The 57,671-nt window shown below is 35.8% G+C and carries 57 protein-coding genes (2 of these 57 only partly in view); 54 read left to right on the top strand and 3 right to left on the bottom strand.

All coding sequences use genetic code 11. The features are described from left to right. Positions 1–824, top strand: the 3' end of a protein-coding gene (locus BUC29_RS07215) for a DUF4365 domain-containing protein (protein WP_073414710.1). 1,006 nt of this gene lie to the left of the window's left edge; only the last 824 of its 1,830 coding nucleotides appear in the window; the start codon falls outside the window, past its left edge; the stop codon is at positions 822–824. A gap of 102 nt (positions 825–926) precedes the next feature. Further along, positions 927–2,072 (top strand): hypothetical protein, encoded by a 1,146-nt coding sequence (locus BUC29_RS07210; RefSeq protein ID WP_073414708.1) that lies wholly within the window; start codon positions 927–929, stop codon positions 2,070–2,072. Between the two features lie 61 nt (positions 2,073–2,133). Here the strand turns inward: BUC29_RS07210 and BUC29_RS07205 are convergent, their stop codons facing one another. After that, positions 2,134–2,325, bottom strand: coding sequence for a hypothetical protein (locus tag BUC29_RS07205; RefSeq protein WP_073411748.1), 192 nt, complete (start codon positions 2,323–2,325; stop codon positions 2,134–2,136). Between the two features lie 230 nt (positions 2,326–2,555). Between BUC29_RS07205 and BUC29_RS07200 the strand changes: the two genes are divergently transcribed. Together BUC29_RS07200 and BUC29_RS07195 are read left to right on the top strand one after the other, a co-directional pair. After that, on the top strand, positions 2,556–3,845 hold the full coding sequence (locus tag BUC29_RS07200; RefSeq protein ID WP_139260425.1) for a hypothetical protein: 1,290 nt from the start codon (positions 2,556–2,558) through the stop codon (positions 3,843–3,845). Between the two features lie 112 nt (positions 3,846–3,957). After that, positions 3,958–7,197, top strand: coding sequence for an NACHT domain-containing protein (locus BUC29_RS07195; RefSeq protein WP_073414703.1), 3,240 nt, complete (start codon positions 3,958–3,960; stop codon positions 7,195–7,197). A 436-nt stretch (positions 7,198–7,633) separates the two neighbouring features. On the opposite strand, the gene BUC29_RS07190 is transcribed toward BUC29_RS07195, so the two are convergent. After that, positions 7,634–8,632, bottom strand: coding sequence for an MFS transporter (locus tag BUC29_RS07190; RefSeq protein WP_241687387.1), 999 nt, complete (start codon positions 8,630–8,632; stop codon positions 7,634–7,636). 163 nt (positions 8,633–8,795) lie between these two features. Here BUC29_RS07190 and BUC29_RS07185 point away from each other — a divergent pair, with 163 nt between their 5' ends. The 43 genes from BUC29_RS07185 (at position 8,796) to BUC29_RS06975 (ending at position 52,137) form a co-directional block, all read left to right on the top strand. Continuing rightward, positions 8,796–9,134, top strand: coding sequence for a hypothetical protein (locus BUC29_RS07185; protein ID WP_129022524.1), 339 nt, complete (start codon positions 8,796–8,798; stop codon positions 9,132–9,134). Positions 9,135–9,592: 458 nt separating this feature from the next. Then, positions 9,593–10,159, top strand: coding sequence for a hypothetical protein (locus tag BUC29_RS07180; protein WP_073411755.1), 567 nt, complete (start codon positions 9,593–9,595; stop codon positions 10,157–10,159). A gap of 73 nt (positions 10,160–10,232) precedes the next feature. Further along, positions 10,233–11,093 (top strand): helix-turn-helix domain-containing protein, encoded by an 861-nt coding sequence (locus tag BUC29_RS07175; protein WP_073414700.1) that lies wholly within the window; start codon positions 10,233–10,235, stop codon positions 11,091–11,093. A gap of 101 nt (positions 11,094–11,194) precedes the next feature. Further along, on the top strand, positions 11,195–11,488 hold the full coding sequence (locus tag BUC29_RS07170) for a putative quinol monooxygenase (protein WP_073411759.1): 294 nt from the start codon (positions 11,195–11,197) through the stop codon (positions 11,486–11,488). Between the two features lie 317 nt (positions 11,489–11,805). Further along, a complete protein-coding gene (gene istA / locus BUC29_RS07165) occupies positions 11,806–13,359 on the top strand; it encodes an IS21 family transposase (protein ID WP_073414698.1) in 1,554 nt (517 codons plus the stop codon). 12 nt (positions 13,360–13,371) lie between these two features. After that, positions 13,372–14,109: an IS21-like element helper ATPase IstB gene (istB, locus tag BUC29_RS07160; RefSeq protein ID WP_073411995.1), complete on the top strand. Its 738-nt coding sequence runs from the start codon at positions 13,372–13,374 to the stop codon at positions 14,107–14,109. 368 nt (positions 14,110–14,477) lie between these two features. Next, positions 14,478–15,233, top strand: coding sequence for a PcfJ domain-containing protein (locus BUC29_RS07155; RefSeq protein WP_241687393.1), 756 nt, complete (start codon positions 14,478–14,480; stop codon positions 15,231–15,233). Between the two features lie 274 nt (positions 15,234–15,507). Then, on the top strand, positions 15,508–15,879 hold the full coding sequence (locus BUC29_RS21315; protein WP_035690951.1) for a hypothetical protein: 372 nt from the start codon (positions 15,508–15,510) through the stop codon (positions 15,877–15,879). A gap of 149 nt (positions 15,880–16,028) precedes the next feature. Beyond that, complete coding sequence (locus BUC29_RS07145) at positions 16,029–16,880, top strand: DUF3347 domain-containing protein (protein WP_008463764.1); 852 nt, start codon at positions 16,029–16,031, stop codon at positions 16,878–16,880. Positions 16,881–16,894: 14 nt separating this feature from the next. Then, positions 16,895–17,965 carry a YncE family protein gene (locus BUC29_RS07140; protein WP_008463763.1) on the top strand — a complete coding sequence of 357 codons (1,071 nt, stop codon included), beginning with the start codon at positions 16,895–16,897 and terminating at the stop codon, positions 17,963–17,965. 131 nt (positions 17,966–18,096) lie between these two features. Further along, positions 18,097–18,789 (top strand): DUF3347 domain-containing protein, encoded by a 693-nt coding sequence (locus BUC29_RS07135; protein WP_008463762.1) that lies wholly within the window; start codon positions 18,097–18,099, stop codon positions 18,787–18,789. 239 nt (positions 18,790–19,028) lie between these two features. Then, a complete protein-coding gene (locus BUC29_RS07130) occupies positions 19,029–19,541 on the top strand; it encodes a DUF3347 domain-containing protein (protein ID WP_008463761.1) in 513 nt (170 codons plus the stop codon). Position 19,542: 1 nt separating this feature from the next. Then, a complete protein-coding gene (locus tag BUC29_RS07125; RefSeq protein ID WP_008463760.1) occupies positions 19,543–20,013 on the top strand; it encodes a heme-binding domain-containing protein in 471 nt (156 codons plus the stop codon). Between the two features lie 4 nt (positions 20,014–20,017). Beyond that, a complete protein-coding gene (locus tag BUC29_RS07120; RefSeq protein WP_008463756.1) occupies positions 20,018–21,328 on the top strand; it encodes an efflux RND transporter permease subunit in 1,311 nt (436 codons plus the stop codon). Beyond that, positions 21,315–23,249, top strand: coding sequence for an efflux RND transporter permease subunit (locus BUC29_RS07115; RefSeq protein WP_008463755.1), 1,935 nt, complete (start codon positions 21,315–21,317; stop codon positions 23,247–23,249). The genes BUC29_RS07120 and BUC29_RS07115 overlap by 14 nt, the downstream gene beginning before the upstream one ends. Continuing rightward, positions 23,200–24,483 (top strand): TolC family protein, encoded by a 1,284-nt coding sequence (locus tag BUC29_RS07110; RefSeq protein WP_205625277.1) that lies wholly within the window; start codon positions 23,200–23,202, stop codon positions 24,481–24,483. Before BUC29_RS07115 ends, BUC29_RS07110 begins: the two co-directional genes overlap by 50 nt. Further along, positions 24,461–25,801: a heavy metal-binding domain-containing protein gene (locus BUC29_RS07105; RefSeq protein ID WP_041515713.1), complete on the top strand. Its 1,341-nt coding sequence runs from the start codon at positions 24,461–24,463 to the stop codon at positions 25,799–25,801. Before BUC29_RS07110 ends, BUC29_RS07105 begins: the two co-directional genes overlap by 23 nt. Positions 25,802–25,804: 3 nt before the next feature. After that, positions 25,805–27,019: an efflux RND transporter periplasmic adaptor subunit gene (locus BUC29_RS07100; protein ID WP_041515712.1), complete on the top strand. Its 1,215-nt coding sequence runs from the start codon at positions 25,805–25,807 to the stop codon at positions 27,017–27,019. Positions 27,020–27,037: 18 nt separating this feature from the next. Continuing rightward, the gene (locus BUC29_RS07095) at positions 27,038–27,577 is read left to right on the top strand and encodes a DUF3347 domain-containing protein (RefSeq protein WP_072953512.1); all 540 of its coding nucleotides are present in this window, start codon (positions 27,038–27,040) and stop codon (positions 27,575–27,577) included. A 178-nt stretch (positions 27,578–27,755) separates the two neighbouring features. Beyond that, a complete protein-coding gene (locus BUC29_RS07090) occupies positions 27,756–30,293 on the top strand; it encodes a heavy metal translocating P-type ATPase (protein WP_041515710.1) in 2,538 nt (845 codons plus the stop codon). 29 nt (positions 30,294–30,322) lie between these two features. Beyond that, the gene (locus tag BUC29_RS07085; RefSeq protein ID WP_041515709.1) at positions 30,323–31,567 is read left to right on the top strand and encodes a hypothetical protein; all 1,245 of its coding nucleotides are present in this window, start codon (positions 30,323–30,325) and stop codon (positions 31,565–31,567) included. Between the two features lie 11 nt (positions 31,568–31,578). After that, on the top strand, positions 31,579–32,451 hold the full coding sequence (locus BUC29_RS07080) for a DUF2911 domain-containing protein (protein ID WP_041515901.1): 873 nt from the start codon (positions 31,579–31,581) through the stop codon (positions 32,449–32,451). A gap of 149 nt (positions 32,452–32,600) precedes the next feature. Beyond that, positions 32,601–33,095, top strand: a complete 495-nt coding sequence (locus BUC29_RS07075) for a DUF305 domain-containing protein (RefSeq protein ID WP_072953514.1) — start codon at positions 32,601–32,603, stop codon at positions 33,093–33,095. A gap of 28 nt (positions 33,096–33,123) precedes the next feature. Continuing rightward, positions 33,124–35,628: a multicopper oxidase domain-containing protein gene (locus tag BUC29_RS07070; protein WP_041515707.1), complete on the top strand. Its 2,505-nt coding sequence runs from the start codon at positions 33,124–33,126 to the stop codon at positions 35,626–35,628. Positions 35,629–36,093: 465 nt separating this feature from the next. Continuing rightward, positions 36,094–36,426, top strand: coding sequence for an ArsR/SmtB family transcription factor (locus BUC29_RS07065; protein WP_008463735.1), 333 nt, complete (start codon positions 36,094–36,096; stop codon positions 36,424–36,426). Next, complete coding sequence (locus BUC29_RS07060; protein ID WP_008463732.1) at positions 36,417–36,923, top strand: GNAT family N-acetyltransferase; 507 nt, start codon at positions 36,417–36,419, stop codon at positions 36,921–36,923. Before BUC29_RS07065 ends, BUC29_RS07060 begins: the two co-directional genes overlap by 10 nt. Positions 36,924–36,956: 33 nt before the next feature. Next, a complete protein-coding gene (locus BUC29_RS07055) occupies positions 36,957–37,430 on the top strand; it encodes a DUF6428 family protein (RefSeq protein ID WP_008463724.1) in 474 nt (157 codons plus the stop codon). 42 nt (positions 37,431–37,472) lie between these two features. Beyond that, positions 37,473–38,087, top strand: coding sequence for an arsenate-mycothiol transferase ArsC (locus BUC29_RS07050; protein WP_008463718.1), 615 nt, complete (start codon positions 37,473–37,475; stop codon positions 38,085–38,087). Position 38,088: 1 nt separating this feature from the next. After that, on the top strand, positions 38,089–39,174 hold the full coding sequence (arsB, locus tag BUC29_RS07045; protein ID WP_008463717.1) for an ACR3 family arsenite efflux transporter: 1,086 nt from the start codon (positions 38,089–38,091) through the stop codon (positions 39,172–39,174). 6 nt (positions 39,175–39,180) lie between these two features. Beyond that, a complete protein-coding gene (locus BUC29_RS07040; protein WP_008463716.1) occupies positions 39,181–39,915 on the top strand; it encodes a metallophosphoesterase family protein in 735 nt (244 codons plus the stop codon). A gap of 21 nt (positions 39,916–39,936) precedes the next feature. Beyond that, positions 39,937–40,509, top strand: a complete 573-nt coding sequence (locus BUC29_RS07035) for a Crp/Fnr family transcriptional regulator (protein ID WP_008463715.1) — start codon at positions 39,937–39,939, stop codon at positions 40,507–40,509. 73 nt (positions 40,510–40,582) lie between these two features. Beyond that, a complete protein-coding gene (locus BUC29_RS07030; protein WP_073414693.1) occupies positions 40,583–41,146 on the top strand; it encodes a hypothetical protein in 564 nt (187 codons plus the stop codon). A gap of 33 nt (positions 41,147–41,179) precedes the next feature. After that, complete coding sequence (gene sigZ, locus BUC29_RS07025; protein ID WP_008463713.1) at positions 41,180–41,743, top strand: RNA polymerase sigma factor SigZ; 564 nt, start codon at positions 41,180–41,182, stop codon at positions 41,741–41,743. A 129-nt stretch (positions 41,744–41,872) separates the two neighbouring features. Then, complete coding sequence (locus BUC29_RS21495) at positions 41,873–42,046, top strand: hypothetical protein (RefSeq protein ID WP_157498527.1); 174 nt, start codon at positions 41,873–41,875, stop codon at positions 42,044–42,046. 133 nt (positions 42,047–42,179) lie between these two features. Beyond that, positions 42,180–42,554, top strand: coding sequence for an ArsR/SmtB family transcription factor (locus BUC29_RS07015; RefSeq protein ID WP_008463711.1), 375 nt, complete (start codon positions 42,180–42,182; stop codon positions 42,552–42,554). Continuing rightward, the gene (gene merTP, locus BUC29_RS07010) at positions 42,551–43,150 is read left to right on the top strand and encodes a mercuric transport protein MerTP (protein WP_008463709.1); all 600 of its coding nucleotides are present in this window, start codon (positions 42,551–42,553) and stop codon (positions 43,148–43,150) included. Before BUC29_RS07015 ends, merTP begins: the two co-directional genes overlap by 4 nt. Beyond that, on the top strand, positions 43,147–43,353 hold the full coding sequence (locus BUC29_RS21695; protein ID WP_012025078.1) for a GDCCVxC domain-containing (seleno)protein: 207 nt from the start codon (positions 43,147–43,149) through the stop codon (positions 43,351–43,353). The genes merTP and BUC29_RS21695 overlap by 4 nt, the downstream gene beginning before the upstream one ends. A 563-nt stretch (positions 43,354–43,916) precedes the next feature. Next, positions 43,917–44,240 (top strand): DUF6660 family protein, encoded by a 324-nt coding sequence (locus tag BUC29_RS07000; protein WP_012025079.1) that lies wholly within the window; start codon positions 43,917–43,919, stop codon positions 44,238–44,240. Between the two features lie 73 nt (positions 44,241–44,313). Then, a complete protein-coding gene (locus BUC29_RS06995; protein WP_008463705.1) occupies positions 44,314–46,494 on the top strand; it encodes a TonB-dependent receptor in 2,181 nt (726 codons plus the stop codon). A 4-nt stretch (positions 46,495–46,498) separates the two neighbouring features. Then, the gene (locus BUC29_RS06990) at positions 46,499–47,287 is read left to right on the top strand and encodes a cation efflux transmembrane domain-containing protein (RefSeq protein WP_035691042.1); all 789 of its coding nucleotides are present in this window, start codon (positions 46,499–46,501) and stop codon (positions 47,285–47,287) included. 464 nt (positions 47,288–47,751) lie between these two features. Further along, the gene (locus BUC29_RS06985) at positions 47,752–48,948 is read left to right on the top strand and encodes an alginate export family protein (protein WP_073414691.1); all 1,197 of its coding nucleotides are present in this window, start codon (positions 47,752–47,754) and stop codon (positions 48,946–48,948) included. Between the two features lie 914 nt (positions 48,949–49,862). Then, a complete protein-coding gene (locus BUC29_RS06980; RefSeq protein WP_008463702.1) occupies positions 49,863–50,480 on the top strand; it encodes a GNAT family N-acetyltransferase in 618 nt (205 codons plus the stop codon). A 619-nt stretch (positions 50,481–51,099) separates the two neighbouring features. Next, the gene (locus BUC29_RS06975) at positions 51,100–52,137 is read left to right on the top strand and encodes a hypothetical protein (RefSeq protein WP_073414689.1); all 1,038 of its coding nucleotides are present in this window, start codon (positions 51,100–51,102) and stop codon (positions 52,135–52,137) included. 675 nt (positions 52,138–52,812) lie between these two features. On the opposite strand, the gene BUC29_RS06965 is transcribed toward BUC29_RS06975, so the two are convergent. Beyond that, the gene (locus BUC29_RS06965) at positions 52,813–53,046 is read right to left on the bottom strand and encodes a helix-turn-helix domain-containing protein (protein ID WP_073414685.1); all 234 of its coding nucleotides are present in this window, start codon (positions 53,044–53,046) and stop codon (positions 52,813–52,815) included. A gap of 101 nt (positions 53,047–53,147) precedes the next feature. Between BUC29_RS06965 and BUC29_RS06960 the strand changes: the two genes are divergently transcribed. The 7 genes from BUC29_RS06960 to BUC29_RS06935 form a co-directional block, all read left to right on the top strand. Beyond that, positions 53,148–53,504: a hypothetical protein gene (locus BUC29_RS06960; protein ID WP_073414683.1), complete on the top strand. Its 357-nt coding sequence runs from the start codon at positions 53,148–53,150 to the stop codon at positions 53,502–53,504. After that, a complete protein-coding gene (locus tag BUC29_RS06955) occupies positions 53,501–54,073 on the top strand; it encodes a hypothetical protein (protein WP_073414681.1) in 573 nt (190 codons plus the stop codon). Before BUC29_RS06960 ends, BUC29_RS06955 begins: the two co-directional genes overlap by 4 nt. Positions 54,074–54,246: 173 nt before the next feature. Continuing rightward, entirely contained in the window at positions 54,247–54,450 is a 204-nt protein-coding gene (locus BUC29_RS21830) for a hypothetical protein (RefSeq protein ID WP_167369523.1), read from the top strand. Then, positions 54,398–55,417: a tyrosine-type recombinase/integrase gene (locus BUC29_RS06950; RefSeq protein ID WP_073414680.1), complete on the top strand. Its 1,020-nt coding sequence runs from the start codon at positions 54,398–54,400 to the stop codon at positions 55,415–55,417. The genes BUC29_RS21830 and BUC29_RS06950 overlap by 53 nt, the downstream gene beginning before the upstream one ends. Before the next feature lie 2 nt (positions 55,418–55,419). After that, positions 55,420–55,722 (top strand): hypothetical protein, encoded by a 303-nt coding sequence (locus BUC29_RS06945; protein ID WP_073414678.1) that lies wholly within the window; start codon positions 55,420–55,422, stop codon positions 55,720–55,722. Continuing rightward, on the top strand, positions 55,712–56,668 hold the full coding sequence (locus tag BUC29_RS06940) for a hypothetical protein (RefSeq protein WP_073414676.1): 957 nt from the start codon (positions 55,712–55,714) through the stop codon (positions 56,666–56,668). Before BUC29_RS06945 ends, BUC29_RS06940 begins: the two co-directional genes overlap by 11 nt. A 430-nt stretch (positions 56,669–57,098) precedes the next feature. Next, positions 57,099–57,671, top strand: the start of a protein-coding gene (locus BUC29_RS06935; RefSeq protein WP_073414674.1) for a hypothetical protein. 798 nt of this gene lie beyond the right edge of the window; the window shows 573 of its 1,371 coding nt (coding positions 1–573); the start codon lies at positions 57,099–57,101; the stop codon falls past the right edge of the window.

The following is a 57,671-nucleotide window of genomic DNA, read 5'->3' as shown; positions in this document are numbered from 1 at the left end:
TACTGAAGTTCTACGAATCCATGCAGAAGGTTATTGAAAATGAAAAAAAAATTGGACTGCGAATCATTGCCTTCAATAAGATCATTGATGCCGAATCCAGCATCCTTTTCAGCGATCTGGCAAAGAATTCCGTCTACGTTGCGGGACGAGTCCAGAATCTTCTTCACACCACTGTCTTTAAGCAATGGCTTGAACTTGAAAAAATATTCCGCTGGCGTCTTAACAGCATAGTGGATTATGCCGAGAATTGCGGATATTTCATCTCGATCGGCATCTTGACCCTGGCGGGCATAAAATGGGAATACCAGAAAGCGTTTCACCTTCATTATCTCTCATGCTGGAAATACAGAAGCTTTGATCTGCTCCAGCCTGTTGATCCGTCAGTGCTCGAGAAGCTAAGAAGGAACTGCGATCATCTCGACAAGCTTGCAGAAGCATTTGAACAGAATGAATACAGGGAAAACATGCTATGCTGCATAATCCTTAAATATGAAATCCTGCAATTTTCCGGAAATGTGAATGCAGCCTGCGATGCAAAAGAAAAAATACTTGAAGTTATAGACGCATTTGAATTCGAGGGTTTGCGAAAAGAATATGAACCGATTTTCAATCAAGGAACGTCGCATGAAAACTTCGTTGCGAAATACACCTCACACATGAACAGAATTCAGGATCTTGCTGTGCAAGAGGGAATAGACTGCTACAGGATGCTTTCAAGAGAGGAGCTTGCTTTTAGGCCCCGCTGGTCCATCAGGGATTTTCCAGCATTTGATTTTTCGATTATGCCCCATGAAAATGAGGGCGAAAAGGATATATTAAACTAACCTCATTACTGGGCACGCCATCCATCAAATCTTGCTGAAATAATTAAAAGAAAAACTTGCTTTCCCCGTTCAAAATTCCATCATCAAAAAAAAATATTACACATGAAAACGCAGTCGGAAAATCAAATTTCATTTATAAATCAAAATATCTTTTTTAGGGAATTCACATTCAGCAAGAATGATTTCAAGGGGCTAAACAGCAAACAGCAGCTGGAGTTTGCCGACAATGTGGTTTGGATAGAGGACATTTTTTTTATTTTCCAGATCAAGGAAAAGGAACTCGATGCAAGCGACGATAGAAAATGGTTCCAAAGCAAGATTTTGAATAAGGCGGTAAAACAGATAAAAGCCACCACGAAATATCTCAGCGAATACTCAGATATCCACATAGAAAACGAGAAAGGGCATAAAATTAACATTGCCCAGGCCAAGGACAATCCAAGCAGGAAAATCATAATCTATCAGGCAAAGGATTTTTCAGAACAACTGCGACAGATCAAGTTTTACGAAAGCACTGAAATTGGATTGATTCATCTATTTCATGAAGAGGATTACACATGGATCTGCAGACTGCTCCTAACACCTTGTGAAATCAATGAATATCTGTCCTTCAGGGAACGCCTGTTCCTGTTTGACAAAAGGGCATCTGCAGCCCTTCCCGAACAATATTTCCTTTCGCATTTTCTCGAGACGCCCGACGCTGACCATTTCAATGCAAAATACATCAATTCGCTATTGCATTTCGACCAGACAACTTCAGAATTTGATATTTCGGGTATAATGGAAAACTTTGCAAAAAATATTAAAATGGCCAACTATGAAACCGAATATTATCCAATTTTGGCCGAACTTGCCCTGCTGAATAGGTTTGAGCTGGCCGCCTTCAAGCAGAAATACTCATTGTGTGTGCAGGAATCCGAAAACCAGGACTTTACGACTCCCTATAGAATGTACGTTCCAAGAACCGACTGCGCTTTTGTTTTTATTCCTCTGCACTCGAAAAATGCGGCTAATTGGGCAAATGCCCTGGACAATTATGCATTTGCCCTGAAGTATGATTCCAAAGCCAGCAGATGCATAGGCGCTGTTGTGTTTAGAGATCCAAATGATAAGGAATATTTTCAGATTTTCTGGAATTACATCCATCATGAGTGGGTGTTTGACCAAGAACTTGAAGACCTATTGAATGACAATTATCTATTCAGGGCTAGCAGGGTCAGCAAAACTGACAATAGATACAGGAAATAGTGACAATGTCCAAAACAGAAAGTCCAAGCAACTATAACCAGAAAATAAATGGAAAATATAACTAGTCTTCAAGGGAAGCTTCGATTAATTTGGCTACTTCCTCTACCGTTTTTTTCGCTGTGAACATGGAGCAATTGCTTAAATGAAGTTCTGCATTCCTTCCTTTGTTAGTTCCGTTAATAGTGACAATAGAATTGACATTAATAAAGTGCGGCACGTTTTCTTCATCCAGCACAAATATAAATCCTTTCATAACTGCTTGATTTTAAGTTTATCAAATATACAAATTAATTAAAACTTCGGTTAGAAGACCCACGAAGTACAACGGTATAGTTTCTATATACTTCCCAAATATCAGTTAGCTTGTTGATTGGAATTACTTTAATTATCAGAATTACCATGAGCATAGGAATAGCCCGCGCAAACTTAAATTCAAATCCATTAATTTTTTTACTAAATTTCGTTCTCGAAAAGCAAAAAATTATGATAATTGAAGACAAAGGCAAATTAGGTGAAGATTTTGTAAACACTCTTGCTTACAGATCGTTCTTGAAGTACTGGTGTTTTCCTGGACCAAAATATGAAAATGGCGATAAAAAGGAAATCTGCGACCTCTTGATTATTTTCAATTCGGTGCTAATCGTCATCTCAGTTAAGAACTACGAATTTAAGGGAAATCATTTCAGGTATTTCAACAACACTATTGAAAAGGCTGTAAAACAGATCCATGGTGCCTGCCGTACTTTATTCGGAGCTGCAGAAGTGCAGATCAAGCATCCCGACAGGGAAATGGAGATTTTTCCAAGAGAACAAATCACCAAAGTATTTCGAATTGTAATCAATTTGGGAGAAGGAGTAAAATTTTATCCCTTTAACCATTCCACGAAAAACGATGATTATGTAACCTTATTTGATAAAGATTCCTTCGAAACTATTATCAGCCAGCTTGATACGATTCCTGATTTTATAGATTATCTTGAAAAAAGGGAGAAACTATTTAAGGGGAGGATCACCATAATCATGCCAGGCGACGAGTACGACTTTCCTCTCGAAACGCAGAAGGAATTTTTTGCGCTCCAAAAGCAGCTGACACAAAACTACATTCTGATCTCGGGTACGGAAAAGGATCTTCTTTCCCACTTCTTCAAAAATGCTAGAAATTTCCCGCCGTTTCTCAACGATGATTCTAACGGCATCTTTCTGCAAATCGATGGTGACTGGGATTCGTTTTCCGATATTCAGCAAGTAAAAAATAAGGCAGAAGCAGATAAAGCCAGCTATTTCATCGACGATTTTGTGCAGAATGAAATCCTAAAAAATGAATATCTTCAAAATCTGACACCAATGCGGTTAAACCTTGCCAAAGCAATGCTGTCATTCGACAGGCTTACCAGACGATCCATCGCCAAAAGCTATTTCGAGTTCCACAACCGTTACAAAGACGTTTCTGGACTAAATTTCGGAAGGCGGTTCGGCGATTATGACGGCGTGGGTGTGCTGTTCACTTTTTACACGGACCAGATGGATATGGAAATGATAAATACCCTAAATACTCTGGCAATAGAAAGTGTTAATCTATTTACAGGATATAAAAGCAAATCCTTAATCTTAATATCATCCAACCGAAGCCATAGATTTTTGTTCGCCCATATAGACAAAATTGAGAAGTATGAGCCAGATCATGAGGAAATGATCAGGCAGGATGTTAAAAGAATGGGATGGTTTACCAAACATACCTTGTTCCAAGGTAGCGAAAACGAGTTTCCAGAATAAATAAGAGTTGAAATTGCCATCTTTATTTCTTCCAAAATAATTGTTGATCCATTGAATAAAAAATGGTTTGGATAACTATTTGTCCTTTTTGAAAATATTACACTTAAAAAATATGAAATACGCCTTTATCGGATACTCTTACCAATGGCTTGCCTCATCACTGCTGCTAGCTAAAATGGATGCTGAAAGAAATATAGATGAAATGGAAATCGAGGCAGCCATTCAAAACAATTTTGATGATGTAAAAATACGTTGCGGTCTTGAGCATTATTTTTTTCAAATCAAGGATATGGATGCAATGACCCTTGATAAACTGGCCGTTTCCGGAAATGAGATTTCAATAAAAGGAAAATCCCATAAACTCTCGGGTCACAGCAATATCATCATTTTTAAGGAGATCGACATTATACCAGATAGCGAAGTACTTGGCATGCCAGCCTATAATTTTTCAGGAGTATTTATAATCTCCATGAGCCGTAAAGAAATGATAGAAAAAATTCATGAGCTATATGCACTGGATGAAAACAGGAAGAATATCATTGAGTACTTTTTTAATGGCCGACTTGACCAGAGAATATTAAAAATATCAAGAGAACAGCTCCCATCAATAGCACTCTTCAGTACTGAGCTTCTGGAAACGACCGTCAATGTGGCTCGTGAGCGTCTTTTAGTGGAAAATATCCTGCTTATCGAAGGAAAACCTGGAGTCGGAAAAAGCCATTTTGTCAATACAATTACCGATCAGTACCCCAATAATATCCTATACCGTTTTTGGACTTCAAGTCAGGACAAAGACTATGACAAACGGTTGAAATACGAGAACTTCCTAAGTGAACTATCTAAAAATATCTTCGGTGATTATCGCGAACGCGATGAAAAGGTGATCCTAAACCATCTTATAACCAATAATAAAACAATAATAATAGATGGACTGGATCATGTCGAGAACTACAACAGAAGTGACTTAGAAAAATTTATCACCTTCATTGATAAACTGCACAAAGGCACTAAAACCATCGTTCTCAGCCGTCCTTTGCAGCGAGTGTTATCCTGGGAAAAATATACTTTAGGAAATTGGAATCTGGAGCAGACGGCCAAAGTGCTAAATGAACTGTACCACATTTCGAAATACAGCATTGCAAGCAAAATTTTCACTATCACCCAGGGATATCCCATTTTGGTGAAATACGTTGCAGAGCATTACAAAAAAGAAAAAAAACTACCTCAGTATGATCAGTTAGAAAGCATTGATAATTATTACCAGCAGATAATTACCAATGAAAAAGGCAAACAGGCACTGGCTCTGTTCCTCTGTTCCCACACCTATACCATGCATTCTGAAATTGATTTTTTTCTTGACTCAGATCTAGGTGATATCGTAAAAGAATTTATAGAGGAACACCCCTATCTATTTGAAATCCGTCTCAACCGTGTAGCGCTCTTTCATGATAGTCTTGTGACCTATCTCAGAAAATTAAATATAAACTACTCAAAGACTCTTGAGAAGGTAAGCAACAAGGTTTACACTTCAATAATGGCAGGCGAAAAAAGGTTCCTGTCGAGATTAAATTTTTACGAACTTTCTGAAACAAAGAAAAACAACATCACTAAAAAATACATTTCAATCGCACAGTTCCGTCAACTTATGGAAAATGTCATTGATTTTGAAGCCATCCAATCCTTTTATTTTCAGATTAGGGAAAATCTCTGCTCGATAGATCCTGAAGCACTGGAAATCATAGACTTTTATGACCTATCTCTGATTATTAACATGGTTCAAAGGGACCATATCTCCACACAGGACCAGGTTATATTTACCTACCTCAAAGCTTTGATCCATAATGGATATACAGAAGAAGATATTACAAGCGACGGCTATCTATTTGCAATGCTGTATTACATCACGACCAATAACGCATCGTTAATTTTAAATCTTATGGCTTCTCAGCATTACGACACCAGGTATTTTTATCGTGAACTTGATAAGGACATCAGAGAAGAGAAATCATTTTTCAGCAAACATGCCAAAGCACTTACAGCACCAGCAATCACTGAGCTTTTGGCTAAAAGTGATGAATTCGATTTACAGGATGTAATTCCTTATATCCTGCAAAATCTGTATATACACCAGATAAAGCAAGGCAAGTATAAAAATCTATTCAGTGCAATTGATCACTATATGAATGGGAATGCTACCCTTGGCAATAAAATTCTGCAGGACTTTATTGCTTTATATCATATAGAAAGTTTTAAAGCGCTCTGGATGCTGAAAGCCACAAAAAAATATCTGTATGCTTATGGATTACATCCGCAGCATAATGATTACAAGTGCCTTACACTTGAATATTTTATCAAAAAAAACAAATACAGGGGAAGTTTCGCCCTGAGGGATATGGTGCATAATTACATAAGGCTGTCCCTGCATGAGGAAAGAAAAATCAACATAGCTGAAATCAGCCATTTCTGGTGCAAGTATTACAACCGTAAAGACTACTCAATGTACAGTCTTGACGTAACCTTAAAAATATTTCAAGACAAAGATTTTATAAATCCATTGCGTTCCATAGAACTCATTAATCAAATACAGAATATTTCAGAAAAAGGTTACCGTGAGCTGCTAGCTTCATACATTAAACAGCATCCGGCGGACATAATCCATTTTATAAATGAAAATTTTGATGCTGCTGATCTCTCCATTTCATGGCTGGATCTGCCCACTGACTATATTAATCTTTTGCCAAACAATATCTTTCAACGCGCGCTCAATGGAATTTTACGAACTCACAGTTATGATAAGAAGATTGATTACATAGATGTTTCAAATGTACTGGGTTCGTCTCGTGAAAACGAACTAAAGTCAGTTATGGCAATGTTTGGATACAGGATCAACGTTGAAGAAGAATCACCTGAGCTAAAAATACTGAAAAACAAAGCTGTTGATTTTGTGACTTTTCCGCAGGACAAGAACTCTGCAAGAATGAAGTCAGACAGCGCTTCACGTTTCAAAGAGGGAATCCTGAAACAGGAAGATAAAGCACTAATTAAGGAAAAAGCCCTGAAGTCGTATGATGTCGCTGGCTTTGCTAATCAAAATTATTCCGCACTTGCAGATTCGGAAATTTTTAAACTTTTTTCTAAAGAAGATATAAGAAAGAACATAAAACTTATTCTCTATAATGCCATGATTGGCAAAATGGAAAGTTTATCGTCTTTTCATCTTTTGTATATCTATCCTGGAAATCTACTGAAAATCATCGATGATAATGAAATAGAAATAGATTATCCACTTTTTTTTAAAAGCTTTACTGTCTTTTTAGAACTTTCTTTACTTAATTCAGCATTTCAGGATTAAACCAATATTTTAAAAAATAACCAAACAAGAATTTTCCCATGACAACAAATCCCCTTAAAACATTATTGAAAGGGATTAACTTTGTTCCACAAAACCAAAATCCTAGACAGTAATTCACAGAGCCAAACAAAGACACTTTTGCCTTAAATACGGCAATCTTTTCAAATTCGCCCTAAAATATGTAAATTTATATATTAGCTAAATCGATAAATCAATTGAGTTTTTTATATTTTTTGTATCAATCCCCAACGGTACATCTAAACCAAAATTAGAAAGCCAATGAAAGACAGCGTCTACCTGTAGTACGCCAATCGCTTCAAATCTTCCAAAAAATTTATTGTAATTTGTCCCGTAGAGGTCACAAAGCCAAATGGCGCCAATTGAAGACAATTTGGCGCCATTTTTTATTTGTTTGAAATGATTCGCTTTCTTGGCGTTAAAAACCAGCCACTCTTTTTTCTCTTTTATGTTTCGCTTTCATAATTGCAAAAGCCCCGAGAACAATTAGAAGCATTGGAATTGCAGCTATGTTTACTCCTTTACATCCCCACCTGCTCAGAAGGCCACCTGCTGAAAGGCTCGAAATGCTCATGATAATGTAAACAAAAAAATCATGAAAAGCCTGGACTTTTTCTTTTTCATCTTCTCGATATACCTTTGACAATAAAGTTGAGCCGCCTACAAACATAAAGTTCCAGCCTATTCCAAGAAAGATAAGACCGGACACAAAATGAAGAAAATCAGTGCCTGTCAGAACCAGATATAAATGCAAAAACAGTATGCCTACACCAGACAGAATTATTCTGCCCGTGCCAAATTTCTCAATCAAAGTGCCGGTAAAAAAAGAAGGCACAAACATTCCAAGCACATGCCACTGTATCACAACAGACGAATCATCGCCGGAATAGCCGCAGTGGTGCATTGCCAAAGGTGTTGCGGTCATAATCATTATCATCACGGAATATCCTACTGCCGAGGATAATAAAGCCAAAATGGTTTTATTCTGTCCCATAATTTCCCCCAGCGGTCTTGATTGCTTAAACTGAAAATCCTTCTGCTGCGCCGTTATACGTTTTTTCTCTTTTAGACCAAAATTAACCAGAAAAGAAATGATACTCAAAAAAGAGATGGATAAAAAGGAATAGGCAAATGAAACCGCGCCAATATTCTGGGTAGATCTGGCTAAGGCCGGTCCCGCAATTGCGGCCACAACTCCGCCTCCGATCACAAATGATATTGCTTTTCCTTTGATCTTCTGAGGAACCGAATCGGCGGCTGCAAAACGATAATATTGTGTAAAAGCCTGGCAGACTCCTATAAGGGTGTTTCCTAAAACAAATAGAACAAATGAGTTTTTTAAAATAGCGTAAAATGAAAGCATTCCCGCAAGCACGCCGATGATTGTCCCAATAAGAAATGCTTTTCTCTGGCCCATCTTTTAATAATAAGAGAAGCGAGAATCATCATAAGAACGGTTCCAACTGAAATCATAGCAATGGGCAGCGTAGCCAGACTTTTCTCTGGCGCAATCTCTAAACCGACAAGACCAGATAAAGCCATAACCAATATAGAGCCCGTCTGAAAAAGAGCTTGGGCAGATGAAAACAATAAAACTGTACTCCATCTTTTTTTTATTTTATTCCTCATACTTTTTTTTAAAATTAAATGACAGTTCCGCAAAAAGCGATTCCCCGCGATCATTGTTGTACCAGTTTTGCAGAGCAGCCTTTCCAGTTTCAAAACTGGCATTCTCAGCTTTCATCTTTTCCATAGGTTGGGATATATCTGGCGAAATTGTAGAAAAAACGGAAGGTGCCGATGGTTTTGAAGTAGGCGAAGCGGTTTTTGCACTTTCACCAAATGCCCGTGGCTATGCCGAATATGTAGCGGTGAAAGTCGATTTTTTAGCTAAAAATATTAGGAGAAAGCAAAAATAAGCAAAACGGTTAAGACCGTTCATATACAGTGGTTTATAAAACGTGAGGCAAAATTTGGAAGTAGGTGTCCGACAAGTTTTGGGCTTAAAATGACAAGGTTAGGTTACTAAATCGTTCAGGCAAATCGGTTTCTTACACCAATGCCGCCCCAACAGAGTTTACCGAAAAACTAAAGCAGTTTGGCGTTCCCGAATTTGCCATTTTACTAACCGCCGGTTTTGCCGAAGATCAGAAAAACCACCAGTTTGAAGAGGTAACAAACGATCTGGAAAACCTTTTGGGAAGAAAACCTTTGGCATTGAAAGAAGCATTAAAAGAAATCTATGAGTTGTAACAGCCCATACGACCTCATTAATGGTAAAATCTTACACCACCACACTCAGCATTTGCCGCGTGTGGTGGTGTATTTTAGACTGTTTTTTTTTTGTTAGTTTTGCATATATAATTCATCTGACAGATTGATTAAGAATATCCAATATTTCTTCCCAGGTCAGATGCACATAAAAACGATGCAAGATTTTGAGTACATAAAAATTGTTCCTGACAAACGGCTCTCCGGTTTTGTGGAGAGTTTCCTGCTATGCGCCAATCATACCGATGAAGATAAAGAAGTCATTATTTTTCCCGATGGAAGAGTGGACATTATGTTTAGCTGTACAGATCAGGAACCATTGGTAGCCGAATTATTTAATCTGGATAAAAAAGCAAGGCGGTATATTTTCAAAAAGCAAACAAAGCTTTTTATGGTATGTCTTACCTTGCTCGGTGCCGAATACCGGCTCGGATACAACGGGACAGATTTTGGAAAAGATGAGATTCGGCTTCCCGCAGGTTTTTGGGATATTTCTAAAGAAGACCTTACAAGCTTAGATAGCTTTGCAGAAAAGGTTTCGGAAAAACTTTTGGAAATATTCCCGAAAAAGATGGATGAAAGAAAGCAACAGCTTTTTGAGCTTATCTATTCGTCAGGTGGTAAGGCGTTATCAAGTACCCTTCTTACAGCAAGAAAAAACTCAAATGGCTAAAATCGCTTTTGGAACGAATTTTTTAATGACACAACCAAAGAACACTCCGTAAAAAATCAATTTAATTTTGACGATGGACATTACAAACCTTCCCGAAGATCTATGGGAACATAACGAAACTCATACTTCGGATTTGCAAATTTTCAATTACGAAGTGTATAAGAACGGTTCTAGAAACAAGATTGGCCTGAATAAAAATGTATTCAGTTTCTTATTGGATGGTCAAAAAAACATTCACTTTTCTAATGATATCATTTCAATCAATGAAACACAATCGCTACTTATCACATCTAATAATGTTTTGGTTACCGAACTGGTAGGTGTAAGCTCATACCGTTGTTTACTCTTCTTCTTTTCTCACAAAAACATCACCGATTTTTTCTTGAAACATTCCCATTCTTTCAGTCAGAATGCCTCAGATAAAAAGATAACGGATATACCTTATTTCCTCTTAGAGAAAGACAATTTTATCATCCATTATATTCATTCGCTCCAACAGATTTTTGGTTTGCAACAATCTATCTCTCAAAAGATTTTGGAACTGAAATTTGAAGAAATAATGCTTTATCTGGCTGATAAATATGGGACGGTATTTTTAGATTACTTACATTATTTACTAATCAATGAAAGAGAATTATCATTTAAAATGGTAATTGAAAAGAACCTTTATACGAACTTGAATATTGACGAAATAGCCTTTCTGTGCAATATGAGTGCCTCTACTTTTAAGAGAAAATTTATAAGTATATACCAGAAATCTCCAGGGAAATGGTTTCAGCAAAAACGGCTTAACAAGGCCAAAGAATTGTTACATAATAACCAAGTCACACCTTCCGAAATTTTTATGGACTTTGGCTATGGCAGCTTGTCAAATTTTAGTGCAGCCTTTAAAAATGAATTTGGGTATAGCCCCAACCACATCCACTCTAATTGACCTCTTTTCATAACTTATTGAACCAAACTAATAAACGAAGCAGCGCTGGTTTTTTCTAATTTTGTCTGATTAAAGAATTGTTTAACTAAAAAATAAAAACAATGAAAAAATTAGGATTGTTAGTTCGGTTGGAAGCAAAGGTCGGCCAAGAAAAAAACGTTGAAGATTTTATTACAGGAGCATTACCGCTTGCTCTTGAAGAAGCCGGTACCGTTACGTGGTATGCATTCCGTATTGATGCTTCTACCTTCGGTATTTACGATACTTTTTCAAACGAAGAAGGCAGAGAGGCACACCTTGGCGGTAAGATCGCAAAAGCATTAATGGAAAATGCACCAGACCTATTGGCAACACCTCCGTCTATTGAAAAATTGGACATTTTAGCTGCCAAATAGCCTAAGATAATACCATTATATTTAAGGGAGGATTTTGCAAAAACTCAGCAAAATCCTCCCTTAATTGTTCAAAAAAATATCTTCTCTTCCTCATTTTTTACATATCTAAAAAATCAACCCAAAAAAGCTTACGTCCTTTGTGGAAAAAGCGGTCAAATTGACCACACTTTTTCAGCATAAAGTGACCACCGATTTCGGGTCAAACTGACCACCCCTTTTCAATTTAAACTGACCACCTTGTTTCGGTTCAAATTGACCACCTAACACTACTTCTTTTCATGCTGTTAAACCATGGATCTGTATAAAAACTACAGACTATGGCAAATAACAAACTAGACATGAACAAAATCAGAAAAGTCATTAAGTTGCACTGCAACGGCAAAAGCAAGCTGTTTATAAGCCGATATTTATCTCTTTCCAGAAATACTGTGAAAAAATATATCTCTTTATTTGAAGTGCTGGGATTAAGCCTGGAAACTGTCAACAAGAAAACTGACACTGAATTGGACGAGCTGTTTTCTCAGGGTCCGACAGAAGTTGTTTCCTCAAGAATCGAAGATCTGTATGCTTATTTTCCTCAGATGGAACGGGAATTAAAAAAGGTGGGCATCACCATACAAACTATGTGGGAAAGGTATATTGAAACCCATCCCGATGGTCTTAGAGTAACGCAGTTCAGGAACCGCTTCAGAGACTGGAGCAACAAGGTAAACCCTGTGATGCATATGAATCACAAGGCTGGCGATAAAATGTATGTGGATTATGCTGGAAAGACACTCTCAATTATAGACAAAAACACGTCCGAGGTTCAGGAAGTACAGTTTTTTGTTGCCATACTCGGTGCCAGCCAGTATACTTACGCAGAAGCGTCAATGAGCCAGCAGAAGGAAGATTTTGTAGCTTCGGTAGAAAATGCAATGCGTTTTTTTCAAGGAACGCCTGCCGCAATTGTGCCTGACAACTTAAAATCTGCCGTAGTCAGAACCAGCCGCTTCGAACCCACCATTAATGAAACTCTTGCAGATTTAGCTGAACATTATGAAACCACTATTCTGCCCGCAAGAGCCTACAGGCCCAGAGACAAATCTTTAGTTGAAGGAGCAGTCAAGATACTTTACAGAAGAATTTATGCAAATCTGAAAGACTCTAAATACTTCAGCATAGAAGAACTGAACCAGGAAATATGGAATCTGCTCGATGCGCATAATAACAAGAAACTTACCGGAAGACCATACTCTCGTTTTGAACTCTTTATGGAAGATGAAAGACATGAACTGCAGCCTCTTCCTCTGGAACGCTTTGAGATTAAATACCAGTCTCTGGCAACAGTAATGCAGAACGGGCACGTCCAGTTAAGCCAGGATAAAAACTACTATAGCGTGCCCTATCAATATTTAAAGAAAAAAGTAAAGCTGCTCTACACCAGCTCTACTGTTGAAATATACTTCAAATACAACCGTATAGCCACACACATCAGAAATCCAAAGCCCTACATCTATACCACAAATCCAGAACATATGGCAAGCACACATCAGTTTGTAGCACAGTGGAATGCCTTAAGGTTTATTGAATGGGCCAACAGCATTGATCCGGCAGTAGGAGAATATATTATGCAGATAATAGAAAGCAGGAACCACCCCGAGCAGGCCTATAAAAGCTGTCTAGGCATATTGTCTTTTGAAAAGAAAGTAGGTGCAGAAAGATTAGCAAATGCCTGCAAACGTGCTCTGGACTTTAAGATTTATAATTTTAAAACCATACAGAACATCTTAGAAAACAGTCTGGATAAGATACCTATGGAACACGAAAAGGAAGAAGATCAGGATCTTCCCGACCACGGCAATATCAGAGGAAAAAATTATTATAACTAAAATCAATTTACAATGAATGAATCTACTGTAGCAAAAATGAAACAGATGAAGCTTCATGGAATGCATAACGCCTTCATGACAGCTATCGAGAGCGGTAAAACCGATCATTATACCATTGACCAGTTTATGTCAATGATAATAGATGCCGAATGGGATGAACGCCACAACAGGCGTATTGAACGCAGTATTACCAATGCACTCTTCCATTACAAATCAAATATTGAAAGCATCAATTTTGACCAGTCCCGGAACATTGACAGAAATCTTATACTCCGGCTTGCAGAATGCAGTTTTGTAGAAAAGAATGAAAATATACTAATCACAGGAAGCACAGGTGTCGGCAAAAGTTTTTTAGGAACAGCACTTGGTTATCAGGCCTGTATTGAAGGCTATAGAGTAAGTTATTTTAATACTGCAAAATTGTTTGCAAAGCTGAAAATGGCCAAAGCAGACGGTACATACCTGAGAGAACTGATGAAAATACAAAGGCAGGATGTTATCATACTAGATGACTTTGGACTCCAGGCATTGGACAGCCAGAACAGAATCACACTTTTAGAGATCATCGAGGACAGGCACAACAATGGTTCTATTATAGTAACCTCGCAGATCCCCGTTCAGGGATGGTATGACATAATCGGCGAGAAAACCATAGCAGATGCAATCCTTGATAGATTAATACATCAGGCCCACAGGGTTGAGCTGCATGGGGAATCAATGAGAAAGAAAAAAAGCATAATCAAGGAATAATTATTTATCTATATTTGAAACAATAATTAACACACGAAAAAAAGTAGTTTTTTAGGTGCTCACTTTGCACCGAAATTAGATGGTCACTTTAAACCGAAACGAAGTGGTCACTTTAAATTGGAAAACAGTGGTCAATATCACTGAGTTTTACACTTTATTTATCTTTTATCGTTTTACAGCCCCGGCAGCATTACTGTTTTTTATCCTAAGGATGGGCGCGCAAATGGTCAGAAAAGGAAACAACATTTCCAGCTGATTGTATCCAGGATGCATGGCAGTACTATTCGCCCCTTGAAATCCGCCCAAAGGATTTTCAGAACTCTCCCAAGTATCGAATCAACCCCTACAGGTTTTATCCACGCTTGAAAGTGCTTCCCGTATTGAAACGAAATGGCTTTAAGACAAGTTTTTATGAGGTAGCACCTCAGGTGTTGCTTTCATCATTATTAAAAGACCACTGTGCTGAAACTCTGCTGAAAACTAGGCAGATTTCATGGCTCCGCTATTACCTTGAATCTCCCCATCAGCATGTCCTGCGTAACTGGCAGGCCGTAAAAATATGTCTTAAAAAGAATTATACAGTTTCCGATTTTGGAATTTGGGAGGATTATATCGAACTTTTGCGTTGGTTTAAAAAAGACATAACCTCCGCCCTGCTCGTCTGTCCTGCTGATTTACACTTGGAGCATGACAGATTGGTGGAGAAAAAACAGCAGTTGCTGAGAAAAAAATATCTTGTGAAAATGCGTGCGGAAATAGAAAAAGCGCAAGGTCTGTATGCTGAGGAGAAAAAACAGTTTTTCGGGTTATGCTTTTCAGGGGCAGGAATTACTATTTCAGTATTGGAGAATGTTTCTGAATTTATGACCGAAGGCGACAGCCTGAGACACTGTGTTTTTACCAATGAGTATTTCAAAAAGATAGATTCCCTGCTCTTCTCTGCACGCATTGACAACAAACCAATCGAAACTATAGAGGTTTCTCTTTCTAAAATGGAAATAGCACAGTGCCGTGGTTTGAGGAATCACAATTCAAAACATCATAAAGCTATTTTCAGTTTGATGAAAAAAAACCTTTATCAGATTCGCTCCCGAATGAAAAAGAAGAAAGCAGAACAATGCTAAAAGCGGAAAAACCGAAGAACTTTCGGTTTTTCCGCTTTATAACATTTCAGACACTGAAATTTTCCTTGCTGATTTATAGCAATCTTCCTCTTAGATTGTTCAAATCAAAAAAAAATAATTACTGTTCAATAGCGTACTGCCTTCAATGCAGACTATTAAACAGGGGAAGAAAAATCCATTTCTAAATAAACTATGAAAAAATAACAATTTTAACATTTCATTTATAAACAGAGATATTTTTATAATTATCTTTGTTTACGATTTTACATGTCTTATGAAAAGATTCCACATCATAGTAATTATTACCTTAGGTTTCTTCTTGATGCCAATGGCTACTTTTGCTTGTGGAAAACTTTCTGGAAAGATTTCTTATACTAAAGAAGCTTCCAAAAATCATGACAATGATTGCTGCTCGAAAGATGGCAGTCATTCCAAAAAAAATAATGATGGCTGCTGCGGTCATAAATGTGGGCACAAGTCATGCGGTTGTGTCTCAATCTGTAACGGAGGAATTACTTTCTTTAACCAACTTGACTTTAAAAACATCACTATAAGTGTTTTTTCTAAAAAACAAAAATTCCACAGTTCAGAAACCTCCATTCTCTCTGGTTTCTATACTATCTGGCTTATCCCTAAAATAAGCTAAATACCTTTTTTGACAGCCATACGTGTGTCAAAAAAGGAAGCCTAACTGCTTCATTTTTTTATTTTTCGCTTTTTGTAGAATAATTCTCTATACAGTTCTTGTATGCAATTATTTCTCAAAAGCAATATTCACTTCAAATACATTTTAAAATGAAATCAATTCAAAAAGGATTGATGGCAATCACTCTATTGCTGTCAGTCATAGTGTTTGGCGCACCTATAAAAAATGCAAAAAACATAAATGCAAAAATTTATGGTAATTGTTTAATGTGCAAAACTGCTATTGAAAAAGCAGGAAACATCAAAAATATCGCTTCGGTAAACTGGAATGAAAACACCAAAATAGCGGCTATTACCTATGATGAGAAGAAAACAAATCAGGATGAAGTCCTGAAAAGAATTGCCTTAGCAGGATATGACAGCGACCAGTTCTTAGCTCCTGGTGACGCCTATGCAAAACTTCCACAATGCTGCCAATATGAAAGAACAAATATGGCGGCTCCAATAAAAAAATCCGAAATGGATATGGGTAAAATGGATCATTCACAGCATACAGCCGCAGTTCCTGCAGATGCACAAGAAAACAGTCCTTTTAAAGCAATTTTCGACAGCTACTTTGATGTAAAAGATGCTTTGGTGAAAACAGATGCTAAAACTGCCGCATTGAAATCTAAAGAGCTCCTTACTGCAATCAATGCTATTAAAATGGAGAACCTAAAGCCAAAAGAACATACTGCATGGATGAATGCAATGAAAAGTTTAGCTTCAGATGCCACAAATATTTCTGAAAACCAAGATGTAAAAAAGCAAAGGGAATCCTTTAAAAGCCTTTCCAAAAACACGTACGATCTTATAAAAACTGCTGATCAGCCGCAGCCGGTTTATTATAATCATTGTCCAATGGTTGATGCGAATTGGCTCAGCAAAGAAAGCGGCATCAAGAATCCGTATTACGGTTCACAGATGTTAAGCTGTGGATCAACTATAGAAACAATCAAATAATCCCAAATCAAAAAATGAAAAATATAATAACCGTTAGTTCAATGCTTGGAGTTTTAATTTTAGGGACCGTTTCGCTGTTTTCTTGCAGTAAAATGGATGATATGAATATGTCCGATCCAAAACTGAATATAAACTATCCTGCCGCTTATGTGGTCAATGGTCAGGACGGCACAATTTCAGTAATCAAATTGGAAACTAATGAAGTTACAGAAACCTTAAGCCTAATGGGCAGCGGCAACGATATGATCATGTGGCCGCACCACATTTCTTTACATTCCAATCATCTGGCTATCGGTGTACCCGGAATGGACTTCTCTGCAGGCCATACCGCAGGTATGGGAGGAATGACAGGTAAACTCCTTGTAATTGACCCAGCCAGTGGGGCAACAGTAAAAAATATCAGCCTGCCAATGATGAACCACAACACAATATACAGCCCAAATGGTTCAGAAATCTGGGTGCCGCAAATGGACATCAATGGAAAAGTTCTGGTTTATGACGCCTTAACATACGCATTGAAAAGCACCATTGCAGTTGGCATGATGCCCGCTGAGCTTACCTTTTCTTCTGATGGGACTAAGGCTTATATTGCTAATGGAGATGACAATACTGTGTCAGTTATAAATACCGCAACCAAGCAGGTTACAGCCACAGTTGCTGTGGGAAAAAACCCTGTGGGTGCCTGGACAGGAACTGACGCCAGAATGTATGTTGATAATGAAGACGGGCAATCTATCTCGGTAATCAATGTGGCAACCGATGCCGTAGGCCAAACCATTGATCTAGGATTTATGCCTGGAATAGCGTCTCACAATGGAAATAAGAAAGAACTTTGGGTAAGTGATCCTGTCAATGCAAAAGTCCATTATTGGACCTGGGACCAGACTAAGATGATGTGGGTTCATGGAGGTGTATTCACTACTGGTGCCGGTGCACATGCTATAACATTTACAGCAGATGGAAATACTGCCTATGTGACCAATCAGACCGCCAATACGGTCTCTGTTGTTAATGTATCAAACCATACGGTCTCTAAAACGATTAATGTCGGTAGAAAACCCAACGGATTGGTGCTGAAAATATAAATCTGATATAAAGGCATTTAAAAGGCAAAATAGAGATTGGATTTGCAATCAAAAAAAGAATAATTCTTATAACACTCAAACAAAGGAATGTTAGACAAAAAAACATTCATTAGAGATAAAAACTAAAAAAAATGAAAAAACTAATTTTCTCAACCCTTGTAATGGCAATTGTACTTACAGCTTGTAATTCAAAAAACAAAGAAACTGCAGCTCCTGAAGCGGCTTCCGGGACAGCTCAGAATGACTCGCAATTGTATGCCTGTTCCATGCATCCTGAAATTACAGGAAAAAAAGGAGACAAATGTTCCAAATGCGGAATGGAATTAACCGAGCCAGTAAAGGAAACGGCCGGAAAAAGTGCAGAAGTAGAAACAGCCCAGACTGCTCAAGGAACATTTTCTATAAACGAAATCGTGAGTAATTATCTGTCCCTAAAAAATGCATTAACCAAAGATGATACAAAAGGAGCTGCAGATGCAGGCAAGGCATTATATGCAGTTTTTAACAGTGTAAATCCCAATTCGATAGATGCGAAATTAAAAGCAGAATATCTTGATATTGCTGATGATGCCAAAGAACACGCAGAACATATTGGAGCTAACGGCGGAAATATTGAACACCAGAGAGAGCATTTTGCCGTGTTAAGTAAAGACATGAATGATTTGATAAAATCTTTCAAATCAGAACAAAAATTGTATCAGGACTTTTGTCCTATGTATGATGGCGGAAAAGGAGCTATTTGGATAAGCGAAACCAAGGAGATCAAAAACCCATATCAAGGAAAAAAAATGTTAACCTGTGGTTCTATGAAAAAAGAACTATAGTACAGCTAAGTACTAATAAATTTATCGGGCTGTTTACATAATGACCACTCAATTTTCTCGTGACTAATGATGTTCATAATTTATTGAAATGTATCTAATTTTTTTAGACTACGCCGTGCGATACTCTTTGCTGAATATTCACTTATTTCCCATGTGTTTATTGTGTAGACAGTCCAATAGATATTTAGAAAAAAAATCAATAGCAACCTATTTTTTAAACAATTTAAAATATAATTAAAATGAAAAATACAATTCTTTCAGCCATATTAATGGTATGCGTAATGGTTTCTGGCAATGCGCAAAGCAAAAAAACAGAAGCAAAATTTTCAACTCAGCAAATTGTTGCAGATTATTTAGCGTTAAAAAATGCACTCGCAAAAGATGACAGCAACGGGGCCGCTAAAGCTGGCAAGGCACTGTATTCGGCTTTCAAAACCACAAATGTAAAATCGATAAATCCAAAATCCAAAGCTGAATATCTTGATATAGCTGACGATGCCAAAGAGCATGCAGAACATATTGGGGCCAATGGCGGTAATATTGAGCATCAAAGAGAGCATTTCGCTCTATTGAGTAAAGACATAAATGATTTGATCAAAACTTTTGGAGCTGCAAAAACACTATATCAGGATTCTTGCCCTATGTATGATGGTGGAAAAGGAGCTATCTGGATCAGTGAAACAAAAGAGATAAAAAACCCTTACTATGGTTCTAAAATGCTTACCTGCGGTTCAATGAAAAAACAATTGTAAAATGAAACGGTTCATCAGAAAGATTCTTTTTATTGGGTTAATTATTTTTCTACTGATGCAATTGTATCAGCCTGCCCGCAATTCCGATTACGGGCAGGTTTTACCAATTCACATTTCAAAAGTCTATCCCATTCCCAAAAATATACAAACGATTCTTAAGACTTCTTGTTACGATTGTCACAGCAGCAACACGCAATATCCATGGTACTCCTACATCCAGCCGGCACGTACCTTTATGGAAGGACATATCAAGGAAGGAAAAGAAAATTTGAATTTCAGCCAATGGGGAAGTTATTCGAAACGAAAACAGGAAAATAAATTAGACCGAATTGCCAAGCAGATAAAAGCCAATCAAATGCCTTTGGCTTCCTATACGCTGATCCATAAAGATGCAGTACTGAATACTGTTCAGAAAGAACAGCTACTCAATTGGATTGAAAAAGTAAGTGATAGTCTTTCAAAAATAAATTAAATCTATGGTACACAAATTAATAGAATGGTCCCTGCGCAACCGTTTCATCATATTACTATTATCAGCAGGAATATTTGTTTGGGGTATTATCTCTATTCAAAAAAATCCTATTGATGCTATTCCAGATCTATCTGAAAATCAGGTAATCGTTTTTACAGAATGGATGGGACGTGCTCCACAGCTCGTTGAAGACCAGATCACCTATCCCTTGGTTACCAACCTTCAGGGATTGCCTAAAATTAAATATGTAAGGGCTGCTTCCATGTTTGGAATGAGTTTTATCTATGTCATTTTTGAGGATGATGTTGATGTATACTGGGCAAGATCAAGAGTACTGGAAAGGCTCAGTACAATTAGCAGCACCCTGCCCAAAGGAGTTGCACCGCAATTGGGACCCGATGGAACCGGAGTTGGCCATATACTCTGGTATACTTTGGACGCTCCCGGCATTGACCTTGGCGAACAAAGGGCACTGCAGGACTGGTATGTCAAATTTGCTTTGCAAAATGTCCCCGGAGTAAGTGAAATTGCTTCTTTTGGAGGATTTCAAAAAGAATACCAGGTTACCATTGATCCAAACAAACTGCTATATTATAAGCTGTCTGTCCCTGAGGTTATAAGCGCCGTACGAGCCAATAATAACGAAAGCGGCGGAAGAAAATTCGACATGAGTGATATTGGCTATATCATTAAGACATCCGGTTATCTGAAATCCATAAAAGAAATTGAGGATATTCCACTGAAAAACCAGAATGGTATCCCTATAAAAGTCAGCGATATAGGAACAGTCCAGATGAGCGGAGAAACCCGATTGGGAATCTTTGATCATAATGGTACAGGCGAAGCTGTTGGAGGCATCGTCGTGATGCGTTACGGTGAAAACGCCGATGCCGTTATTGATAATGTGAAAGAAAAGATGAAAGAAGTCGCAAAAGGGCTTCCTAAAGGGGTAAAATTCAATATTGTATATGACCGAGGGCATCTGATCAAAGAGTCTATTGATTCGGTTAAGCGCACCTTAATTGAAGAGATGATTGTGGTTTCGCTTATCGTTATTATTTTTCTTTTCCATTGGCGCAGCGCATTAAGTATCATAATCCAGATCCCAATTACAATTGCCGCGAGTTTCATACTTCTAAATGCCTTTGGAATATCCTCCAATATCATGTCCCTTACCGGTATCGCACTTGCCATTGGGGTAATAGTTGACAACGGTATTATTATGAGTGAAAATGCCTACCAGCATCTCTCACAACGGTATGCACAATGGGAATCCGAACAAAAAACTGAAACAAACTCTGATGAAAAGAATTAAAAATATATTTCGCAAAAAAACACAGTGGATATCCGAAGAGGAAAGGCTTAAAGTAATTGAGAAAAGCAGCAAGCAGGTTTCTCGCGGGGTATTCTTTGCCACCATAATTATAATTACTTCTTTCCTGCCTGTATTTATGCTTACCGGACAGGAAGGAAAGCTATTCCATCCCTTGGCTTATACAAAAACTTTCATACTGATTGTGGATGCCTTGTTGGTACTTACATTAGCTCCGGTACTGATCTCTTTTTTTATGAAAGGGAAATTCCGTCCAACTGATGCACATCCCGTAAATCGTTTTTTGGAAAAAGGTTATGAGCCTATCATACGCTGGGTCCTAAAATGGAGAAAAACAACCCTTACGGTTAATATTTTGGCGTTATTGATTTCCATTCCATTATTGATGCGGCTGGGAACAGAGTTCATGCCCCCACTGGATGAGCAGAGCATTTTATTTATGCCTGTTACCCTGCCTGATGTATCCAATGGAGAAATCAAACGCATCTTGCAGGTACAGGATAAAATAATAAAATCAGTTCCCGAAGTAGAAAGTGTTTTAGGCAAAGCCGGACGGGCTAATACAGCTACCGATAATTCCCCAATGAGCATGATTGAGACCATTATCATGCTAAAACCAAAATCAGAATGGCGTAAAGGAATAGACAAAAAAGACATTATTAAGGAACTCGATACCAAACTGCAGATCCCGGGTGTGGTAAACGGTTGGACACAGCCTATCATCAACCGTATCAATATGCTCGCTACAGGAATTCGTACCGACGTGGGTATTAAAGTCTACGGTCAAAATCTCGATACCATTGCGCGAGTATCAGAAAGAGTAAAAATGGCTTTAGAGGGAACCCCTGGAGTGTCTGACTTATTTGTGGATCCTATTACTGGTGGCAAATACCTGGATGTTGATGTCAATCGTTCCGAACTGGCCCGTTATGGACTCACTGTAGATGACGTAAACCAAACCGTGGAATTTGCCTTAGGAGGAGCGTCCATCGGCAATACCGTTGAAGGACGAAGACGATTTTCAATAAGCGTTCGTATGGCACAGGACTATAGAAATAGCGTAGAACGCATTAAACGCATTCCCCTGCAGTCTCCAACCTTTGGAGAGGTGCCCCTATCTTCTGTTGCCGATATTAAATTCGTAGATGGCCCTCCAATGATTAGTTCAGAAAATGCACTCCTTCGCGGGGCAGTCATGTTCAACATACGTGATCGTGATATGGGGGGAACCGTACAAGAAGCTATGAAAAAATTAGAAAGTGCCAAAAATATACTTCCCGAAGGGTACTTTATAGAATGGAGCGGACAATATGAGAACCTGATCAGCGGAGAAAAGACCCTTAAAATCATTGCACCGATAGTATTGCTTATTATTTTCTTCTCCCTCTATTTTGCCTTTAATTCCCTTAGAGAAGCCTTCTTAAGTCTTATAACAGTGCCTTTTGCTTTGATTGGAGGTGCCTATATAATTTTTTTCTGGGATGTCAATCTATCAGTGGCAGTAGCTGTAGGTTTTATAGCCTTGTTTGGTATTGCCGTGGAAACCGGAATTGTGATGGTTATCTATCTCAATGATGCAATGGAGCAGCTTATCAAGGCCAAAGGTAATTCAAGAGAAACCATTACTAAAGACGATCTCAGAGAATATGTGGTACACGGCGCCGCAAAGAGATTACGCCCAAAACTAATGACCGTCTGTGTCTCATTATTTGGATTAGTGCCTGTCCTTTGGTCCAATGGTGTCGGAATGGATGTAATGAAACCAATCGTATTGCCTATGATTGGCGGCGTATTTACCTCTGCCGTACATATCTTATTAGTAACCCCGCTTATTTTCCTAATGTCTAAAGAATATGAATTACGAAAATATGGCAAACTTGAAGTACATGATGTCAAACATTAAAATACTGGCAGTACTATTGCTTTTACTGCCATTACAGCTATTGAGCCAGACCCAACAGGTCTTGTCTCTTGATACAATCCTTCACAGGATTGATAAAAAAAACGTGCTCCTGCAAAGCTATAGCCTAAAGGCTGAAGGGTACAAATATAGTGCTGATGCCGCAACGGCATGGATGGCACCAATGGTGGGTGTTGGGACATTTATGACACCCTATCCTTTTCAGGAAGTTATGGATGACCGCGACAAAGGATCTTTAATGTTCAGAGTTGAACAAGATATCCCCAATATAGGAAAGCTAAACAAGAAGAAAAAATTTATCCAGTCCCAAGGAAATATTGAGAACGCTACGCGGACCGTTACCCTTAACGACTATAAAGCGCAGGCCAAACAGCTCTACTACAGCTGGATGGTAGCCGAAGAGCGAATGAAAGTTTTGGATCAGAACGAAAAGATAATGTTGACCATGAAAAAGATTGAGGAAGTACGCTATCCTTACAATCAGTCGCAATTGGGTAATGTATACAAGATTGACGCAAGGATTGAAGAGAACAAAAATATGATCCGCATGCAGGAAGGTGAAATCGCAAAAGCAAGAGCATGGCTCAACAGCTTGATGAACCAGCCTGGCAATGCTGATTTTTCAATCGACACAAGTATTATTCCTGTCTTCAACCCTGCTTTGCACGACACCACAAGTCTTGCTGCTGTGCGGGGAGATATTAAAAAGATGGATGCGGGAATTGAATCGATGCAGCTCAGTATTCAGGCGATGAAAGCGGAGAAAAATCCCTCTTTTAAAATCCAGTTTGACCACATGAATTCTTTCGATAAAATGATGCCCAAAGCCTATTCGGTAATGGCAATGATGTCTATTCCTATTGCTCCATGGTCATCAAAAATGTATAAATCAGATGTTAAAGCAATGCAATATAATGTACAGGCAATGGAGAAAGAGAAATCCGCCATGCTGCAGGAAACCCAGGGTATGTTATATGGTATGCAATATGAAATACTGACCATGCAAAAAAGAATCCAGGGACTCGAAACAAAAATAATCCCTTCAATGCAAAAATCGCTGGATGTAAACTTTCTGAACTATCAGGAAAACAAACTGCAGATTCCTGTAGTAATTGACTCCTGGGAAGCTTTAAATATGCTGCAGAATAACTTATTAGATGAAAAATTAAAACTATATCAAATGATTGTCGATTATGAAAAAGAACTCTATCGCTAAGTTAGTCGGATTGTTATTCGTTTCGATATTAGTATTGACAGCCTGTAACAAGAAAACAGAGCATAACAGTAAGCCCGCACATCAGCATAGTACAAATCAGGAATATACTTGTCCAATGCATCCCGAAGTTATTCAGGATAAGCCCGGCAGCTGCCCAATATGCGGGATGGAATTGGTTGCAAGACACACTCCTGGAACGGAAACAGCTATAGACAGCAGCCTGAAACACCTTTTAAAACCAGTTAACGAACAAGTTGTTTCAAACATATCTGTCATAAAACCTGACGAGGGTACTAAAATATTCTCTATGCAGGTACAGGGAATTATTACCTACGATACCCGCGAGCAGACCAGTATCTCCAGCAGGGTAAGCGGAAGGATTGAGCGTCTGCTGATTAAGTACAATTATCAGCCCGTAAAAAAAGGACAGTTAATCATGGAAATCTATTCCCCTGATCTGGCTGCCGCGCAAAGAGAGTTGTTATTTATTTATCAATCTGACCCAAACAATCCGATGCTTCAAAAAGCAAAAGACAGACTCTCTCTGCTGGGTATGCAACAGGGGCAAATTCAACAGGTATTAAAAACAGGTAAAATCTCCTATCGCATTCCTGTTTACAGTAATGCCACCGGGTACATCTTAGACAACACGGGAGCGGCAAATGCTTCTGCAACAGCTCCTGCGGCTTCGCCTCAAAGCGCACCGTCAGATGATGGTATGGGCGCAATGGGTTCAAGTAGCAGTGCAGCATCAAATAGCAGCGCATCTGCCCCTGCTTCCTCTGCTATTATGCTAAGAGAAGGACAATATGTTGGTGCAGGACAATCTCTTTTTACAATATATACCAACAAAAACCTTATCGCTGAGTTTGCTTTTGATCCATCGGTATCATCCCAGATTAAAAAAGGACAAAAGTTGGTGTTTTATGAACCCTCAGATAAGCAAACCGTGTATACTGGTACTATCGGACTCATTCAACCCGTCTTTAAAGAGGGAAGCAACTTTACCATAGCCCGAATTTATTTGCAGGATAATAAATTTCAGACCGGAAAATTAGTAACTGCAGCCATTCCTATTGTCAGTAAAGGCTGGTGGCTTCCACAAAGCGCCGTTCTTAATTTAGGAAATAAATCCATCGTTTTCAAAAAAGAGCAGGACGTGTTTGTTCCCAGAGAAGTTAAAACGAAAAATAATGGTGATGGAATGGTGCTAATAGACCAAGACATCAATAATTGGAATATCGCCAGTAATGCGGCTTATATGATAGACAGTGAGAGTTTTATCAAGACAGCTTCAGAAAATAAATTAAAAAATTAAGCCATGAACAATAAACTAATAATTCGTACTATTTTGCTCATTGCAATGGTTTTTCCACTTCTATTTACAGCATGTGCCCAAAAAGAAGAAAAAAAAACCAGTCAGGAAAAAGCTCAAACCTATACCTGCCCCATGCATCCGCAAATTGTAAAAGATGGCCCCGGCTCATGCCCGATCTGTGGAATGGATTTAGTGCCTTTCGAAAAAAACAACGCACAGGACTTTCTAACCTTGGGACCCAGCCAGCAGGCACTAGCTAATCTGACTACAATAACTGCTGGGGAAAATGAATTTTCAAATTCTTCTCATCTTAACGGACGTTTGGTTACTGACCCTGAGCAAACTATTTACATTTCAAGTCGTGTGGCAGGAAGGATTGAAGAGTTGTATGTAAAAGAAACTGGTGTTCCCGTTCGAAAAGGCCAGCCTTTGTACAAAATATATTCAGAGCAGCTTTCAGCCCTGCAGCAGGAGTACCTTCTAGCTACGGCACAGGCTGCAAGCTTTACTGAGGATAAACGATTTGCCCAAATAAAAAATGCTGCAAAACAAAAACTATTATTATATGGACAATCTGAAGCACAGCTTAATGAATTATTAAAAAAACAAAAAGCTTCTCCTTATGTTGTTTATTATGCCCCGGATTCAGGAATAGTTGCAGAACTTTCCATAACAGAAGGCCAATATGTAGCAGAAGGAGGCTCTATTATGAAACTGGAAGATTATACCCGTTTATGGGTCGAAGCTGATGTCTATCCCGCAGATGCTGGTAAAGTTAAAATAGGCCAAAAAGTAAAAGTTATAGTCTCGGGTTATGAAGATCAGCCCCAAACAATGACAGTAGATTTTATAAATCCTGCCCTGCAGACAAGCAAACAGCTCATACAGCTGCGAGGTGCTATTGCCAATCCAAACAAGCAATGGCAGGCAGGTCAACAGGCAATTGTTTTACTGCCTTCATCAGAACAAAAAATGAAATTAACCATACCTGTAGATGCCGTAATAAGAGACGGCAGCGGTACACATGTGTGGATTGAAATTGAAAAAGGCAAATATCAGCCTAGAATGGTGGCTATTGGTTCTGAAACCTTCGATGAAGTCGAAATTACCAGTGGCTTAACAAAAGGTGATATTGTGGTTGCAACTGGCGCCTATCTCTTGTACAGTGAATTTATATTAAAAAAAGGCAAAAACCCAATGTCAGGAATGAAAATGTAATAATTAATCAAGCAAATAATGAAAGAATTAATCAAATCAGGAATCTCCATATTATCAATCTTGTTGCTTATTGCCTGTGGTAATAATGAAAACAAAAAGAAAGAGATTCCACAGAATAAGAAAACGTCAGTCGCAATTACTAAGGAATCCGAAGTAAAGATAAATGATGATCTTTTAAACGCAATTTACAGCCAGTATACTCATTTAACAGTTGCCCTTACTCAAGGTAATATCGCAGAGGCAAAACTGGCAGCTAATGCGATTGAGGCGGGAGCGCAAAAAATCAGCGCCAACAGTAATCTTGTTACAAGTGCTGGGGCAATCGTTTCAGCTCCGGATATTGAAAAGCAGCGAGTAGCTTATTCTCAACTAAGTAATGAAATGGTTGGCTTGCTGAAGAAAGCAGGAATGGCTGACGCTGAGCTGTATGTGCACTATTGTCCAATGGCTTTTGATAATAAAGGGGCAGTATGGATTAGTACTACCAAAGAAGTGCGTAACCCTTACTTTGGAGAAAAAATGCTTAAATGTGGTGAGGTGAAAGAAACAATTAAATAATCAGAATCTAAGATTGAAGACGGTTTGTAATTATTTTTTAGTGTTAAACAATTGGTTGAAACAGCTGATGAGAAACAAGCCATTTGAAACAAGTTTAAAATACATATTAGCTTCAAAAAAAAACACTAACTTTCTATATACTAAACAAATAACACATCGTATCTAAAAAAACAACCTTATGACACATACCTATACAATATCAGGAATGACTTGCGATGGATGCCGCACCAAAGTAGAAAAAACATTAAATGCAGTCGAAGGAATAAAGGCAAATGTCACATTAGATCCACCGATGGCAACCATTACGATGGAAAAACATATTGCCACCGAAGAACTTCAAGCCGCATTAACTGCCGTTGGAAAGTACACCATTGAAATGACTCATGCTACTCATTCCCACGAAAAAACAGCTGAGAAATCATGCTGTAGTACTGCTAATGATCATCAACACAACAAGGATCATAAAAAAATAGCGGTACCTCATAATCATGCCGGTGGAAAATACTATTGCCCAATGCATTGTGAAGGTGATAAAATGTATGATAAAGCCGGAGATTGTCCTGTGTGCGGAATGGATTTGATACAAGAGCCAGCAGCTATTCAAGTACAGCAATATACCTGTCCGATGCATTCGGAAGTTATTACCAATGCGCCTGGTTCATGCCCAATTTGTGGAATGGACTTAGTGCCTATGGAGCCAACGGATACAGAGGAGAACAAAGTATATAAGGAGTTGCTGCAAAAAATGAAAATAGCAATACTCTTTACGGTGCCTATCTTTTTTATTGCTATGATAGAGATGATGCATGACAATCCATTATTGAAAATAATGGACGTTCAAAAATGGAATTGGGTTCAGCTGATTTTCTCACTCCCCGTGATGTTTTATGCCGGTTGGATGTTTTTCGTTCGCGGATGGAAATCAATTGTAACTTGGAATTTAAATATGTTTACCCTTATCGCAATTGGTACTGGGGTAGCATTTTTGTTTAGTATTGTTGGAATGTTTTTTCCGGATGTATTTCCGGAGGAGTTTAAATCGGAACACGGAACAATTCATCTTTATTTTGAAGCGGCAACGGTAATTCTTACACTGGTATTACTAGGACAATTGCTTGAAGCAAGAGCGCACAGTCAAACCAGTGGTGCCATAAAAGAATTATTGAAATTAGCACCTACCGAAGCTACTTTGGTTCTTGAAGGAGTCGATAAAATAATCTCAATCCATGATATCAAAAAAGGTGATTTATTACGGGTAAAACCCGGAGACAAAATTCCTGTGGATGGGAAGATAACCGATGGTGAAAGCACAATAGACGAATCGATGATTACCGGCGAACCAATTCCTGTGGATAAAAAAATGGGAGATGCGGTATCATCAGGAACCATCAATGGAAACAGATCATTTGTTATGATTGCCGAAAAAGTAGGTTCGGAAACTTTGCTTTCGCAAATTATACAAATGGTCAATAATGCAAGCCGTTCCAGAGCACCAATACAGAAACTAGCAGATAGTATCGCCAAATATTTTGTGCCGATTGTTGTTGTTATCTCTGTTCTTACTTTTTTCATTTGGGCAAAATTTGGCCCGGAACCGGCAATGGTTTACGGATTTATCAACGCCATTGCCGTATTGATAATTGCTTGTCCATGTGCACTGGGTTTAGCAACACCGATGTCTGTAATGGTAGGGGTTGGTAAAGGAGCACAATCGGGAATTCTCATAAAAAATGCCGAAGCCTTAGAAAATATGAACAAAGTAAATGTTCTGATTACTGATAAAACGGGGACAATTACCGAAGGAAAACCTTCTGTAGAGAAAATTGTTGCTTTCGAGTATTCAGAAGAGGAACTGTTACAATTTATTGCTTCTTTAAATCAATATAGCGAACACCCTTTGGCACAGGCCGTAGTGAAATTTGCAAAAGCGAAAAATGTCTCTTTGACAAAAGTCAATGATTTTGAAAACATCGCAGGTAAAGGAGTGATTGGAACTGCTATTGGTAAGAAGACGGCATTAGGCAATAAAAAATTAATGGAGCAAGCAGGGGCAATTGTTTCTGCTGTCATAGAAGAGAAAATTATTGCCGAGCAAAAATTAGGAAAGACGGTTTCTTACATCGCTGTAGATAAAAACGTGGTGGGATTTGTAACGATAACCGATGCCATAAAAGAAACCAGTGCTGCTGCTATAAAAGAATTAATGCGTCAAGGAGTTGAAGTAATCATGCTTACGGGAGATAATATAAATACTGCCAAGGCTGTTGCCGACGAATTGCATTTGACTTCTTTTCAAGCAGGCTGTTTACCAGAGGATAAATTAAAAGTAATCGAGAAATTACAAGCTGAAGGAAAAATTGTTGCTATGGCGGGTGACGGTATAAATGATGCGCCGGCTTTGGCACAATCGGATATCGGAATTGCGATGGGAACAGGAACAGATGTTGCAATAGAAAGTGCCAAGATTACATTGGTAAAAGGAGATTTGCAAGGAATTGTAAAAGCTAAAAACCTGAGCCATGCTGTAATGAGCAATATAAAACAAAATCTCTTCTTTGCTTTTATATACAACGTATTAGGGGTTCCTGTTGCAGCTGGAGTTTTATATCCGTTTTTCGGAATATTACTTTCTCCTATGATTGCTGCCCTGGCAATGAGCTTTAGTTCTGTATCTGTTATTGTCAATGCATTGCGATTAAGAAGTTTAAAACTCTAAAGAATAAATAATTTACTATACAAACAAAGATGACCAATCTAGGACAAATTATTCTGCAGTATAAAATTGATAACGAAAGTGTCTACAATACCTGGTTTATATATAACGATCAACGATTAAAGGCATTTCGCACTATAAGACGCGGTGTTCTGCAAGTCATTGAGGATATTAAAAGCAAAACCTTTCCTAATGATTTCAAAGAAAGCAGCCTAGAATTTGTACTGAGCTGCATTGCTGAACAAAAACAAGTCTTTGCCGGAGTTTCACATCCGTTTTACTGGAAACCCAAATTACGCATTCCAGATATCTATGAAAATCAAAACAATAAATTGGCTTTTGGTCAGTTTCTTGAAAATTGTATCAATGCCAAGTCTGAAGAACAGGTTGTAAAAGAAATCATAAGACTCGATGAATTAAAAATTAAAGGCTTAGGGCCAGCGGTTGCCAGTATTCTATATTTCATACACCCAACCTGGTTCCCACCATTCAACACTGCTATTCTAAATGGTTTTAATTTTCTTTTTAAAGACAAAAAAAAATTGGGAAGCTGGACAGAATATCTTAAAATAAGAGAAGTTTTAATGGAAACTAACAGTTTGCATAAATCTCAGCTCTCAAATGATTTGGGTGCCATCGCTGGATTGTGTTTTGAAATTGGAACTCAGAAAATGCTAATAGGCAATGATGAATATTTAAGCGAAGTAGAACGTGCAAGATTCGAAAAAAACGTACACAAACGTCAGAAAGAAATACTTGACGAAAAACTAGAAGAAAATCTGCATAGTGAAATGCAGTACCATTTATTAAAAATTGGAGTTTCATTGGGTTTCGATGTTACTCCGGCAAGCAATGATAAAAGCAAATCGTTTGATGGGCAGAATTTCTCCTTTATTTCACTTGGAAAATTCCCTGAGCTGCCTACTGACAAGGACACTCAAAATACCATCAAGTTAATTGATGTGTTGTGGTTCGAAAAAGGCACAAACAAAATTATAGGAGCCTTTGAAGTAGAAAAGAGCACTAGTATCTATTCGGGCATACTACGGTTGTCTGACCTATACTTTACTATTTCAAACGGACAGGAAGTTTTTTATATTATAATTCCAAATAATCGGGAAAAGGATTTAGTCCTTCAACTCAATAGACCTGTTATAAAAAACTCTAAAATGAATATTAAGTATATCCTGTTTTCTGAACTAAGAGCCAATTGTGATGCTATATGCAAATTTGGCAGCGACCATTCGATAATGGAAAAAATATCAAAATCAATTTAAAATTAAAAACTATGAAAAAAATAATTCTGCTAAGCTTCATTATTATGCAATCGTTATCAATTTCTGCACAAGAAAAAATTCAAATTAAACTTACCCCTGCAAGTCCCTCTGCATCATTTCAACAAGAAATCGGAAGTTCTACAGTCAAAATATCCTATAGCAGACCCTTAGTAAGAGGGCGAAAAATATTTGGCGAATTAGTGCCTTTTGGTAAACTCTGGCGAACAGGCGCCAGCGATTGTACGACCATAAGTACTAATGAAGATATTGCTTTTGGAAACAATATTTTAAGAGAAGGAACTTATTCTGTATTCTCAATTCCTTCAGAAAATGAGTGGACTATAATTATCAATAGTGATATTACTTTACATGGCGAAACTGGTTATGATGAGAAAAAAGATGTTATGCGTTTTACCGTTCCCACAGAAAAAACGATTGGTTTTTATGAAACTTTTACCATTGAATTAAATGACATCAACAGTAAAGGAGAAGGCTTCCTTAAAATAGAATGGGAAAACACAATGGTTAAAATACCTATGAAAAGCAAAGCTGACAAAGAAATTTTAGCCCTAATTGACAAATATATTATTAAAGAAAAAAGTCAAAATGCTACTTTATTGTTTCAGGCAGCAAATTATTATTCAGCCACGTGCAGAGCAAACAACCAAGCAGTATCGTGGTTAGCTGAAGCTGAAAAATTAGATCCTGAAAATTTTTATTATCCGACTTTAAGACAGAAAATCTCAGTAGAACTCAAGGATTATCCCAATGCCATCGAGGCTGCAAAAAAAGCCCTTGCAATTGCAGAACAGAAAAAAATGAAAGGCACGGAAAAATTAAAAAACCAGCTTGAAGAGTTACAATTATTACTTAAAAGCAAATAAATATTAAGCTATTACAATATCACATTGAAAAATACAAGCGCAGAAAAAATCCCCGCCACTTAAGCTAATGCTGTATTATATTATAGTGCCATTAGATTTGTTTTGGAGGAAAATTTATTAATCTAAATAACTTTTAAAGGAAAAAAATCATGAAAATGGAACACACAACACAGCAGCATTCAAAAGAGAAAAACCCAAAAATGTACAAAAAATTAGCATTTATGATCGTATTGTCATTTATTGCTATGTACATCCTAATGTACTCGATGGTAGATGTTTTTGCTAATGTCATTCCCAATGTAAATCAATTTTACATGGCAGGACTAATGACTATGCCGATGCTCATAATTGAGATTATTGTAATGGGCAGTATGTATATGAATAAAAAGTGGAACATGGCATTACTTGCCATAGGCGGCCTTGCTGCAATTATTTTTTTTTCCTGCATCAGACTGCAAGCGGCTGTTGACGATAAAGAGTTCTTAAAATCAATGATTCCACACCATGCAGCGGCAATCCTCATGGCCAAAGAGGCTTCCCTTCAAGATCCAGAAATAAGTCAGCTTGCACAAGACATTATAAAAGCACAAGAAGCTGAAATTGCGCAGATGAAAGCCAAGTTGGGTGAAATGAAAAAAAAATAACAGAACAATATTCTATAAAAATAGCAATATGAAAAATATACTTACAATACTAGTTTTTATCATGCTTCCTGTCCTAATTTATGCTCAGGATATGAAAACAATGGAAATGGATAAAAAGCCTTCGAAAGAAGAGTCAAATCCCACTACGTATACTTGTCCAATGCATCCCGAAATTCATGAAGCCAAACCAGGAAACTGCCCCAAGTGCGGTATGAAACTAGTTCCGGAAAAGTCAGACAAGCAAACAAAAACAGCAGAAAATAAAGCCACCAAGCAAACTGACCAAGGTAATAAGACACTTCAGGACGGCAATAGTAGTTCTATTTCTCAGAAAAGAGCTGAAGAAAATACTTCGCCACCGCGTGTAGTCCGATATGACCTGTATATAAGAGACACAATTGTAAATTTTACAGGAAAAGCAAAAAGGGCCATTGCCGTTAACGGACAAATACCTATGCCTACTTTGACCTTTACAGAAGGAGATACTGCGGAAATCTATGTTCACAATGAGCTGGATGAAGATACTTCCTTGCATTGGCATGGCTTATTCTTACCCAATCAATATGATGGTGTGCCAAATCTAACTCAAATGCCAATTAAACCCCATACGACGCATCTGTATACTTTTCCCATTATTCAGCATGGCACACACTGGTATCATAGCCATACGGAACTTCAGGAACAGATAGGCATGTACGGTTCGTTCATTATGAATAAAAGGACAGATGATCCGACCTTTCGCAAGGGAATCGATGATTTGCCTTCCGTTCCCATAATACTAAGTGAATGGACAGATATGAAACCTGAAAATGTACATCGATTACTGCACAATGCATCAGACTGGTTTGCTATTAAAAAGGGCACTACACAAAGTTATGCAGAAGCTATAAAACAGGGGTATTTCAGCGACAAAATAAAAAATGAATGGAAGCGAATGAATGCCATGGATGTCAGTGATGTTTATTACGACAAATTTTTAATCAATGGGAAAAATGAAAATCAGCTTTCCCAATTTAAAGCAGGTGATAAGGTCCGATTACGGGTTTCCAATGGAGGTGCATCAACCTACTTTTGGTTAACCTATGCCGGTGGGAAAATTACGGTTGTGGCAAATGATGGGAATGACGTAGAACCCGTTGAGGTTGATCGACTAATTATTGCAGTTTCTGAAACCTATGACATAGTTGTTACTATTCCAGCTGATAAAACAGCTTATGAATTTTTAGCAACACCCGAAGACCGAACAAAATCTACGTCCCTTTACATCGGAAGCGGAATTAAGCAATTAGTAGCTCCTTTGCCAAAACTTAAATATTTCGAAGGAATGAAAATGATGAACGGCATGATGAAAATGAATGGCGATCTGGATGACATGGGAATGAGCATGAGCCTTAATAAGATGGATATGAATGTAGTAATGTATCCTGAGATTACAGGTGAAACAAAGCCTAAAACCAGTACAAAGATGGAAGGAATGAAAATGGATGCTGAGCAATATAATGCCAATGCACTTTCGGATATTACAACACTAAATTATGCAATGCTTAAATCACCTACAAAAACTACGCTTCCCGAAAATGCCCCTGTTAAAGAACTAAAATTTGAACTTACGGGGAATATGAATCGATATGTATGGAGTCTGGACAATAAGGTGGTTTCAGAAGCTGATAAAATATTAATTAAAAAAGGTGAAAATGTACGTATAATTTTGCATAATAATTCTATGATGCGCCATCCAATGCACTTGCATGGACATGATTTCAGGGTTCTTAATGGACAAGGAGAATATGCACCATTAAAAAATGTGATTGATATAATGCCTATGGAAACCGATACTTTGGAATTTAATGCCAATGTTGATGGAGACTGGTTTTTTCACTGCCATATTTTATATCATATGATGAGCGGAATGGGCAGGGTTTTTACTTATGAAAATCAGCCGGCCAATCCTGAAATACCAAACCCAAAACTAGCACAGCGAAAACTTTTTGCCGACGACAGAAAATTCCACTTTATGGCAGAAAATGATTTTGCCACCAATGGAAATGACGGTGAAGCAATGTATCAAAGTACACGCTGGAGCATTGGAACCGAATGGAGGTTAGGATACAATGACATGCATGGTTATGAAACAGAAACACATATTGGTCGATATATTGGAAAAATGCAATGGTTAATGCCTTTTATAGGATTTGACTGGAGATATAGAAGAATGGGAGAAGATATACAAGAAAATAATCTTTTTGGACAAACCAATACTAAGGATAAACGTGCAGTGGTAAGTCTAGGGGTTAACTACATCCTACCTATGTTAATAGTAGCACAAGCTGAAGTTTTTACCGATGGTAAAGTCAGATTACAATTTGAACGTAAAGACATTCCCGTTTCTAAACGGCTTAGAATGAATTTGATGTGGAATACAGACAAGGAATATATGGCAGGACTACGCTATATAATTACCAGATGGGGTTCTTTGTCTTCACACTATGACAGTGATATGGGCTTTGGTGCAGGATTTATTTTAAATTACTAGCTTATAAGTACAATAGTAAATTATTGTAAGACCAAATTCTAGAATTAAGATTAATCGGTTAATATTGAAGGATATCAATTTTTTTAAATTGTCTTTCATTTGAACGGTGTGGAAGTCCATTCAAATTAATGATCGAAATTGAACCAGTATGAAAATCTAATAATACCAATTTTAAATTTAAAATTGGTATTATTAATAACAAATAACTGCAAATGCTGAACATCTTTCTAATTATGGGTTGTTCAGTTTGTATTGTATTTATATAATATCAGCTAACGATAAACCATGTAATTATTGCTTTATACATTGGTTTGATAAAACTAGCATTCGGGTAACAAACAATATTATAAAACCATATGCATCGAATCTTTTTCTTAGCCGATGCCTTCATCTTCATAAAAATAAATCTTTATATTTTTTTTTATTTAAATTATTATCGTAATATTGCAATATAAATATAAAACGATGGGAGCAACAAAAACAGATCACTTTACAGAAAGCCAGAACGAGCTGGCTGTTTTAGCCAAAGCATTAGGCCATCCTGCGCGTATTGCTATTATGGAATATTTATTAAAAGTGGATGCCTGCATCTGCGGAGATATTGTAAACGAACTCCCCCTTTCACAGCCGACCGTTTCACAGCATCTGAAAGAATTGAAAAATGCAGGTTTGATTAAAGGAAGCATCGAAGGAAACTCGATCTGCTACTGCATCAATGAACCTGGACTGGAAAAGATAAAAGGCTTCTTTCAGCACATATCAGATCATTTGGCAAAAAAGAGAAGCGAATGCTGCTAATCTATAAAAATATGGAAATCAGAAAACTTTCGGACAAACACTGGGATGAGGTAAAAATAATTTACCAAAAAGGGATAGACACCGGCAATGCAACTTTCCAGACCAGTGCCCCTTCATGGGAAGACTGGGACCAGTCGCATCTTAAGTCCTGCCGGGTTGTGATGCAGGAAGATGGCAAGGTAATTGGATGGGCTGCCCTTACACCTGTTTCATCACGCTGCGTTTATGCAGGGGTTGCAGAGGTGAGCGTATATGTGGATCCTGCACATTCGGGAAAAGGAATCGGGCTTACCCTTTTAAAGGAACTTGTACGACAGAGCGAAACTGAAGGAATCTGGACGCTTCAGGCAGGGATCTTTCCTGAGAATACGGCAAGCCTCCGAATCCATGAAAAAGCAGGTTTCAGAATACTGGGAACAAGAGAAAAAATCGGAAAACAGAATGGTATCTGGAGAGATACTGCGCTTCTTGAAAGAAGAAGCTCCGTTATTAATTAATAAAAAATATAGTTTAACTAAATATAAAAAATTATGAAACTTTCAGAAATTAAAGAAGTGCTTAAAACAGTGGAAGCTGTAAATTTTGAACTGCCGGACGGCACATTTGTACCGGAATATTTTCACGTAACTGAAGTAGGCTTGGTTACCAAAAACTTCATCGACTGCGGAGGAACAGTAAGAAAAGAAACAGTTGTAAACTTCCAGCTTTGGGATGCCAACGACTACGAGCACAGGCTTAAACCTCAGAAACTGATCCACATCATTGAGCTTTCAGAAAAAGTGTTAGGAATTGAAGACAATGAAATTGAAGTGGAATACCAGAACACTACTATCGGCAAATACGATTTAGATTTTAACGGTAAAAACTTCACTCTGCTTAATAAACAGACAGCCTGTCTTGCTCAGGAGCAGTGCGGTATTCCATCTGATAAGCCTAAAGTAAAATTATCTCAGTTAAATACTGACAATGCTAATTCATGCACTCCGGGCGGAGGATGCTGCTAATCATTAAACAGATAATCAATAAACCTTTACAGCCAAAAAACTATGTTATATCCACAAATTGAGAATACCGTTAAATCATTTGATTTTAAGCAGATCTCCGAGGATCGCAAAACAGTCCTGCAGCCATTAATCGACTTCATTCAGACTAAAGTGGACAGTAAGCTGGAAACCAGACTAAACCTAATCTGCACGCACAATTCCAGAAGAAGCCATCTTTCGCAGGTTTGGGCTCAGACTGCTGCCGCCTATTACGGCATCAAAAACGTTTCATGCTATTCAGGAGGAACAGAGGCTACCGCCCTTTTCCCAATGGCAGCGGAGACTTTGAAGGATTCAGGATTCAACATCAAAACGCTTTCAGAGGGATCAAACCCGGTTTATTCAATAAAATATTCAGCTGACGAACTTCCTGTCATCGGTTTTTCCAAAACCTATGATGATGACTTCAATCCTGAAAGCGGATTCGCCGCAATAATGACCTGCTCGCAGGCTGACGGCGGATGCCCCTTTATAGCAGGTGCTGAGAAAAGAATCCCGATTACCTTTGAAGATCCAAAAATTTCCGACGGAACGCCTCAGCAGAAAGAAACTTATCTGGAGCGAAGCCTGCAGATAGGAACTGAAATGTTTTACGTATTCTCACAAATAAAAAAATAAAATGTCAGCAAATAACTGTGCACCAGCCGTCGGACGCAAAAAATTAAGCTTCCTTGACCGCTTCTTGACCCTTTGGATTTTCCTTGCTATGGCAATAGGCGTGGCAATAGGATACTTTATTCCTTCCAGCGGAGATTTCATCAATTCTTTCTCCAGCGGAACAACAAACATTCCATTGGCAATAGGGCTTATCCTGATGATGTATCCGCCTCTGGCAAAAGTAAAATACGAACAGATGGGTCAGGTTTTCAAAAACACTAAAGTCTTAGGTGCTTCTTTATTCCTGAACTGGATCGTAGGCCCTGTTTTGATGTTTTTATTGGCGCTCCTGTTTTTGAACGGATATCCTGAATACATGATCGGGGTGATCCTGATCGGTCTGGCACGCTGTATCGCAATGGTTGTGGTATGGAACGATCTGGCAGACGGAAACCGTGAGTATGCAGCTGGACTTATTGCCCTTAACAGCATCTTTCAGGTACTGCTTTACAGTGTATATGCTTATATTTTTATAACCGTTCTCCCTCCCTATTTTGGATATGATGGTTTTGAAGTCAATATCAGCATTGGACAGATTGCCGAGAGTGTCGGTATCTATTTAGGAATTCCATTTGCCTTGGGAATCATAAGCCGTTATGCTTTGATAGCCTTAAAAGGTTCTGAATGGTTTGAGAATAAGTACGTGCCGTTTATCTCGCCAATTACACTTATTTCATTGCTTTTTACAATTATTGTAATGTTCAGCCTGAAAGGGGAACTTATTGTTCAGATCCCTATGGACGTTGTTCGTATTGCAATACCGCTTGTGATTTACTTTACTTTAATGTTTGTCATCAGTTTTTTCACGGGTAAATATTTTGGGGCTGACTATTCAAAAGCGACCTCTATAGCATTTACAGCAACAGGGAATAATTTCGAGCTTGCCATTGCTGTGGCAATCGGCGTGTTTGGAATAAACAGCGGACAGGCTTTTGCAGGTGTTATAGGCCCTCTGGTAGAAGTGCCTGCTCTTATAGCACTGGTAAACCTTGCCTTCTGGTTCCGAAAAAAGTATTTCACAAAACAGGTAGCTGCAGAAACTGCTTAAGAAAATATGAGAATTGCAATAATATCGGATATACATGCGAACTTCCCCGCACTGGAGCAGACTTTAAAAAGTATTGAAGAGCAGAATATTGATGCCGTTTACTGCTTAGGGGATTTAGTCGGCTACAATTTATGCCCCAATGCCGTGATAAATGAGATCCGTAAAAAGCATATCCCTACCCTTGCAGGAAATCACGATGTCAAAGCTGTAGAAATACACAATGACGGCTCAAATGACATTGAAAGCTACGCATATCAGATTGTGGGTAAAGAGCAGATAAAATATCTTTCTGCTCTTCCTGCCCATATTAAACTTGAATACCAGACATCCAACAAACTCATTAAGATACTTATGGTTCATGGCAGTCCTTACAGCAACAGGGAATATCTGCTTGAGGATAAAAATGAGAAAGATTTCACTAACATCTTTCTTGATTCCAATACAGACATTCTTATCTGCGGACATTCTCATCTGCCGTATCATCGCATACTGGAAAATCCCAATAAAAAAGGCAGCTATTTTCATGCCATTAATGCAGGGTCGGTTGGAAAGCCAAAAGATAGAAATCCGGACTGTTGCTATGCAGTGGTAACCATTGAAAAAACCAGTAATCTTTCCAAAAAAGACGGCATAAAGGTGGAATTCGTAAGAGTTCCTTATGATATTGAAAAAGCAGCCCGTGCTATTGAAGAGAGTCCTCTTCCGGACGTTTACGCGTTTATGCTTAGAAAAGCATATTAATGTATTGAAATAAAACCCGCTATGGAAAGTTTTAAATTATTTTTAAAGAGTATCGTCCCTCTCAGCGATCAGGAATTTGAAAAGTACAGTCCGTATTTCAAAACAAGGACATTAACCCGAAACAGTTATTTTGCAGAGATCGGCAAAACCTCACATGAAGCCGCTTTTATAAAAAAAGGGCTCCTCAGGACATATTACATAAATGAAAAATCCGAAGAAGTGACTTCCTGCTTCTGCGCAGAAAATAATTTGACGGCTTCCTACAAGAGCTTTATTTCGCAGCTGCCTTCGGAACTTTCCATTCAGGCTGTAGAAGATACCGAACTTATAACAATCAGTTACAATGACCTGCAGATTCTCTATCAGAAGAGTGCTCTCTGGCAGAATATCGGAAGGTCAATTGCCGAGCGGCAGTATATGGTGATGGAGCAGTATGCCAGTGTTTTGTGCAATGAAAGCGCAAAGGAAAAATACATGCGCATGCTTGAGGAACAGCCTGCCGTTATAAACAAAGCTTCAGTAAATGATATTGCAAGCTATCTAGGAATAACACGCAGGACGCTGAGCAGGATCAGAAAAGAAATTACCCAGTAAATTCGAGGACATTTGTCCTTTTTGCTGATTATACTTTCCAATAGTTTTGCTTTTATAACCAATTTAAAATAAAATGGAAACAGCAATTATCATTTCATCCTTCTTTCTTGTTCTTTTTGCAGTCTTAGCCTTATATGATGGCGTTTATCTGCATATTTTCAAATACCAGCTCCATAATCGGGAAGAAAGCAAAACCGAGCATATTACCCATACTTTGAGAGCTGTTTTCTTTCCGGCAATCCTTTATTTTCTGTTCTTGAAACAGGATAATCATACTAGTTTTGTAATAGGTTTAACCATAGTTCTTTTGGATATAATGGTGCTAGGGTACGACGCTTTTATAGAGAAAGACAGCAGGCAGTTTATGGGAGGGCTTCCGCGCTGGGAATATATTGTCCATTTATTCGTAAATGGGTTTCATTTTGCGTCAATTGCAGTTTACCTCTCCATCAGACTTACTTTTCAAAATGGGGAAATAATGATTTCTAATATCAATCAATCTCCAGGCTTCTTCAATTTGTTAATTGTAAATCTTTTACCCGGAGCTATCGCAATGGCAATTCTTCATGTTTTCTTATGCATGCCAAAAACAGCCCATATCTGGAATAATTTCAGAGCTAAAATCAATTGTTGCTAATCCTGCTTTCTTAATAAACAGAACATAAAATCTATGAGTTTGGAAATAAATACTATTCACAATCAGTTTTATATCATTTTGGGCAGGTATATTAAGGCTCATATTAATGATACCGACGATGCATCTGATGTTTTGCAGGAAGTTTTTATAAAGATAAACGAGAATTTAGGATCACTAACTGACGAAGGCAAACTAAAAAGCTGGATTTTCACGATCACAAGAAATTCCATTATTGACTATTATAGAAAAAATTCCAATAATAAAAAATCAGAGCTGACCGATTGTATGATGCAAAAAATAATGCATGAAACAGATCTTGATACTTCGGAAGGCCTGGACTGTTGTCTGATAAAATTCATTGAACGGTTGCCGGAAGACTATCGGGACATTATCATGGATAGCGAAATACATGGAATTAAACAGAAAGACTTAACAGAAAAATACAGCCTTGCCTACCCTTCCATCCGTTCTAGAGTGCAAAGAGGCAGATCCAAATTAAAGGAAATGCTTCTGGATTGCTGCAGTATTGAATTAGACCGCCGTGGAAATATTATGAACGTTACCTCTAAAAAATCATGCAGCGGAGGAAAATGCTGATAACACCGAATCATTTTTGAAAACTTCATATATAGAAAATTCAGGCTGTTAAAAAAAAAAAATCAGCAAAGCCTGCATCATTTTTAGATTAGTGCGTCTTAAGTAGTATTAATCATTAAAATTAAAATTATGAAAAACAAAATGTACATTACTCTTGCAGCATTGGTATTGTCTGCTGGAAGTATCTTCGCTTATGCGAACTTATCAAAAACTGATGCAAAGAAAAACTGCACTGAAAAATGTTCTACGCATTGCTGTAGTGACGATTCGGGAACTTGTGCTCCGAAAGATTGCAAAAAGTAATATTTCGCTTTACTGTTTAAAAGACAACTCAAAAAGTTGTCTTTTTTTATGGGCAGGAATCATTCAAAATTTTAATTCAATTATTTTGTATTTTAGCATTTGCTTAAATAAGCAAAAAGTATAAATTTGCATTATGGAAGATATAATTTGTATACGACAGCAAGCAGATATTAAACAAATAATCCGCTGTAAAGACAGAGTATCAGAACTCAATACCTCATTTGACTATTTATCAAGTGGGCTTGAATTGGCTGGCAATAATGTGAGATTAAGAATTCTCTTTTTACTTTATGAAGAAAAACAGCTCTGTGTCTGTGACATAAGTGATATTCTTGAAATGAGTATTTCTGCAATTTCACAGCACTTACGGAAACTAAAAGACAGAAAACTTATTGAAACTAAACGGGAAGCGCAGACCATTTTCTATTCATTGACAAAGGAATATGAAAAAATGCTGAAACCTTTCTTCGAAATTTTAGCACAAAATGAAATTTTAGAAAAAATATGAAAACAGAGAATAAAATGATCGGAGCCGGATTTTTCACAGCATTAGCTGCTTCATTGTGCTGCATTACTCCCATATTAGCATTAGTTGCCGGAACAAGCGGGATTGCTTCTGCTTTTTCATGGCTTGAACCAATGAGGCCTTATTTCATCGGCCTGACTGTTATAATTATTGGTTTATCTTGGTATCAAAAGCTGAAAACTAAAAAGCTGATAGACTGTAACTGCGATAGAGAAGAAAATACGAAATTCGTTAATTCAAAAATGTTTTTAGGAATAATTACAGTAATTGCAGCCCTCATGCTTTCGTTTCCTTACTACTCAAGCATTTTTTATCCAAATACAGAAAAGAAAGTCTTGGTCGTGAAAAAGACCAGCACTCAAAAAGCTGAGTTTAGAATAAGCGGAATGACTTGTGCCAGCTGTGAAAAACACGTGAATCACGAAGTGAATAAATTGATTGGAATAATAAATTCAAATGTAAATTATACTAATGGTAACGCAATTGTAGAATTTGATAATTCCAAAACTACTATTAATGAAATTGAAAAAGCAATAAATTCAACAGGCTATACAGTAACTAACAAAAAATTAAAATGAAAATCGTTCTACAATCAATAATAACCTGCCCCCTTTGCTCCCACAGTAAAGAAGAAACTATGCCAACTGATGCATGCCAATTTTTTTACGAATGTGAGAACTGCAAACAAACTCTTAAACCAAATCAAGGTGATTGCTGTGTATATTGCAGTTATGGAACTGTGCCATGTCCACCAATTCAGCAAGATAAAAAATGTTGCTAAATTGAATAATTTCTAATGGACAATAGATTATCATATACAAATTTTGATTATAAAATTTTAAGAATAATAATTTAAATTTACTGATGACATTTTTTTTCGCTCTCTTCAACTTAAATCTATAAGTTATTATGACAGAAATCACATCTATTACTGAATTAACGATTTTTAACATTTAACCCTTACGATACATACAAACCGCTTATCAACAAACTTTTAAAATAATTATCTTACAAATTCACTTGAAAATAAGCTAATTTCTTTAAATCGTTCATAAAATGATTTGTAAATTGTGAACTAAACGTCACTTCTTAAAAAAACGTTAATTCCGAGGAATTAGCGTTTTTTTTATGCTTTTAAATTGTATTTAACCAGACTTTTACCTATAAATATATATGGTTTGAATATTTTAAAAGGTGACTTGACAGAATACAAACCACTTTAATCCTTGTTATATAAGACTAGCACAATAATTTTATATTTATATTAACAAAAAAACAGAAAACTTAGCCGAAAGAAAAACAATTACATGAAATTACTAAGTAAAATATTTATAATTTTGACGCGTGAAAATATGGGTAACAATATTATCGTTCATTGTACTGTTTCTTTCGACAGTACCTTGCTCTGCGTTTGCTAAACACTCTGAGTGTAGAGTGGAAAAAAACTGCAAGGGTGAGTCTCATGACTGCGGTGATGAATGCAATGGAAAATGTTCGCCATTTTATTCCTGTGGAACCTGTATTGGTTTTACAATAAACTTTAATTCTTCAATTATTACCGAAAAATTAGAATTCACAATTGAAGAAGCTTCACAGACACTATCATACTATAAATTTGTCGATTCTTCTTTCATCTGCAAAATCTGGCAGCCTCCTAAAATTTCTTAATAAAATACCGCTTTTACCTGCTTAACTTCAATTAAGCGGGCTTATCACCTTTATTAACATTAAGAAATCACAAATGTTTAAATATATTTTATTGATTGTGGCAATAGCATCTATTGGCACTGTACAGGCACAGAATAAAATCACATTCCATATAAAAAATACATCAACCAATGAACCTGTAAAAGGTGCTTCAGCTAAAATTGAAGAAACCAATGAAGTTTTGTCATCAGATAATAATGGTAACATCATTATCGAAAACCTTAAAAATGGAGACTACACATTATCGATCTCAATAGAGGGTTATGCTCCCAATAAAACACTTTTTAAAGTGCCTGCAGCTGTCAATTTTATAGAAATTGCATTGCAAAGTGAAATGGAAGAAGAAGCCGAAGAAATGAAAGAAATAGTGGTAACTTCTACAAGAGGTACAAGAACAATCAGCAATATTCCAACCAGAGTTGAGTTTATAGCAGGAGAAGAACTTGAAGAAAAAGCAAATATGAAACCGGGGGATATCCGTATGATGCTTAATGAAAGTACCGGAATCCAGACCCAGCAGACTTCAGCTACTTCTGGAAATTCTTCAATCAGAATTCAGGGACTAGACGGACGATATACACAAATCTTAAAAGATGGTTTTCCTGTATACTCAGGTGCATCAAGCGGACTGGGATTGCTGCAGACTCCTCCGTTAGATTTAAAACAGGTTGAGATAATTAAAGGTTCTGCCTCTACCCTTTACGGAGGTGGTGCAATTGCAGGTTTGGTTAATCTTGTATCTAAAACCCCTACCGAAGAAAGAGAATTGCGATTTCTAATTAATGGGACTTCCGCTCTTGGTTTGAATATTAATGGTTTTTATTCCCAGCAGTTTGATAAAATTGGATTGACTGTTTTTGCATCTCATGACCGAAACGCTCCTTATGACCCTGCTGATATACAGCTTACTGCGATTCCAAAATTCGAACGCTTTAATTTTAATCCAAAACTTTTTGTCAATTTTAATGAAAACACTAAACTAAATTTTGGCATTAATACAGTTTTTGAAAATCGTATCGGCGGGAATATTGACTATATAAAAGACGAAAATAAATACCCTGACAGTTATTTCGAAAAAAATAAAACGCAGAGAATAAGCACTCAGTTCACCCTTACTCATAAATTTAATGATCAGGAATCTATTACCATTAAAAACAGTTTTAATAATTTCAGCCGCATTATAACTATTCCTGACTATATTTTTGATGGCCTGCAGAACAGTACTTTCTCAGAAATCAGCTATTCTAAAAATGGAGAAATTGCAGAATGGGTTGCTGGTGGAAATTTATATACTGACAAGTTTACTGAAAACAGCCAGACAGCTTTTCCATTAAGAAACTATAATCAGATCACTTATGGTGCTTTTGTTCAGAATACCGTCAAAGCTAAAGAATGGCTGGATATCGAGACTGGTCTTCGAGGTGATTATGTTGTTGATTACGGATTCTCATTATTACCTAGAATCTCAGCTTTATTTAAAATTAATTCCAAACTTACTTCACGACTTGGTGGCGGTTTAGGCTACAAAACACCAACTATTTTTACCGAAGAAAGCGAGCGTATTCAATATCAAAATGTACTCCCTATTAATAGTGATTTCAATAAACTTGAAAAAAGTTACGGACTTAACTTTGATGTGAATTATAAAACTAAAATTACCGAAGATATTTCATTATCATTGAATCAATTATTCTTTTATACAAATGTTGATAATCCACTGATTTTAACTTCGCTTCCTAATGACCTTTACCAATTTGTAAATATTAATGGATATTTAGATACAAAAGGAACAGAAACAAATGTGAAATTAGGCTATAAAGATTTTAAACTATTTGTTGGGTACACTTTTACTGATGCTTCGATAGACAACAATGGCATAAAATCTCAAAATCCTTTAACTGCTAAACACAGATTAAATAATGTTTTGATGTATGAAGTCGAAGATAAATGGAAAGCTGGTTTAGAAGCTTATTATTACAGTCCTCAAAAGTTAAGTGATGGTACAACTGGAAGGGAATATTGGATTTTCGGCTTCATGGTAGAAAAGCTTTGGGAAAATTTTTCAATTTTTGCCAATTTTGAAAATTTTACTGATACCAGACAGACAAAATTTGGAAGTATCTACACAGGACCAATTTCAAATCCTGTTTTCAAAGATATTTATGCACCGTTAGACGGATTTGTTGTAAATGCAGGTATTAAGATTAAAATATAGTCTTATGAAAAAAAGTATATATAATATAAGAAAAATGGATTGTCCCAGTGAGGAACAATTAATACGAATGAAGCTCGCTGGTTTAGAACAAATCAAACAGCTTGATTTTGACATTGCAAACAGAAGATTAAAGATCTATCATACGGACGACGACACTCTTATAACAAATGCAATTGATACTCTTAATCTGGACAGCACTCTGCTGGCATCAGAACATACATCAGAACATGTAGAGACAAACAGTGACTCACAGCAAAGTAAGTTATTATGGCAGGTTCTCATTGTAAACTTTTCATTCTTTCTAATAGAGATAATTACAGGTTTTATATCCAATTCGATGGGATTGGTTGCCGACAGTTTGGATATGTTCGCCGATAGCATTGTATATGGTTTAGCTCTGTTTGCTGTCGGGAGCACAGCTTCAAGAAAAGGAAGTGTAGCAAAAATAAGTGGTTATTTTCAGATTGGTCTTGCAGTTTTGGGACTTATTGAAGTTTTAAGAAGATTTGTAGACTCAGACCATATTCCTGCATACGGAACTATGATAATAGTTTCATTATTTGCACTTGTAGGTAATTCGTTATGCCTTTACCTGCTTCAAAAATCTAAAAGTAAAGAGGCACATATGGAAGCTAGTATGATTTTTACTTCGAATGATATTGTAATTAATATGGGAGTCATAATTGCTGGTATATTAGTATACTTTACTAATTCAATGGTACCCGATCTTATTATTGGTGTTTGTGTGTTTTTCATAGTCGCTAGAGGAGCATTAAAAATATTACAGTTATGATATTTGGTAATTTAAAAGTATAGAATGTTCTTCAAAATTATTTTTTTTATCGCTGCACCAATAGAGAAACCAAAAAAAATCTGTTTCACACAAATTGTGAGACAGATTTTGATCTTCTTTAACAGCGACGGGCAGTATTTTCCAGCTTAACATTGCTGCATGCATGGAGTATTGGTAATAATCATCGTTCAGGCTTTTGCATTTGTCATAGATTCTTTGGTAGAAGTGCCGGCTCTAATCGCATTACTGATTTAACAGAACAAATTATAAATGCGGATTATCAAACGTAATTATAATATTGTAAATATGAATACTATTATTACTTTTATACACTAATTCTATAGGATATTAGAAGTATGATAGTCAAAATACTTGCGAGTAAAAAAATCTTATTACTTTTTATTAATTTATGTGTATTTCAATTATACGCACAGCAAAAAAATAGCTTATCCCAACAGTTTCTAATGAATATTGAAATCAGACCAAGAGTCGAATATACTTCAAATTATTTTCTTCCTCCCAACGATTCAATTGATCCTTATTTTATTATTACCCAGAGAAACAGAATTTCTATGCAGTATGCTAGAGAAAAATGGCTTATTAAATCCGATTTACAGGAAATTCATCTTTGGGATGAAAACAGCAAAGCTTCCAAAGTTGGAAGCATTAATTTTTATCAATTGTATTTTGAGACTAAGATTAAATCTCTAAATGTACGATTGGGAAGGCAAAGTGTTTTATTAGATAATGGCAGATTATTTTCTGATGCTCCTTGGGCACAGCAAGGGAGAGCCCATGAAGGAATACGGATAATGAAATACTCAAAATATTTCTCTAATGATTTTTTCTTTTTGTTTACCAGAAACTACAGCACTGAATTTGAGTCAGCCTACTCTCCTGTTGCATCAAATAGGTATAAATACCTGTTGGTAAATAGTCTCAATTACAATAACAATCATGGATTTTCATTTAATTCATTGAATGCTGTTGATTTTTTAGAAAACTCAAGTTCAGGGAAATTGTATACTCGTGCAACAGCAGGCGGAAGAATAGAATTTAAAACGAAACAATGGTATTATACTTTAAATTCATATTGGCAGTTTGGACGTAATTCAAAAGGTCAAAAATTATTTGCTTACTATTTTCAACCTGAAGTTAAATTATCTCTATTGAAATCTACTTGGCGTTTAGGTGCAGAAATAATTAGTGGCAGCAGTCCTAATCTATCAGATAATAGTTCGGGAGATTTTGATGTCTTATATGGCGTGACATGGAAGTTCAATGGAAATATGAATGTCTTTACCCGTTTTCCCTCCGACGTTAACGGAAAAGGTTTAGTAAATCCTTATCTATTTACCGTAATTCCCTTAAATAGTAAACTATCTCTTCGTTCTGATTTTCACCTTTTTTATACTCGATACCCGCTTTTAAATAATTTGGGTCAAAAAATGACAAAGTTTCTTGGATATGAAAATGATTTTTCTTTGAAGTACTTACCTGTCAAAGAACTGGAAATTAATTATGCCTTTTCTTTTTATAAATCAACAAACGCAATGCAATATCTGCCAAAAATACAAGATGAAAATAAACTTGCTATTTGGAGCTACTTAATGATTTCATATTCTTTTAACGCGATCAATTTAAAGCATTATAAAAATTAAATAAAATAATATCCTGTATTAAATCTTACACAATTAAAAAATCTAAAGTTTGTTTTATCTGAAAGGTTGAATTATATCATCAACAAATTTTGATATTCATTTTCTTAAATAAATATTTTATTTTTAATCACTATATTTTATCTGGATATGCAAGTATCTACCCAACAAATAATTATTACAGCTAAAAGATAAAAGCATAAAGTTATTTAACGTTTTTCAATACATACCCTAACGATACATGCAAACCGCTTCAAAACAAAAAATCAAAAAATTATCTTACAAATTCACTTGAAAATAAGCCAATTTCTTTAAATCGTTCATAAAATGGTTTGTAAATTGTTCAGTAAGGGTCACTTAAGGAGACAACTAGACAATAGTTGTCTCTTTTTTTATGCCCAAACATATAGATTTTTCAAGCCTTCACAGCCTAATATTTGCGGTTCGATTTTTTCACAAGAAATTCTTAGTCTGTTTGAAATAAACAGTCTTAAAGTGGCGCTATCAGAGATTTAATCGAAGCTGAACGGTGGTTCGAAATCCCATTAAGGATATAGGATTTTTTTCTCTTTTGGTTTATCGTAATTTTTTGATATTAAATATTGTTGCGCAACATAGATTAAAAGTTGATTTATTTCTGATTAAAAAAAAGACTATTGCCTAGTTTTTTTTTGATATTTTATCCTCAGAGGAGTTTATAAAAAAACGATAACAATTTTTCAACAAGAATGTTAAAACAAAAAAATAAAGCCCAAAATATTAAACTAATTAACTTATAATTTGACACAAAAGCTAAGTAGCTAAGATTCGTATTTTTAGCTTTTATTTCATATTATGGTTATCTGAAAAATTAAAAAATCTCACTATATATTCATACTTTTACTGTATATTTTTGCAAAACTGTAATTCCAAAAACCGTGAATTTTTTATTTGAAAACGATATACAGCTTGAGAACGATTTTGCGCTACTAAGACCATTAATGGAAAATGATCTAATAAATCTTTTTGCTGCTGCTACAGCTGATACAGATTTACTGCAATATTCTCCCTCTCCTATTTATAATAAAGAGTTATTAGAAAAATATATTGGAAAAGCGTTAGAAAATAGATTATCTAAAAATCGTTATACGTTTTGCGTATTTGATAAAATTAGAAATAAATATGCAGGCTGTACAAGTTATCTTAATATTTCCAATGCAGATGACAGACTGGAGATTGGAGGCACATGGTATGCCAAAGAATTTCAAAAGACAGGTTTAAACAGAAATTGTAAATTCCTGCTGTTAGAATATGCTTTTGAGATCCTTGGAGCTGAAAGAATTGAATTCAAAACTGACGAAAGGAACATAGCATCTCGAACAGCGATTGAAAAAATAGGAGGAAAATTTGAAGGAATATTAAGGAACCATACGCTAATGTCTGACGGATTTAGACGAAATACCGTTTCTTACAGCATGTTAAAAGATGAATGGGAAAAAATTAAAAAGGATGAAGTATTTAATTCAATTCCAAAAAAAAAGAACATTTGTAAGTAAAAAGGTAAACACTATCTTCACCTTTTTACTTTAACCTTAAGATAGATTTTTAATAAGCGAAAGGGACGACTTTTGCGACACAAATCCTAAATCGCATAAAGTAATTCATAGAGCCAAAGAAAGACAATCCTGCCTTAACTTAGAACATTCTTTTAAAATCCTCCATAAATTTTGTAAATTTATATATCAGTTTAATGCGATAAATCAATTGAGTTTTTACAATTTTTGCATCAATCCTCAACGGTACATCTAAACCAAAATTATAAAGCCAATGAAAGACAGGCTTTACATGTAGTAAGCCAATCTCTTCAAATCTTCCAAAAAATTTATTGTAATTTGTCCCGTAGAGGTCACGAAATTGAAGAATGAATAATTCTTAAAACAGATAGAAACCCGCTTTTAGCGGGTTTTTTATTGGACATTGTTAGACTTTAATGGACAATAATAGACACTTTTCGTCCCCCTATAATTCCCCCTTTAAGATAATTGAGTATAAAAAGCATATACTATGTCTTTTTCCTTTAAAACACCATAAAAAAACAGGGCTTGTTTTAGTAGGTATTTTTTTAATTTTTTTATTAAATTTGAAATTACCAAAAAAAACTATAAACCTTTAAGCATGGCTAGAAATCCTAAAATTGAATTTTTTAAAATAAAATTAAATTCTACTAAATCTGATAGCACTATAACTTTTAGAGAAATATATACCGAACTATACAATATTAAGAACCCTAAAAATACCGTCCTTCATCCTCCTGAAAAAAAATTAATGAAGACTTTTTTAGAACATCTATTCAATAATATTAGTGGGAAATTTAAAGTTGATAATACCAAAAAGAAAGCTTTTTATGTTAAAAAAAATGCTAATGAAAAAAATACAAATGTAAAATTCGGAACAGACAATTCCATTATACATGGACTAATAAAAGGTGGTCCATATGACACAGGAAAAGAAGAAGGTGACTTAAACAATCCTTTAGGAGAAAATAAGAAATTAAAAAAAGCCTCAATTCTTCTTGATGATTTTTATTTTTTACTTTATACGCCTATGGACAAAGAAGTAGGAATTCTAATTTTGCAAAATTATACTTCTGATCAAATTGCCGATATATTCAAACCATTTGTAAAAGGACTTTTTAGAGTAGAAAAAACATCTTATAATGCATATTTACAAGAATTCATGCCAGCTAAAATGCAAAAAGAATTTAAGGAAAATAGTGCAATTAAAAAGTTTGTGTTTTCGAACAAGTATTTAATAAGCGACCTAGATGAAGATGTTATATCTACAGGTAAATTTACTGTACAATTAACCATTTCTTCTTCGGACAATAATATCAATATTGACAACTTACCTTATTGGAAGAAAATAATGCGAAAAATCAAATTTGATATACCTGGAAATGACCCGAGATTTGTAGAGTCATTTAACAACCAAAAAGCTTACATAAAAGACGAGGCATCTAAATCAAACCCTACTCCATTTAGTCTTGATGATGATTTATTAAAAATACAAGCAACTATCTATTTAGAAAATCATATAGGACTAGAGGAAAACAGAATTCCAAAATGGAATGAATTAGAAAAATTTGCTCAAAAAACATTAAAAGAAATAGTATTGCCAGAGGTCTATCCTGAAGATTACATTGATGAAAATTAAAAATTATATAAAAAGTAATATTTTTAAAATATTGGCAGAGAGCTACAAATGGAGGAATCGAAATTTGCTAGAAGCAAACAACTTTAAAAGTCCAAAACTATCTACCTCTAAAATTATTACATCCAATAAGTATTCCATTCTTATCGGGTTGATAATTTCTTTATTTGTTAAAAATTTATTTAGCGAAAATATTACAACCTTTATAATGACGTCCCTATCAATATTTATTGGTCTTTTTATATCAATCTTAATACTAATTTTTGACAAATTCCTTGGCCACAACGAAAATTACAAAAGAAATCTTGCTGAAAAAAATAAAGACCCAGACCTAAAAGCAAATTTTATAAGAACCAGAAACTTTACTCGAAGATTTGTTTTTGTTTTACTAGAAGCACTAATAATAGCATTTACAACCATTTTACTTCTACTAATTACTCTATTGTTTAATGATTTGTTTTTACAAAATCTTCTAGATTGTAGATTCACCTACTATAAATATATCGGATTTGAAAATATCTGTTTATTTCTACAAAACTGCTTGCTTATAATTACAAAGACTATAATTGCAACCCTGATGATTAGATTTTGTGTTTTTCTTTTTTTCCTATTTGGAGCTTTAGGAGAATACATGAAGGGAGTCTTATATGGGAAAGTGAATACTTAATATCAATGATATTACAAATCTTTAAAAAACTCCTCTAAAGATATTTTATGAATCTCCAAAACCTTGATTAAGGTTTTTAAAGTGATATTACTTCCAGATTCGATACGCCAATATTGCACCCTATTTAAATTGTTATCGAAAGCAAACGTTTCATAGCTCGTGTAACCCTTTGATAATCTGATTTCTTTTAACTTTTTGGAAATCTGATTGATTTTTAATTCGATATTTTTCTCTGAATTTTCCATAAACCGAAAATTCTCACTAAAACCGCATATAATTTACCGCATATATTATACAATTTACTATTTTAGCTGAAAAATACTTCTCTAACTGTAATATTGTAAAAATGAATGAGGCTGAAATTTACATAGAATGGAAACCATTACTTATGTGTTTTGTAGCAATAACAATTGCAACCTTAATAATTATATCCATTGTCATTCCTGTAAAAATGGCAATAAAAAGAGGCAGAAGCAGCTTCGGTTGGTTTATCTTCTGTTTATTTTTCTCTCCTTTCTTGGCTATAATCATAATCGCTCTCTTAGGCGAGACTGATGAAAAAAGAAGAGAGCGAATCATTGAAGAAGAAAAACTACGAAATAAATACAGAGACCCTGCTCCTACAAATTCTCAAAACAATCTTGAAAAATGGTTTCAAGAAAATCCAGGCAAAAATTTAAATGATTATTACAATAAGCGATGAAAACAAAACTACTATTAGCATTCTTAATTGCAGTCAATACTATTCCTGTTATTTCCCAAACTTTAAACACTAAAGTTGGAGACCAAATACAAGGAGATTTTAATGGCGATGGAAAACTCGAATATGCTTTTCGGGCACAAGTTACAAAGGGACACGGAAATTCTGTTGAAGATGGTATTCCTGATAATTACGAAATACAATTTAGTGATAAAACAATAAAATCTATAAAAGCAAATTGTTGTTGGTTTAAACTTATAAATGAAGGAGATTTAGATAAAGATGGAACTGACGAGTTTTCAATCATACAAGCTCCCGAAAATGGTTGTATTGGCACTGTAACTACTTACACTATAAAAACTAAGAAAAGTTATAAATTATTCCCTAGCTTCTCTATTTTTTGGTGCGCCGAACTTTCTGATTCGCAATTACAAAAATTAGTTGTGCGAGAGAATAACACGATTTACTATTACCTTGCTGATCCCAATGACACACATTTGCTAAATGAAGCTGGCGACAAAATACGGTTTGAAAGACTCAAAAAAGTAAAAGCTAAAAATGTAATATTTTAATATAAAACCCAATAAAAACAAGCGATTTCCTAAGAATCGCTTTTTTCATAGCCTGTTTTGAAATGTTAATTTTTTCTTAAAAGAGTGGTTTTGCCCAAAAAAAAGATTGACAAACTGGTATTACTAAATAAAAGCATTCCCAATATAATAAATTTTAATAAAAATTTTAAAATATGAGAAACTCATTTTCTGTAAAAACTATCCTTCGAAAAGATAAGTGGAAATCCGATGACATTAATAGACATCCACTCTATTACCAGATAATTTTTAAATCTGGCAAAACAAAATTACCCTCTGGTAAATATGTCAACATAAATCAATGGGATGAAAAAAAAAAGGTGTGTAAAAGATTCTCTCCTAAAGAATATTTTAATTAAAGAAGAAAATAGAATTTACAACATTCTTTTAAGTATGGAAAATGGTGACGAGCCATTTACTTTAGAAAATGTAAAAAACAGAATAAAAGGCACTGTCGAAGAAAAAATTAACCCTGATTTCTATTATCACTTTGATGGATACTTTAAAATAAAATTTGGGCTTGGAGAATTAAGCGACGGTACTAAATATCACTATGAGCTATTTAAAAAACAATTAAAAGAATATAAACCTAAACTGTTTTTAAACGAGATCAACACAAAATTTATTGATGACTTTGTTTACTACTTAAAAACTGAAAAAAATGTTGGAAACAGTGGAATTGGAACAAGATTGAAATGTTTCTCTGCTGTATTAAACAAGTTTGTAGTAGATGAGCTTATAAGTTACAACCCATGCAAAAATGTAACCCGCCCCAAAGAAAACAAGCGGGATACTTTTCTTAATCAAGCTGATCTAAAAAAAATCGTAACCGCCGATTTAAAAATGGGCAATTTAACCAAAGGCCTTGAAATAACCCGCAAACTATTCTTGTTCAGTTGTTATACTGGCTTGAGATATTCTGATGTAATGAATCTGAAGAAAGAAAACATCGTTGACAATCAGAAAATTAAAATTACTATGCTAAAAACAAAGGAAGAAGTTACAGTGTATTTAAATGACTATTCTTTAAAAATATTAAAAACGGCAAACTTAGCCAGCAAAAAAGACAAAGACTTTGTTTTCGAAAGAAGGGAAAATGTTTCAGTAAACAGAGATTTAAAACTTATTGGAATGAGAGCCAAGATTAAAAAGCATTTAACTTTTCACGTCGCCAGACATACTTTTGGATCTATACTAGCAATAAACAAAACCCCAATTAACCTGATAAAGGAATTTATGGGGCATAAAGATATAAGAGTCACACAGATTTATATGAATTCTGACGAAGAAACATCGAAAAAAGTAATGAATACTGTAATATTTTAAACATGGAACAATTAAATCAAAAGCTTATCAAACGAAAATTACTCGAATTAGCTAAAACAAAAAGATTGTTGGAAGTAGAAAAAGCGAAAGACCGAGATGATATTGTAAAAGCTCTAACACCCAAGCTTCCAACTGACATATTAAACCTAAAAACTATAAAAAGCGATTATGGTTACAGCTCAAGAACAATCTACAGATACAGAGCAAAAGGATTGAAATTTGCGAAAAACTCTTCTAAAGGGTTTGTATATGTAACAAGAGGCGATTTAGAAAACTTTATAAAACAAAATTTATATGATAGATAGAATTAAACTAATGGCGAAAGATATCGATGCAAATTTTTTATTAAATAATTTCCAATGGGAAGATGTAATAATCGATGATGCTCCTTTTAAAGAAGGCAAACAAGCTAATTTAAATAATAAATCTAGTAGATACGGCTTGAGAATGTTATTGTCCAAAAACTTAAATACTAAGACATATACTCTTACAATTGATGGAAGTGTTAGAAAATGGTATTTAAACGAAAATGATCGAAGAGATTTAAATATTGTACAATTTGAAGACTGTATAGAACTATTGGGTAAAAAAACAGGTTTAAAGAAAGGGGAAGTTTGGAAAACATTCAAAGTAACAGCTTTAGAAGTTGGGGTAACTTTATTATTAAAATCCTGTTTCCGAAATATTATGAATTGTTTTGTAAAATATCGAAATGCTAATAGGTGCGATAAATTCAAGACAACTGTATATTTCCACTTTAAAAATTATGACATTTTACTTTACGATAAATTTGATCAAATGAAGGGAAATAAAATTTTGACCAAAAAAGAAACTAATGTTTTTAATAAATTTCACTTTTTACGTTTTGAAATAAGTGCTACTAGAGTATCCAATACAACTTTTGCAAAGAAATTTGACACTTTAGAATTGATAAAAAACAATTGGTTTGAACTGTCAATTATTTTAAATGAATATCTTAACAAGATGGAATTTATTGACTTAATTTCTGATGAAAATTTAATTGAACCAAATACAATATTGGACTTTAATCGCCAAATCAAATTTTTAGGGATGAAATCTATGGGTATTCTTAGTACTCTCGAAGCTTTTAAAAAAATTGAACTGAAAAATAACAGAAGTAAACATCTTAACGAATTACTTAATATCTACAGATCGTTTATTTCCAACAGCAGAGATTATAAAGGCGAGTTAATGTTCGCATTAAAAAAGAAAACTGATCGACTTCTCTAATAAGATACATATTACATATATTATTACCTACCAAATAGCCAAGTAGCATAATAAAGTAGAACAAACATTATAGACTAAAATTATATAAAAGGCATTATTAAAATGAACAAGCGGATTTAGAAACTACAAGTAAAGTTTTCTATTTCCGTTTTGTTTATTAATATAAACTGCTAATGATAATGATTACTAGATTTAAAAGCGAAATTTACTTAAAATTTAATCGGATAGATTTTTTATAAATACCTAAGAATATAAGTTTATGATGATTAACACTAAAATTAATCGATTTTAGCTTTGTTTAAGATAGTTTAAACAAAAGAATAAATCTTTAGAAATTTAATGCTTAAAAGTGCCTGTTTTGCAATAGTTTTAGTTAACAGATTTTAATAATAATTTTTGTATTATTGTAAATCATTAAAAATAGGTATTTGTGAACTACGAAACTAAGCTAATTAAAATATCGAATTTAAAAATAAATTCTGAGAACCCTAGATTTGAAACAGTAGAAAATCAGAGAGAGGCTATTACTAGTATTATAGAGAACCAAAAGGAAAAGCTTATTCGTCTTGGGGATGATATTATTGAACATGGATTAAATCCTGCCGATTTAATTATTGTTACACCTGATTTAAATGATAAAAATACTTTTATTGTACTAGAAGGCAATAGAAGAATAACTACTTTGAAAATTCTAAATAATCCCAATTTAGTTTCGGCGACTACGATGAATGGGTTATTAAATCGTTTTAAAAAATTATCTGACAAATTTAACGAAAATCCTATCTTTAACGCCCAATGCGTTGTCTTTGAGAATGAAATGGAGGCTATGAAATGGATTCGTCTAAAACATACTGGAGAGAATGAAGGAGTTGGAACTGTTACTTGGGATGCCCAACAAAAAGCAAGATTTGAAGAAAAAATAAATGGAAAATCGAGTTATGCCCTCCAAATAATTGAACATTTAAAAAATGATGTTAGTTTTGACGAAAATTTAAAGTCTGAG

The sequence above is a fragment of the Flavobacterium defluvii genome (genome assembly GCF_900129555.1).
GTDB lineage: Bacteria > Bacteroidota > Bacteroidia > Flavobacteriales > Flavobacteriaceae > Flavobacterium > Flavobacterium defluvii.
Note: the sequence above shows the minus strand (reverse complement) of the source record. Positions and strands in the feature narration are given on the sequence as shown.

Excerpts from the sequence above, each read along its gene's own strand:
- BUC29_RS07175 (WP_073414700.1), top strand. The coding sequence starts at position 10,233 with ATGGACATTACAAACCTTCCCGAAGATCTATGGGAACATAACGAAACT.
- BUC29_RS07085 (WP_041515709.1), top strand. The coding sequence starts at position 30,323 with ATGACCAATCTAGGACAAATTATTCTGCAGTATAAAATTGATAACGAA.
- BUC29_RS07200 (WP_139260425.1), top strand. The coding sequence starts at position 2,556 with ATGATAATTGAAGACAAAGGCAAATTAGGTGAAGATTTTGTAAACACT.
- BUC29_RS07105 (WP_041515713.1), top strand. The coding sequence starts at position 24,461 with ATGAAAAAGAACTCTATCGCTAAGTTAGTCGGATTGTTATTCGTTTCG.
- BUC29_RS07055 (WP_008463724.1), top strand. The coding sequence starts at position 36,957 with ATGAAACTTTCAGAAATTAAAGAAGTGCTTAAAACAGTGGAAGCTGTA.
- BUC29_RS07110 (WP_205625277.1), top strand. The coding sequence starts at position 23,200 with ATGAATTACGAAAATATGGCAAACTTGAAGTACATGATGTCAAACATT.
- BUC29_RS07140 (WP_008463763.1), top strand. The coding sequence starts at position 16,895 with ATGAAAAATATAATAACCGTTAGTTCAATGCTTGGAGTTTTAATTTTA.
- BUC29_RS07040 (WP_008463716.1), top strand. The coding sequence starts at position 39,181 with ATGAGAATTGCAATAATATCGGATATACATGCGAACTTCCCCGCACTG.
- BUC29_RS06985 (WP_073414691.1), top strand. The coding sequence starts at position 47,752 with ATGAATATTGAAATCAGACCAAGAGTCGAATATACTTCAAATTATTTT.
- BUC29_RS07170 (WP_073411759.1), top strand. The coding sequence starts at position 11,195 with ATGAAAAAATTAGGATTGTTAGTTCGGTTGGAAGCAAAGGTCGGCCAA.
- BUC29_RS06955 (WP_073414681.1), top strand. The coding sequence starts at position 53,501 with ATGAAAACAAAACTACTATTAGCATTCTTAATTGCAGTCAATACTATT.
- BUC29_RS07030 (WP_073414693.1), top strand. The coding sequence starts at position 40,583 with ATGGAAACAGCAATTATCATTTCATCCTTCTTTCTTGTTCTTTTTGCA.
- BUC29_RS07125 (WP_008463760.1), top strand. The coding sequence starts at position 19,543 with ATGAAACGGTTCATCAGAAAGATTCTTTTTATTGGGTTAATTATTTTT.
- BUC29_RS07065 (WP_008463735.1), top strand. The coding sequence starts at position 36,094 with ATGGGAGCAACAAAAACAGATCACTTTACAGAAAGCCAGAACGAGCTG.
- istB (WP_073411995.1), top strand. The coding sequence starts at position 13,372 with ATGAATGAATCTACTGTAGCAAAAATGAAACAGATGAAGCTTCATGGA.
- BUC29_RS21495 (WP_157498527.1), top strand. The coding sequence starts at position 41,873 with ATGAAAAACAAAATGTACATTACTCTTGCAGCATTGGTATTGTCTGCT.
- BUC29_RS07210 (WP_073414708.1), top strand. The coding sequence starts at position 927 with ATGAAAACGCAGTCGGAAAATCAAATTTCATTTATAAATCAAAATATC.
- arsB (WP_008463717.1), top strand. The coding sequence starts at position 38,089 with ATGTCAGCAAATAACTGTGCACCAGCCGTCGGACGCAAAAAATTAAGC.
- BUC29_RS07090 (WP_041515710.1), top strand. The coding sequence starts at position 27,756 with ATGACACATACCTATACAATATCAGGAATGACTTGCGATGGATGCCGC.
- BUC29_RS07075 (WP_072953514.1), top strand. The coding sequence starts at position 32,601 with ATGAAAATGGAACACACAACACAGCAGCATTCAAAAGAGAAAAACCCA.
- BUC29_RS07145 (WP_008463764.1), top strand. The coding sequence starts at position 16,029 with ATGAAATCAATTCAAAAAGGATTGATGGCAATCACTCTATTGCTGTCA.
- BUC29_RS07115 (WP_008463755.1), top strand. The coding sequence starts at position 21,315 with ATGAAAAGAATTAAAAATATATTTCGCAAAAAAACACAGTGGATATCC.
- sigZ (WP_008463713.1), top strand. The coding sequence starts at position 41,180 with ATGAGTTTGGAAATAAATACTATTCACAATCAGTTTTATATCATTTTG.
- BUC29_RS21695 (WP_012025078.1), top strand. The coding sequence starts at position 43,147 with ATGAAAATCGTTCTACAATCAATAATAACCTGCCCCCTTTGCTCCCAC.
- BUC29_RS07015 (WP_008463711.1), top strand. The coding sequence starts at position 42,180 with ATGGAAGATATAATTTGTATACGACAGCAAGCAGATATTAAACAAATA.
- BUC29_RS07070 (WP_041515707.1), top strand. The coding sequence starts at position 33,124 with ATGAAAAATATACTTACAATACTAGTTTTTATCATGCTTCCTGTCCTA.
- BUC29_RS06940 (WP_073414676.1), top strand. The coding sequence starts at position 55,712 with ATGATAGATAGAATTAAACTAATGGCGAAAGATATCGATGCAAATTTT.
- BUC29_RS06995 (WP_008463705.1), top strand. The coding sequence starts at position 44,314 with ATGTTTAAATATATTTTATTGATTGTGGCAATAGCATCTATTGGCACT.
- BUC29_RS07060 (WP_008463732.1), top strand. The coding sequence starts at position 36,417 with ATGCTGCTAATCTATAAAAATATGGAAATCAGAAAACTTTCGGACAAA.
- merTP (WP_008463709.1), top strand. The coding sequence starts at position 42,551 with ATGAAAACAGAGAATAAAATGATCGGAGCCGGATTTTTCACAGCATTA.
- BUC29_RS06945 (WP_073414678.1), top strand. The coding sequence starts at position 55,420 with ATGGAACAATTAAATCAAAAGCTTATCAAACGAAAATTACTCGAATTA.
- BUC29_RS06975 (WP_073414689.1), top strand. The coding sequence starts at position 51,100 with ATGGCTAGAAATCCTAAAATTGAATTTTTTAAAATAAAATTAAATTCT.
- BUC29_RS07205 (WP_073411748.1), bottom strand. The coding sequence starts at position 2,325 with ATGAAAGGATTTATATTTGTGCTGGATGAAGAAAACGTGCCGCACTTT.
- BUC29_RS06960 (WP_073414683.1), top strand. The coding sequence starts at position 53,148 with ATGAATGAGGCTGAAATTTACATAGAATGGAAACCATTACTTATGTGT.
- BUC29_RS21315 (WP_035690951.1), top strand. The coding sequence starts at position 15,508 with ATGAAAAGATTCCACATCATAGTAATTATTACCTTAGGTTTCTTCTTG.
- BUC29_RS06965 (WP_073414685.1), bottom strand. The coding sequence starts at position 53,046 with ATGGAAAATTCAGAGAAAAATATCGAATTAAAAATCAATCAGATTTCC.
- BUC29_RS07135 (WP_008463762.1), top strand. The coding sequence starts at position 18,097 with ATGAAAAAACTAATTTTCTCAACCCTTGTAATGGCAATTGTACTTACA.
- BUC29_RS07095 (WP_072953512.1), top strand. The coding sequence starts at position 27,038 with ATGAAAGAATTAATCAAATCAGGAATCTCCATATTATCAATCTTGTTG.
- BUC29_RS07195 (WP_073414703.1), top strand. The coding sequence starts at position 3,958 with ATGAAATACGCCTTTATCGGATACTCTTACCAATGGCTTGCCTCATCA.
- BUC29_RS07035 (WP_008463715.1), top strand. The coding sequence starts at position 39,937 with ATGGAAAGTTTTAAATTATTTTTAAAGAGTATCGTCCCTCTCAGCGAT.
- BUC29_RS21830 (WP_167369523.1), top strand. The coding sequence starts at position 54,247 with ATGAGAAACTCATTTTCTGTAAAAACTATCCTTCGAAAAGATAAGTGG.
- BUC29_RS07185 (WP_129022524.1), top strand. The coding sequence starts at position 8,796 with ATGAAAACAATAAAACTGTACTCCATCTTTTTTTTATTTTATTCCTCA.
- istA (WP_073414698.1), top strand. The coding sequence starts at position 11,806 with ATGGCAAATAACAAACTAGACATGAACAAAATCAGAAAAGTCATTAAG.
- BUC29_RS07050 (WP_008463718.1), top strand. The coding sequence starts at position 37,473 with ATGTTATATCCACAAATTGAGAATACCGTTAAATCATTTGATTTTAAG.
- BUC29_RS06990 (WP_035691042.1), top strand. The coding sequence starts at position 46,499 with ATGAAAAAAAGTATATATAATATAAGAAAAATGGATTGTCCCAGTGAG.
- BUC29_RS07190 (WP_241687387.1), bottom strand. The coding sequence starts at position 8,632 with ATGGGCCAGAGAAAAGCATTTCTTATTGGGACAATCATCGGCGTGCTT.
- BUC29_RS06950 (WP_073414680.1), top strand. The coding sequence starts at position 54,398 with ATGAAAAAAAAAAGGTGTGTAAAAGATTCTCTCCTAAAGAATATTTTA.
- BUC29_RS07080 (WP_041515901.1), top strand. The coding sequence starts at position 31,579 with ATGAAAAAAATAATTCTGCTAAGCTTCATTATTATGCAATCGTTATCA.
- BUC29_RS07120 (WP_008463756.1), top strand. The coding sequence starts at position 20,018 with ATGGTACACAAATTAATAGAATGGTCCCTGCGCAACCGTTTCATCATA.
- BUC29_RS07100 (WP_041515712.1), top strand. The coding sequence starts at position 25,805 with ATGAACAATAAACTAATAATTCGTACTATTTTGCTCATTGCAATGGTT.
- BUC29_RS07130 (WP_008463761.1), top strand. The coding sequence starts at position 19,029 with ATGAAAAATACAATTCTTTCAGCCATATTAATGGTATGCGTAATGGTT.